General features: G+C 62.4%; 50 protein-coding genes and 2 tRNA genes (2 of these 52 running past the window's edge). 36 read left to right on the forward strand and 16 right to left on the reverse strand.

Annotated elements, in window-relative coordinates; all coding sequences use genetic code 11:
* Positions 1-154: the final stretch of a LysR substrate-binding domain-containing protein gene (locus U5782_RS20950; protein ID WP_322045797.1), read on the forward strand. Its footprint begins 365 nt before the window's first position; only the last 154 of its 519 coding nucleotides appear in the window; the start codon falls outside the window, past its left edge; the stop codon is at positions 152-154.
* Positions 155-990: 836 nt separating this feature from the next.
* Here the strand turns inward: U5782_RS20950 and U5782_RS20955 are convergent.
* Positions 991-1,380, reverse strand: coding sequence for a hypothetical protein (locus U5782_RS20955; protein WP_322045798.1), 390 nt, complete (start codon positions 1,378-1,380; stop codon positions 991-993).
* Between the two features lie 412 nt (positions 1,381-1,792).
* Complete coding sequence (locus tag U5782_RS20960) at positions 1,793-2,635, reverse strand: MipA/OmpV family protein (RefSeq protein WP_322045799.1); 843 nt, start codon at positions 2,633-2,635, stop codon at positions 1,793-1,795.
* A gap of 315 nt (positions 2,636-2,950) precedes the next feature.
* Here U5782_RS20960 and U5782_RS20965 point away from each other — a divergent pair, with 315 nt between their 5' ends.
* The 4 genes from U5782_RS20965 to U5782_RS20980 all read left to right on the forward strand — a co-directional run bounded on the left by U5782_RS20965 (position 2,951) and on the right by U5782_RS20980 (position 6,080).
* On the forward strand, positions 2,951-3,664 hold the full coding sequence (locus tag U5782_RS20965; protein WP_322045800.1) for a response regulator: 714 nt from the start codon (positions 2,951-2,953) through the stop codon (positions 3,662-3,664).
* Positions 3,661-5,016 carry an ATP-binding protein gene (locus U5782_RS20970; RefSeq protein ID WP_322045801.1) on the forward strand — a complete coding sequence of 452 codons (1,356 nt, stop codon included), beginning with the start codon at positions 3,661-3,663 and terminating at the stop codon, positions 5,014-5,016. The genes U5782_RS20965 and U5782_RS20970 overlap by 4 nt, the downstream gene beginning before the upstream one ends.
* Positions 5,017-5,227: 211 nt before the next feature.
* The gene (locus U5782_RS20975) at positions 5,228-5,611 is read left to right on the forward strand and encodes a hypothetical protein (protein WP_322045802.1); all 384 of its coding nucleotides are present in this window, start codon (positions 5,228-5,230) and stop codon (positions 5,609-5,611) included.
* Between the two features lie 127 nt (positions 5,612-5,738).
* Positions 5,739-6,080 carry a zinc ribbon domain-containing protein YjdM gene (locus tag U5782_RS20980; RefSeq protein WP_322045803.1) on the forward strand — a complete coding sequence of 114 codons (342 nt, stop codon included), beginning with the start codon at positions 5,739-5,741 and terminating at the stop codon, positions 6,078-6,080.
* Between the two features lie 156 nt (positions 6,081-6,236).
* Here the strand turns inward: U5782_RS20980 and U5782_RS20985 are convergent, their stop codons facing one another.
* Positions 6,237-6,455, reverse strand: a complete 219-nt coding sequence (locus U5782_RS20985; protein ID WP_322045804.1) for a YdcH family protein — start codon at positions 6,453-6,455, stop codon at positions 6,237-6,239.
* A gap of 246 nt (positions 6,456-6,701) precedes the next feature.
* Here U5782_RS20985 and U5782_RS20990 point away from each other — a divergent pair, with 246 nt between their 5' ends.
* Positions 6,702-8,273 (forward strand): CHAD domain-containing protein, encoded by a 1,572-nt coding sequence (locus U5782_RS20990; protein ID WP_322045805.1) that lies wholly within the window; start codon positions 6,702-6,704, stop codon positions 8,271-8,273.
* 78 nt (positions 8,274-8,351) lie between these two features.
* Positions 8,352-9,260: a TOBE domain-containing protein gene (locus U5782_RS20995; RefSeq protein ID WP_415914374.1), complete on the forward strand. Its 909-nt coding sequence runs from the start codon at positions 8,352-8,354 to the stop codon at positions 9,258-9,260.
* 76 nt (positions 9,261-9,336) lie between these two features.
* On the opposite strand, the gene U5782_RS21000 is transcribed toward U5782_RS20995, so the two are convergent.
* Positions 9,337-10,047: a phosphatase PAP2 family protein gene (locus tag U5782_RS21000; RefSeq protein WP_322045806.1), complete on the reverse strand. Its 711-nt coding sequence runs from the start codon at positions 10,045-10,047 to the stop codon at positions 9,337-9,339.
* 261 nt (positions 10,048-10,308) lie between these two features.
* On the opposite strand from U5782_RS21000, the gene U5782_RS21005 reads away from it, so the two are divergent.
* The gene (locus tag U5782_RS21005) at positions 10,309-11,514 is read left to right on the forward strand and encodes a PHB depolymerase family esterase (protein ID WP_322045807.1); all 1,206 of its coding nucleotides are present in this window, start codon (positions 10,309-10,311) and stop codon (positions 11,512-11,514) included.
* A gap of 147 nt (positions 11,515-11,661) precedes the next feature.
* Positions 11,662-11,841, forward strand: a complete 180-nt coding sequence (locus tag U5782_RS21010; protein WP_322045808.1) for a DUF3563 family protein — start codon at positions 11,662-11,664, stop codon at positions 11,839-11,841.
* A 90-nt stretch (positions 11,842-11,931) separates the two neighbouring features.
* Here the strand turns inward: U5782_RS21010 and U5782_RS21015 are convergent, their stop codons facing one another.
* The 3 genes from U5782_RS21015 to U5782_RS21025 form a co-directional block, all read right to left on the reverse strand.
* On the reverse strand, positions 11,932-12,735 hold the full coding sequence (locus U5782_RS21015; RefSeq protein ID WP_322045809.1) for a BPSS1780 family membrane protein: 804 nt from the start codon (positions 12,733-12,735) through the stop codon (positions 11,932-11,934).
* Positions 12,726-13,748: a homoserine kinase gene (locus U5782_RS21020; RefSeq protein WP_322045810.1), complete on the reverse strand. Its 1,023-nt coding sequence runs from the start codon at positions 13,746-13,748 to the stop codon at positions 12,726-12,728. The genes U5782_RS21015 and U5782_RS21020 overlap by 10 nt, the downstream gene beginning before the upstream one ends.
* Before the next feature lie 135 nt (positions 13,749-13,883).
* The gene (locus U5782_RS21025) at positions 13,884-14,288 is read right to left on the reverse strand and encodes a hypothetical protein (protein ID WP_322045811.1); all 405 of its coding nucleotides are present in this window, start codon (positions 14,286-14,288) and stop codon (positions 13,884-13,886) included.
* Between the two features lie 258 nt (positions 14,289-14,546).
* Between U5782_RS21025 and U5782_RS21030 the strand changes: the two genes are divergently transcribed.
* Positions 14,547-16,073, forward strand: coding sequence for an AMP nucleosidase (locus U5782_RS21030; RefSeq protein ID WP_322045812.1), 1,527 nt, complete (start codon positions 14,547-14,549; stop codon positions 16,071-16,073).
* Positions 16,074-16,510: 437 nt separating this feature from the next.
* The gene (locus U5782_RS21035; RefSeq protein WP_322045813.1) at positions 16,511-18,085 is read left to right on the forward strand and encodes a hypothetical protein; all 1,575 of its coding nucleotides are present in this window, start codon (positions 16,511-16,513) and stop codon (positions 18,083-18,085) included.
* 118 nt (positions 18,086-18,203) lie between these two features.
* Here U5782_RS21035 and U5782_RS21040 read toward each other — a convergent pair whose 3' ends face one another.
* Positions 18,204-18,731 (reverse strand): chromate transporter, encoded by a 528-nt coding sequence (locus U5782_RS21040; RefSeq protein WP_322045814.1) that lies wholly within the window; start codon positions 18,729-18,731, stop codon positions 18,204-18,206.
* A complete protein-coding gene (locus U5782_RS21045) occupies positions 18,728-19,354 on the reverse strand; it encodes a chromate transporter (RefSeq protein ID WP_322045815.1) in 627 nt (208 codons plus the stop codon). Before U5782_RS21045 ends, U5782_RS21040 begins: the two co-directional genes overlap by 4 nt.
* Before the next feature lie 95 nt (positions 19,355-19,449).
* Between U5782_RS21045 and U5782_RS21050 the strand changes: the two genes are divergently transcribed.
* Positions 19,450-20,355, forward strand: coding sequence for a transcriptional regulator GcvA (locus U5782_RS21050; protein ID WP_322045816.1), 906 nt, complete (start codon positions 19,450-19,452; stop codon positions 20,353-20,355).
* Positions 20,356-20,490: 135 nt separating this feature from the next.
* Here the strand turns inward: U5782_RS21050 and U5782_RS21055 are convergent, their stop codons facing one another.
* Complete coding sequence (locus U5782_RS21055) at positions 20,491-21,246, reverse strand: TIGR00730 family Rossman fold protein (RefSeq protein WP_322045817.1); 756 nt, start codon at positions 21,244-21,246, stop codon at positions 20,491-20,493.
* 1 nt (position 21,247) lies between these two features.
* On the opposite strand from U5782_RS21055, the gene polA reads away from it, so the two are divergent.
* The 3 genes from polA (at position 21,248) to U5782_RS21070 (ending at position 26,544) form a co-directional block, all read left to right on the forward strand.
* The gene (polA, locus tag U5782_RS21060) at positions 21,248-24,049 is read left to right on the forward strand and encodes a DNA polymerase I (RefSeq protein WP_322045898.1); all 2,802 of its coding nucleotides are present in this window, start codon (positions 21,248-21,250) and stop codon (positions 24,047-24,049) included.
* A gap of 216 nt (positions 24,050-24,265) precedes the next feature.
* The gene (locus U5782_RS21065; protein WP_322045818.1) at positions 24,266-25,609 is read left to right on the forward strand and encodes an NAD(P)/FAD-dependent oxidoreductase; all 1,344 of its coding nucleotides are present in this window, start codon (positions 24,266-24,268) and stop codon (positions 25,607-25,609) included.
* A gap of 62 nt (positions 25,610-25,671) precedes the next feature.
* Positions 25,672-26,544: a dienelactone hydrolase family protein gene (locus tag U5782_RS21070; RefSeq protein ID WP_322045819.1), complete on the forward strand. Its 873-nt coding sequence runs from the start codon at positions 25,672-25,674 to the stop codon at positions 26,542-26,544.
* A 33-nt stretch (positions 26,545-26,577) separates the two neighbouring features.
* Here U5782_RS21070 and U5782_RS21075 read toward each other — a convergent pair whose 3' ends face one another.
* Positions 26,578-27,447, reverse strand: a complete 870-nt coding sequence (locus U5782_RS21075) for a sulfurtransferase (protein WP_322045820.1) — start codon at positions 27,445-27,447, stop codon at positions 26,578-26,580.
* A gap of 160 nt (positions 27,448-27,607) precedes the next feature.
* Positions 27,608-28,714, reverse strand: a complete 1,107-nt coding sequence (locus tag U5782_RS21080; protein WP_183723588.1) for an aromatic ring-hydroxylating oxygenase subunit alpha — start codon at positions 28,712-28,714, stop codon at positions 27,608-27,610.
* Between the two features lie 341 nt (positions 28,715-29,055).
* Between U5782_RS21080 and U5782_RS21085 the strand changes: the two genes are divergently transcribed.
* The 5 genes from U5782_RS21085 to U5782_RS21105 all read left to right on the forward strand — a co-directional run bounded on the left by U5782_RS21085 (position 29,056) and on the right by U5782_RS21105 (position 34,711).
* Positions 29,056-29,367 carry an exodeoxyribonuclease VII small subunit gene (locus tag U5782_RS21085; protein WP_322045821.1) on the forward strand — a complete coding sequence of 104 codons (312 nt, stop codon included), beginning with the start codon at positions 29,056-29,058 and terminating at the stop codon, positions 29,365-29,367.
* Positions 29,364-30,257, forward strand: a complete 894-nt coding sequence (locus tag U5782_RS21090) for a farnesyl diphosphate synthase (RefSeq protein WP_322045822.1) — start codon at positions 29,364-29,366, stop codon at positions 30,255-30,257. Before U5782_RS21085 ends, U5782_RS21090 begins: the two co-directional genes overlap by 4 nt.
* An 85-nt stretch (positions 30,258-30,342) precedes the next feature.
* On the forward strand, positions 30,343-32,250 hold the full coding sequence (gene dxs / locus U5782_RS21095) for a 1-deoxy-D-xylulose-5-phosphate synthase (RefSeq protein WP_322045823.1): 1,908 nt from the start codon (positions 30,343-30,345) through the stop codon (positions 32,248-32,250).
* 191 nt (positions 32,251-32,441) lie between these two features.
* Complete coding sequence (folE2, locus tag U5782_RS21100; protein WP_322045824.1) at positions 32,442-33,251, forward strand: GTP cyclohydrolase FolE2; 810 nt, start codon at positions 32,442-32,444, stop codon at positions 33,249-33,251.
* Positions 33,252-33,595: 344 nt separating this feature from the next.
* Entirely contained in the window at positions 33,596-34,711 is a 1,116-nt protein-coding gene (locus U5782_RS21105; RefSeq protein WP_322045825.1) for a porin, read from the forward strand.
* A 2-nt stretch (positions 34,712-34,713) separates the two neighbouring features.
* Here U5782_RS21105 and tsaD read toward each other — a convergent pair whose 3' ends face one another.
* Complete coding sequence (tsaD, locus tag U5782_RS21110) at positions 34,714-35,742, reverse strand: tRNA (adenosine(37)-N6)-threonylcarbamoyltransferase complex transferase subunit TsaD (RefSeq protein ID WP_322045826.1); 1,029 nt, start codon at positions 35,740-35,742, stop codon at positions 34,714-34,716.
* A 198-nt stretch (positions 35,743-35,940) separates the two neighbouring features.
* Between tsaD and U5782_RS21115 the strand changes: the two genes are divergently transcribed.
* The 7 genes from U5782_RS21115 (at position 35,941) to U5782_RS21145 (ending at position 43,392) form a co-directional block, all read left to right on the forward strand.
* Complete coding sequence (locus U5782_RS21115; RefSeq protein WP_322045827.1) at positions 35,941-37,164, forward strand: NAD(P)/FAD-dependent oxidoreductase; 1,224 nt, start codon at positions 35,941-35,943, stop codon at positions 37,162-37,164.
* A 137-nt stretch (positions 37,165-37,301) separates the two neighbouring features.
* The gene (gene rpsU, locus U5782_RS21120) at positions 37,302-37,514 is read left to right on the forward strand and encodes a 30S ribosomal protein S21 (RefSeq protein WP_133193608.1); all 213 of its coding nucleotides are present in this window, start codon (positions 37,302-37,304) and stop codon (positions 37,512-37,514) included.
* Positions 37,515-37,759: 245 nt separating this feature from the next.
* Positions 37,760-38,206 (forward strand): GatB/YqeY domain-containing protein, encoded by a 447-nt coding sequence (locus U5782_RS21125; protein WP_322045828.1) that lies wholly within the window; start codon positions 37,760-37,762, stop codon positions 38,204-38,206.
* Between the two features lie 112 nt (positions 38,207-38,318).
* Positions 38,319-40,202 (forward strand): DNA primase, encoded by a 1,884-nt coding sequence (gene dnaG / locus U5782_RS21130; protein WP_322045829.1) that lies wholly within the window; start codon positions 38,319-38,321, stop codon positions 40,200-40,202.
* Between the two features lie 163 nt (positions 40,203-40,365).
* Positions 40,366-42,777 (forward strand): RNA polymerase sigma factor RpoD, encoded by a 2,412-nt coding sequence (gene rpoD, locus U5782_RS21135; RefSeq protein ID WP_322045830.1) that lies wholly within the window; start codon positions 40,366-40,368, stop codon positions 42,775-42,777.
* Positions 42,778-42,959: 182 nt separating this feature from the next.
* Positions 42,960-43,047: transfer RNA gene (locus tag U5782_RS21140), tRNA-Ile, on the forward strand.
* A gap of 268 nt (positions 43,048-43,315) precedes the next feature.
* A tRNA-Met gene (locus tag U5782_RS21145) sits at positions 43,316-43,392 on the forward strand.
* 106 nt (positions 43,393-43,498) lie between these two features.
* Here the strand turns inward: U5782_RS21145 and U5782_RS21150 are convergent.
* A complete protein-coding gene (locus U5782_RS21150; protein ID WP_322045831.1) occupies positions 43,499-44,578 on the reverse strand; it encodes an AraC family transcriptional regulator in 1,080 nt (359 codons plus the stop codon).
* 213 nt (positions 44,579-44,791) lie between these two features.
* Between U5782_RS21150 and U5782_RS21155 the strand changes: the two genes are divergently transcribed.
* The 9 genes from U5782_RS21155 to cdd all read left to right on the forward strand — a co-directional run bounded on the left by U5782_RS21155 (position 44,792) and on the right by cdd (position 55,451).
* Positions 44,792-46,126 (forward strand): APC family permease, encoded by a 1,335-nt coding sequence (locus U5782_RS21155; RefSeq protein ID WP_322045832.1) that lies wholly within the window; start codon positions 44,792-44,794, stop codon positions 46,124-46,126.
* A 59-nt stretch (positions 46,127-46,185) separates the two neighbouring features.
* A complete protein-coding gene (locus U5782_RS21160; protein ID WP_322045833.1) occupies positions 46,186-47,574 on the forward strand; it encodes an aspartate aminotransferase family protein in 1,389 nt (462 codons plus the stop codon).
* A 14-nt stretch (positions 47,575-47,588) separates the two neighbouring features.
* A complete protein-coding gene (locus tag U5782_RS21165; protein WP_322045834.1) occupies positions 47,589-49,013 on the forward strand; it encodes an aldehyde dehydrogenase family protein in 1,425 nt (474 codons plus the stop codon).
* 416 nt (positions 49,014-49,429) lie between these two features.
* A complete protein-coding gene (locus tag U5782_RS21170; RefSeq protein WP_322045835.1) occupies positions 49,430-50,329 on the forward strand; it encodes a nucleoside-specific channel-forming protein Tsx in 900 nt (299 codons plus the stop codon).
* 43 nt (positions 50,330-50,372) lie between these two features.
* Entirely contained in the window at positions 50,373-51,647 is a 1,275-nt protein-coding gene (locus U5782_RS21175; RefSeq protein WP_322045836.1) for a NupC/NupG family nucleoside CNT transporter, read from the forward strand.
* Positions 51,648-51,657: 10 nt separating this feature from the next.
* Complete coding sequence (deoC, locus tag U5782_RS21180; protein ID WP_322045837.1) at positions 51,658-52,443, forward strand: deoxyribose-phosphate aldolase; 786 nt, start codon at positions 51,658-51,660, stop codon at positions 52,441-52,443.
* 20 nt (positions 52,444-52,463) lie between these two features.
* On the forward strand, positions 52,464-53,783 hold the full coding sequence (deoA, locus tag U5782_RS21185) for a thymidine phosphorylase (protein ID WP_322045838.1): 1,320 nt from the start codon (positions 52,464-52,466) through the stop codon (positions 53,781-53,783).
* A gap of 15 nt (positions 53,784-53,798) precedes the next feature.
* Positions 53,799-55,034, forward strand: a complete 1,236-nt coding sequence (locus tag U5782_RS21190; protein ID WP_322045839.1) for a phosphopentomutase — start codon at positions 53,799-53,801, stop codon at positions 55,032-55,034.
* A gap of 15 nt (positions 55,035-55,049) precedes the next feature.
* A complete protein-coding gene (cdd, locus tag U5782_RS21195) occupies positions 55,050-55,451 on the forward strand; it encodes a cytidine deaminase (RefSeq protein WP_322045840.1) in 402 nt (133 codons plus the stop codon).
* 41 nt (positions 55,452-55,492) lie between these two features.
* On the opposite strand, the gene U5782_RS21200 is transcribed toward cdd, so the two are convergent.
* Both U5782_RS21200 and U5782_RS21205 read right to left on the reverse strand, forming a co-directional pair.
* On the reverse strand, positions 55,493-56,221 hold the full coding sequence (locus U5782_RS21200; protein WP_322045841.1) for a DeoR/GlpR family DNA-binding transcription regulator: 729 nt from the start codon (positions 56,219-56,221) through the stop codon (positions 55,493-55,495).
* A gap of 155 nt (positions 56,222-56,376) precedes the next feature.
* Positions 56,377-57,485: the 3' portion of a M20 aminoacylase family protein gene (locus U5782_RS21205; protein ID WP_322045899.1), read on the reverse strand. Its footprint extends 58 nt past the window's final position; the window shows 1,109 of its 1,167 coding nt (coding positions 59-1,167); its start codon lies beyond the right edge, outside the window; the stop codon is at positions 56,377-56,379.

The raw sequence follows: 57,485 nt of genomic DNA on the forward strand, positions 1-57,485 counted from the left end.
TGGCATCGGCTACGTTCCAGAAGATTATGTACTCCAGGCGTGTGAAGACGGCCAGTTGGTTCGCATTCTAGAGGATTGGTGCTCGCCGTTTCCCGGCTTCCACCTTTATTACACCCGAACCGTCGGCAAAAATCTGCGGCCTCGACGCTTCTGATCGAGCACTTACGGTATTGATCCATGATTGCCATTGCCGTGCCACGACCGTTGGCGGCCCCAGCAGCGAGTTGTCTCACCTTGAACTGATGATCAAAGTAACCGCAGTCACCGAAATTCCGCTTTCAAGCGGTCTGCCTACCTGATGCCACTCCCCACAATTGTCGATAATTCGCAGGGTGCACTTGAGTGTCCGATTGTGGCCGGCCGCCGACGGAGGTGAGGGGGCGTCGTTCAAAACTTAGCGCTGCTTTGGCGACCGGCCGCGCTGGCGGGCAACGACTGCGGTAGACCGCGCAGGAATAGAAGCGACCGCTCGGGACGCCATCCTTAGGGTGATCCGAACAGCTTAATTGGTGCCAGACAGCACCGTGGACCGACCCATTCGCTGTGATTTGTACAGCGAGAAAAAACACCTTTTCTGAGCGTCTGATACGGCGCCTCGTTTGCCGGAAACCCTTGCTGGAAAAGGCTCGTAGCGATTTTTGCGTGATGTTATATTGAGTATCTTTGGGGAATGGGGTGGCGCAGTATGCGACGTGAGTAAGTGTGTGTCGTCAGAACCGGGTCGCGGCGTTCATATGCGCTGGCGAGGATGCATATGGACGATGTCGCAGAGCGGATTTCGGCTGCAACCGGCTCCGCCTCAGACGGTCGCAAGCGGGCGTTGAGCGACCGCCGTGCTTTTACATGTGAACTATCTGTTGCCCGCAAGAGAGCACGGGCAGCTCGGCGAAGGTCAATAACGCGGTGTGCGGTTTGCCGGACAGCGTCGGCCCAGCAAGCAGCACACCGCTTAAGATTTGCAACGTGATCGCGCGCATCGGTTTGCGACGGTCAATACGCCCCGGCTTCATGCTGCACCGGTTCAACAACAGCGCGAATCATAGCGATCAACATGTGCGAGGCAATGGAATGGCTCTTATATTCGTTTGCCTCATAGTGAGCGGTGGCCATGACAACATCGTCTTGAAGTATGTTGATATCGACCGACGACCAAAAGTCATTGTTTTTTGAATCACCATCATCGACTGGGGCGAGCATCACTGAATAGTTCAATACCGTACGACACTCAGGCGGAACTGTGCCGCGGCTGAACAGGCTGCTGTCTACACCTTGCTGATGAAGCGCAACCTGTATAGCAGAGACAATGTTGCTTGCAGGAGTCTGCTCGTTTACTTCGATACAGACTCTACGTGCCATGATCGAAGCGCCGTTGACGTACATTGAGGGAAGCCTGGTGTTACTCACACATCCCGCAGAAAGACACAAGGCGCTCACGGCTGAAATCCAGTTGAGGGTACGGAAGCGAGATATCATGATGGGTGACTCGCCCCGAACCAACAAAAAATAAACTTTTCTAATTCAATAAAATAGAGCATGGAACGAATTTCAATGCGAAATTTCACGTTCACTGGCAAGCTGGAATTAGTCGCTGACTTATCGGAGTATTCTGGCGCCAACGAACGCTAATTGATATTGGTTATGCGCGATATAAGGCAGGATCCGGTGTATTCTCCACGATCGTGGATTGTCTTTTTAAATGGCACATCAAAGGTGCTGCGATCGTGCTGGTAACGAGATTTGCATTTCGCGTAAAACCACACACAATCTTTAAGTCGCGCCGCACGCGTGCTGCTTAAAACGCGTAACCGGCGAATGCACCATACGTCATCTGTGTCTTCTTCTCCACGACTGGGCTATTTCCCACGGCACCCGGCAATCTTGTCGCAACGATCCGCGCTCCAAGAGTCCAATGTCGTGAAAGTAGATAGCTTGCGCTCGCAGTCATGCGAAGTGCGGCAATGCCTGCCCCTGGCGAATACGCATTGAGGCCTGAGCGAGTGCTGTTTTGCGGAGTTATGCCAAAGTAAGTATTGTTATATTCTGCACTGCCGAAAGTGATACCTGGTCCAGCGGATAACGTCCATTTGCTGGCAGGGCTGTAACGCCCGAACAGATCCAGTGACGCCGTGGCTCCTTCATTTTCGCCCGCGACATCCTGCGACACTGCGCCTACGACTGTAAACCAGTCGAGGTTGTAGCTTCCGAAGAGCGTCGCATGAAGGGTGCGATTGATGTCAGGCAAGCCATGTAGACGGATGTCATCAGACGAGTCACGCGGACTGACCAGGTCGTAGGAGAGTGCGACGCCTACACGCAAGTGTTCGTCGCGATACAAAAACGCTCCAAGACCGAAGGGTACGCTCGCGTCCGCAACAGAACCGAAGAAGTAGCGGCCGTAGCTCACACCGACAATTGGCGCAGGCTGGAATTTGGTCGAACTTGCTCCCTGATACCTGGGTGTCTCAAACGCGCCGAAGCCAAGCGAGAATCGCCATCCGTCATCGAAGGTACTGGTGTTCGTCGATGCCTGAGCGGCCGGTGTCGTACTGCTCTGTGCGAACGCAGGACTGGCGGCTAGTGCAGCAGTCAAGGCTGCAAAACGTCCCACACTGGCGGGGCGCTTCAAGAAACGCATGTATTTCTCCTAAGGCTGCGCGGAAGGGGGCTCAAGTCCGGTTCCTCCCTTCCTGACCTTCTCGTTAGGGATAGCCTTCGTGAACGCAAGCGAACCCCTTAACGCTTGCACGGAGCCAGCGAGCGCCGCGGGTTGCGCGATGAGAATTCCGCTGACGAATACTCAGGCGAGAGCCAGAAGATTACGGATCGAAATCGCAGATATGATGTGCGGTTTGTTGCCGAGTCGAAACAATGTGTCGTCTCGGCAATGCAAGTGACAGAAAGCTGAAATCAGGCGGGGCCTTACTTCAGTTAGCATTTGGAAATGACTTCTATGCCGCACATTCTGGTAGTTGATGACGAAGAGGACATCAGGTCCTTGCTAACGGGCTTCTTTCGTAGGCATGGTCACGAGGTCAGCGTCGCGACCAATGGAGAAAGCCTGTTCGAAGCCGTTGAGCATGAGCAAATCGACCTCGTCATTCTTGACGTTATGTTGCAAGGGGAGGACGGATTTAGTCTCTGTCGGCAACTTCGTGCCACCTCGAAAATTCCGGTCATCATGCTTACCGCTGTTGCAGATCACGTTGATCGCGTTGTGGGTCTGGAGATCGGCGCTGACGACTATTTGGTGAAGCCATTTGACGCGCGTGAGCTTCTCGCGCGCGTGAAAGCCGTGCTGCGCAGGACCACGCAAGCTGACACCACGATAAGCAGCACGCCAACGAGGCCCGTGCTGACCTTTGCAGGATGGCGACTCGACATAGCGAGGCGCGAGCTTAGATCTACAGACAATACCTTGACGATTCTCTCAAGTGGCGAATTCGATCTTTTGCTGGTGTTTGCAGAGCACGCACAACGGATGCTGACTCGTGACCAGTTGCTCGACATGACACGTGGTGCTGCCTACGAGGCTTTCGATCGAAGCATCGATGTGCAGGTCGCGCGGTTGCGCCGCAAGCTGGATACCGACATCAACGTGGAGTCGGTTATTCGAACCGTGCGTGGCGGCGGATATATCTTCACGCCCGTGGTTCGCCGTCGATGAGGATTCGGCTTCAATTTGCCGACACAATCGCATGGCGGATTGCGCTGACTGTCGGTGCCGCGATCATGAGTGTGCTGGCACTGAGTGTTCTTTTTGATCACCTTGCCGGACCTTCCACTGCCGAGAGAGCCGAGCTGGATCGGGCGGACGACGCAGTCCGTATGATTGAAGCGGCTCCCGCCGGTTTGCGGCAGCGGTTGGCTGACACGATCACGATTGCCGACAAGGTAATCTGGTATCCATCTGCAACATCGATCGCAAAACGCTTCGAAGCCGCAAGACTTCACGACGCCGACCCCGGTATGGCTGAACGATTTCGCGGTAATGAAGGCGAGCGCGAGTCCTTGATTTTCACGTCAGCGGATGCGTTAGCCAAAGATGTCGACTTCGACCGGGTGTCGCATCCAGGCGCGTATTACATGGCGGTGCAACTACACGACGGAAGTTGGGTACTGTTCATCGCAAATCATCGACGCTTAGGAAATCTGTTCCCCGCCAGGCTGGCAACCATGCTGCTGTCGGTCACTGCGTTGATTCTGGCTGCTTCGTTGCTTGCCACGTACTTTTTGGCGCGACCTATCAGACAGTTCGCGGACGTACTTCGCCGCATTGGCGGCGACCCACGCGCGAAGCCCGTGCGCGAATCCGGTCCGACGGAGTTGCGGTCTGCAATCGCTGCATTCAATGCCCTCCAGGGACAGCTGCGCAAATTTGTCGATGATCGCACGCTGATGCTGGCGGCGATGTCCCACGATCTGCGAACCCCTCTCACTAAAATTCGCCTTCGTGGAGAGTTCATCGATGATGACGAGCAGCGCGCGCGCCTCTTTCGGGATGTCGACGACTTGCAGGCAATGGCGGACTCGGCCCTGTCTTTTTTTCGAGACGACTACAAGGATGAAGAAGCGACAGTGTTCGATTTTGCTGGCCTTCTTCGTACCGTCGTAGACGACTATGGCGATCAAGGTTCGAATGTAAGCTACACCGGGCCGGATCGCTTCGCGATGAGCGGTCGCCCGTTCTCGCTACGGCGGGCGTGCATGAATTTGATCGAGAACGCGGTGAAATACGGGGGGAGCGCTGAGGTTGAACTGATCTGTACGCGATCAGAAATATCCGTGACCGTCAGCGATCACGGACCTGGTATTCCTATCGATTCACTGGAGAAGGTATTCACCCCATTCTTCAGAATCGAGCAATCCCGGAACCGATTGACGGGGGGGATGGGACTTGGTCTAACCTCAGCGCTAGCGGTGATTCGTGCACATTCGGGGAACATCGCACTTAGTAACCGGGAAGGAGGAGGCCTGATTGTATGTGTAGCCATTCCCGTTACGGAGAAGGTCGCATGAAGTAGCGCGCACGAGCTTATATATTTCCATAGTGAAATATATGGAAAGTAATTGAATTATTTAACCCGAATATTTATCGCGACGAGCGAAAGCCTAAAGAACTGAGAATCCCGGTCGTTATAAAGCTGAACGAAAATCAGTAGCGTCGCAGCGTGACATACGAACGCTACCCGACGCTATGGCGGCGCGAAATACGCGGGAGTAGTCAGACATGCAGGTTACAACGTCCACATCCAGCCAGGCCGTCGCAGCGAATGCGCCTGTCAATGCGGTTGCCAGCAAGCAGGTCAATGACGCGAGCACGACACCGGAGTCCAGCACCAAAGTTACGTTGTCAGATGAGGGATTGCAGAAGAGCGCCGAAGCCCTGAGCAGTGCCGATAGCACAGGCAACGGCTCAGCCAGTAGCGACACGACGAATGCAACAAACGCGAGTTCATCGACTTCGTCGCTCAAGTCGGTGACCTATGGCGTGCTCGGCTTGCCCGATCCCACGCAGCCGCAACCGAAGAACACGGCCTTTGGGGTCGGAAAAGTCATCGCTGCGATTGGTACGGTGGTCAGCATCGCGATGCTCGCGCTAAAGTTTCTCTGATATTTTTTGCCTAGGTTTGTACCGTGCCATCATGGCGACTTCCTGACGCAGGACAGCAAGGGCGCGCGTCCCTGCGCGCTATACTGCTGCGCCTCCATTGACCCCGCGTCTGCATCAAGGATTACCCATGAGCGCTTTGCCACCCTGCCCGAAATGCAATTCCGAGTTCACTTACGAAGATAGTGGCGTCTATATCTGCCCAGAGTGTGCGCATGAGTGGTCGGGGCAGGCGATCGCGCCAGCCGAAGCGGCTAGCAGGGTTTATCGCGATTCGGCTGGCAACATCTTGCAGGACGGGGATACTGTCACGGTCATCAAGGACTTGAAACCCAAGGGTTCGTCCGGCGTCATCAAGATGGGTACCAAAGTGAAAAATATCCGTCTGGTAGACAGCGATCACGATATTGACTGCAAGATCGACGGCTTCGGCGCCATGAGCCTCAAATCGGAATTCGTCAAGAAGGCGTGACAGGAGGCGTTGTCAGCCAAGGGCGACTCCTGGTTGAATACGATTGCTTCTGATTCCAGTCGCGAATGTAAAGTCGTGTGGAAAAGCAGGAAGGCGCGCCCGATAATCGCCGACGCCGCCAGCAAGGCTGGCACGATCGGGTGAGGCGCGCGCCGCTCAGGCGTTCGTGGTCTTGCGCAAGATCAGGTAGAGCGAATCCTTGAGTTGCAGCTTCTCTTTCTTGAGATGCTCGATGGCCATGCCGTGTGCGGGAACGATGCCCGCTTCCATGTTCTTGATCTGCTGATCGAGTTCGTTGTGACGATGGAAGATGCGTGCGAAATGTTCGTCATGAACCTTGAGGTGCGAGATCTGGTCTCTGTATTCGGGGAACACTCAATACTCCTTACAAAAATAAGATCGATCGAATCGATACGTAAGCATTTTTCCACTTTCGCGTCCTGGCGGTCTTGATCGCCGTCAGCCTGCGCGAATGAGGGGCGGGCCGTACCCAGGAGCATCGGCGCGCCAGCGCGTGTACTATCGGGGCAGTAACGCGGTCATCTCGAGCGCTAGTGCCGCGTGTGCATGTGCCGCCCGCCTGCTCACTGCTTGCCATGCCTACGAACCCACGGAGCGTTCATGGTCCGTCGCCTGGAAATCGTGCTGGATGTCGTGAATATCGAGCCACAAGCTTCGTTCGGGGCGGCCGTTGCCACGGCTTCCTCACCGGCCGATCTCGTGGCGACGCTTTGCACTGCGTGGCCGAATCTCGTCGCGGGCGCCGAGGCGGCGCAAACCGTCTCGATCGTCACGTTCGATAGCGACGGCATGCTCGCGAAGGCCGGTTGGCGGATTGCAGTCGAGACGCGCGGTGCGTCGCATGCGGTTGTGGTGTCCAGTCGGCGCGCGTGGACACCGGGCATCGCCGTCGTCGAGCCGATAGTGTCGGCGCATCTCGAAACGGACGGTCTCGATGGTGTGCTGTTCGACGCGGCACCCGAAGCGTTTCGCGAGGCGCTAACAGCTGCCGGGCCGCTTGAGCCAGCGACGTCGCTGGTCATGGCGCGCAGCGCATGGACGGGCGCACGCGAAGGCATTGAAGTGGATCTCTTTCTCGATGCCGGTGTGCGTGCGCCGTGCGACGAAACCGCGCGCCTGCACGAGTTGCGCGTGAGCGTGCCGTGGCCGGAGGAGGCGCAGGCTGCGCCGCTCGTCGATGCGCTGTTTGCCTGTGCGCACGAACTCGTCGATGCATTGCCTGCGTTCGTGCGCCTGACCGATGCGCTGGAGCGCGCGGCGCAGGGCAGCCTCGTCGGCGACGCGCGCGCGGCGCATGCCGATCCCATCGACCTCGGCGGCGCCTCGCGGGCGGAGCAGGCGCTGGCAGCGATCGGCGCGAACATCAGTGCGCAATGGTTCGGCAACGACGCGGGTGTCCACAATTCCGCCAATACAGAATTCATTCACCAGATGCGCGTCTCGCAACGGCGGCTGCGCACGGCGATGCGTATTTTCTCGCGCTGGCAGGACGAGACCTGGCGCACGTTGATCCAGCCCGATCTCAAATGGCTAGGCGGCCTGCTCGGCGAGGCACGCGACCGCGACGTCTTCGTAGAGTCGACGCTGCCGGCGCTGGCCGCCGCCGATAACGAATCCGCTCGCTGGCGCGCCGTGCGCGATGAGGCCGAGGCCGCCCGGCTCGCAGCGCGTGCACGGGTGCGCGAAGCGCTGGCTTCGCCGCGTTATGCGCATGTGGCGCTTGCATGGCTGCAATGGCTGGCGGTGCTCTCGCATCATGCGCAGGCCCCGGACGAGGCGGGTCCTTCGCTGCGCCGCCACGCGAAGAAACGGGTGCGCCGTTATTACGAGCGGCTCGCGCAGACCCAGAAGCTCACCGCCATCGACGAAGCGAGCCGCCATCGCGCGCGCATCAACGCGAAGTATCTGCGCTATACGCTCGAGTTCTTCGCGCCGATTACGTCGCGCCGCACCCGTACTGACAGTGCGCGCACGCTCACGCGCCTGCAAAGCGTGCTGGGCGACGGCAACGACGCGGCGGTGGCGCTGCGCTTTCTCGAAGGCATGGACGCGCAGCCGTATCAACTGGGCTTTGCGCGCGGCTGGTGCGAAGCGGTCAAGCGCTACACGGCGAAAGAGGGCGAGCGCCTGTTGCGCGAACTGCATGAGCCGAAGATCGCACGCGGTGCCTGAATCGTATCGGGGCCGCCGGCGCTCCCTATAATCGCCGTCGTACCTTGACCGACGATCCCCCCGAGACCGCGACGCGCGATGAATACTGCATCTTCGAATCTTTCTCCTTCTGACGCAGACCCCGATGATCGAGCCGCGGCGCCCGAACTAGGCCTTGGCGGCTCGGTCTGGTTCCAGGCCGGCCCGCAGATGCTGGGCGGCGCTGCGCGCATCGCGTTGCTGGCGGCGATTCGCGACACCGGCTCCATCACGGCTGCCGCCAAAGCGGTCGGCATGAGCTACAAGGGCGCCTGGGATGCCATCGACGCCATGAACAATCTCGCTGGCGAGCCGCTTGTCCGGCGCGCGACAGGTGGCAAGGGCGGCGGGGGCACGACGCTCACCAGGCGCGCACTGCGCCTGATCGAGACCTTCGGCGCGATCGAGCGCGAACATCGGCGTTTTCTGGCGCGCGCGGCTGCGGCCATCGGTGCGTTGAATCGCGAGGAGGCCACAGACGCGGACGCGGCGCAAAGTCTGTCAGGCGATCTGGCGGTGTTAGGGCGCTTCGGCTTGCGCACCAGCGCGCGCAATCAGCTGTATGGGTCGGTCGTAGCGCTCGTACGCGGCGCTGTCAACGACGAGGTCACGATTGCGCTGCCGGGCGGCCAGAGACTGGCAGCGACCGTCACCCACGAGAGCGCCGAGGCATTAGGTCTCGCCGAGGGCGGAGCGGTCGTTGCACTGATCAAGGCGTCGTCGGTCGTGCTCGTGGCGGGCGGCGAAGAGGTGGCGACGCGGCTGTCCGCGCGCAATCAACTCGGCGGCGTGGTGAGCCGGGTAAGGCGTGGCGAGGTCAATGCGGAAGTCACGCTCGAACTGCCGGGCGGTACGGTTATTGCCGCGATCGTTACCGACGCGAGCGTCGAGGCGCTCGGCCTGGAGGCGGGCGCAAGCGCGACGGCCGTTTTCAAGGCGTCTAGCGTGCTGCTAGGCGTGGCGAGTTAATGAGGACAAAGCAAGGACGAAACAGGGACGAGATGCGAGATCGCGGACTCGTCCGGCGCAGCGTGCGCCGTTCCGATCAGGCGTGTCGCTGGGCGGGCGGCGTGAGAGTGTCGCGCGTTTGCGAAATCGGAGCGGTCGGAGTCCCGGGTGTGCGGATCGTGCGATTGGCCTTCCACCTGGCGCGCACATAAGGCTGATCGTGGCCCGAGACCGTGAGCGCAATATTTGTAACCCAGCGGTGCGTGGGCACGCGCACGTTATGCAACGAGAAGGTGATGGCCGCAAGGCTCAGCGCGACTACGGCCGTTGAAATCCGGCCCGAGCGTGCCTCCCACCAGTAGCGCACGAACACCAACGCCGTCAGCGCGCCGACGATGCAGCCGGTGACGGCTTCCGAGGGCGAGTGGGCATCCACCACGACCCGCGAGAATGCTACTACGACCCCAATAGCCAACCCCACCCCGACGCCGGCGGCGCGCAGCGTAGGGCGAACGCCCTGCAACATCAGGAAGAAGGCGACCGGATAGACGGCGGTCGACGTCATTGCGTGGCCGCTCAGGCCCGTGAAATCGAAAGACCGCACGCCGACGCCCCAGCCCAGGAAGGCGATTTTCGTCAACGTGACGAGACCGATTGCCGCACCGAGCAGCATCAGCCAACTGGCCGCCATGCGCCACGAATAGCCTGCCAAGAGCCACAGCGCGATCGCGATGGCGAGCGGCAGCGTAAGACCCGCGCCGCCGAGGTTCGTGATCGAGTACCAGAGGTGAAGGGGCAAGTCAGGCATGAGGCGGCACCGCAACGGCGCAATTCGAGAGAGGGTATCGATTGAACAACGCACGAGCGGCCGGGTAGGCCGACAGGGCGTCGCGCGAATTTTCAGTATAGCTGTGATTCGTTTCGCTTAATGAGATGCCGCAGGCATCGGATTTTCTTTCGAACTCGTTCGACTGCACTGCTGTCAGATTGATGTTATTGTGCATCGCACAACAAATGATCGCGGCAGCTTCTGTAGTGCTGTGTATCCGACCCCTTTCATGAGGCCCTGATGACGAAAGATCTGACGAAGCTGTGGGCGGGTGGCATGCGACGTCTCATCGCCATCCAGAATCGCGCGACGCGCACGGCGCTGCGCGAGGCCCGCTCGCGCGCTTCCGATGCGCAAGCCATGTGGCTGGCAGCCCAGCCCGCCGCCGAGCAGGCGGCGGGTAGCGCCTCGGCGCCACACGCCAATGATGCAGTGCCGCATGCGGCACCGTTTATTCGCACAAGTGCTCCGGCGCGCGAATCGCGTGTGGGGCCACGTGCCGCCGCCTGGGCGGCGGGCGAATGGCATCGCGCCGAGCATCTCGCCAAGGGCGCTTCGCGCGCACTGGCCTACGGGCTCTATCTGCCGCCGGATCGGCCCACGGCCGATATGCCGCTTGTGGTGATGTTGCACGGCTGTCAGCAAACGATGGATTCGTTTGCCGAAGGCACGCGCATGAATCTTCTCGCCGACCGCTATGGCTTCGCCGTGGTCTATCCGGAGCAGTCGATGCAGGCGCATCCGCACCAGTGCTGGCACTGGTATGACGCGCGCCAGTCGGCGGGTGGAGGCGAGGTTACGGCGATCGTTTCGCTCGTCGACACGCTTGCGCAGGAGCACGGTTTCGACCGCTCTCGCGTCTATCTGGCGGGGCTTTCGGCGGGTGCGGGTCTCGCCTCGTTGCTGGCGATGCGAGCGCCGGGCCGCTTCGCGGCCGTCGCGCTGCACTCGGGACCGGCGTTCGGCGAGGCGCGCTCGGGGGTGGCGGCGCTCGATGTCATGCGGCGCGGACTGCACCACGACCCGGTCTCGCTCGTCCAGCGCGAGTTGGTGGGGCGCAAGCACCCCGGCATGCCGGCGCTGATCGTCCAGGGGGGCGGCGATGCCGTCGTGGCGCCTGTCAATGCAGAGCAACTGACTACGCAGTTTCTGCACCTCAACAGTCTGGCCGACGCAGACGGTGTGCATCAGGGCGTCGTCTCGCATGAGCAGGAAGGCGATGGCTATACGATCCACGATTACACGCACGACGATGGCGCCAGCGTCGTGCGCCTGTGCCGCGTGGACGCACTCGATCACGCCTGGAGCGGCGGCGACGATGCCGTCCCTTTCCATTCCTCAAGAGGGCCGGACGCAAGTGCGATGATCTGGGACTTTTTCGAGGCGCAGCGGCGCGGTCGTGTAGACGACGCCGTCGACGACGAACTGATGCAAGGCGCGGGCTAATCGGTGCGGCCCTGAGGAGCGGTTAGAGCTGTACCGCGACCGCCCTGCGACAATTCGCATCAATTCAAGGGTTTACCCTAATGAGGGTTTACCCTATAATGGTTCCATCCAGTCCGAGGGCATGTGCCCGATTACCGGAGCCAGACCATGTACCTGCTTAGCCACCTTTTCCTGTTCCTCACGCGTTCCTCCGATATCGCCCGCAAGGAGCGCGAAGAAGCCTATCTGGCCGAATCGGCCGACATCTACGATCTCGAATTCCGCATGCGCAAGCTCGACCGCGAAAAGAACGGTCGTCATCCGTCATGGATGAACCACTACGGCTAAGCCGTAGCAATGAAAACGGGGCGCACGCTGGCGCCCCGCGAAGGTGTGTGCCGCAAGCCATTCATGGTCATTTGCGGCTGGCGTAAATGCTCAGCGCCCCGAATCCGGCACGTCCTCGGCAGGCTTTTCCTGCACGCCGTAGCAGCCGCGGTAGGTCGCGTAGAACGAGCAGTAGATCATCGTCGTCACGAGGATCAGCGCCGGCATTACGATCGCCAGGGCGTATTCGCCCGCGCCGAGCGCGCGCAGCAGGTTCGATAGCCCGACTGCCACGCCGGTCGACACCGCGAACCACAGTGCGCCGTACACCAGGAACGCGCCCTTGTTGCGCCAGCAACTCACGATGCTGAAGAACATCGCCTTGACGGGCGGCACGTCGTGCCACGCCGTCAGCACCGGCGCAAACCAGAACAGCATCGACACCGGCACGTAGACCACCAGCGACGCCAGCACGGCGAGCGGCACGTTGCTGTTTTCGATCGCCTCAGTATCCAGCGTCCCGCCTAGCGTCATCAGGCGCAGCAGCTCGCCTCCGTCCACCAGCGCGGATGCCGCGAGCACCAGCGTCATCGCCACCACATAGATAGCACCCAGCACGAACAGATGCCTGGTGACGGTATTGCCGTAGGAACGGAAACCGTCGACGAGGATCGTCGGGAACACCGGCTTGCCTGCAATGGTGTCGCGACACGCGGCCATAAAGCCCACGGCCACGCCCGGCACGAAGATGAGCGGCAGTACGCCGCCGATCACCGGCACGGCCGAGATCAGCGTCATGGCGAGCAGATAAGCAAAGAACAGCGTGAGAAACGCGAGCGGATTACGACGGAACAGCCAGATACCCTGGCGGAACCAGACATAGCCCTGCTTCGCGGGGACTTCGATCAGTTGCATGAGCGGGGCAGGCCAGAAAGTGCTTGAGTGTCGCCGGGCGCGGCAGCGTGAAACTGTGCGCGGCGCTCGCGCAGAATGCGCTCGAAATGGCCGGGATCGTGGGGCTTGAGCAGCTCCGCCGAACGCGGCAAGTAAAAATCATAGAGGCGCGAGACCCAGAAGCGGTACCCACCCGCGCGCAGCATGTCGGCCCAGTGGGCGATTTCCGCCGGCGTGAACGGGCGCACGGTCTGGTAGGCGCGCAGCAGTGCGTCCGCGCGTGCCGCGTCGAGCTTGCCCGTCGCGAGATCCACGCACCAGTCGTTCACCGTCACCGCCACATCGAACACCCATTTATCGCAGCCGGCGAAATAGAAGTCGAAGAAGCCGCCCAGGCGCACCGTATGACCGGTGTCGGGCTGGGCGTGCGCGAACAGCGCGTTGTCGCGGAACAGGTCGCAGTGGCACGGGCCGCCAGGTAACGCGGCGTAATCGTCGCTCGCGAAGAAGGCCTGCTGATGGGCGAGTTCGCTCGTGAGCAGGTCGCGCTGGGCGTCGTCGAGAAACGGCAGCACCGTCGGCACCGTCTCTTCCCACCACGGCAGGCTGCGCAGATTCGGCTGGTCGCCCGCGTAGTCGCGGCCGGCCAGGTGCATGCGTGCGAGCATCTGGCCGACTTCGGCGCAGTGTTCGACCTGCGGTGCGAGTTCAGGCGCGCCGTCGAGTTTTGTCACGATGGCGGCCGGCTTGCCGTGCAGGATGCCGAACAGCGAGCCATCGGCGCGCGGCATCGGATCGGGCACCGGCACGCGATGCGACGCGAGATGACGCATCAGATCCAGATAGAACGGCAACTGCTGCGCCGTGAGCTTTTCGAAGATCGTCAGGACGTATTCGCCGCGCGTCGTCGTCAGGAAGAAGTTGCTGTTTTCAATGCCGGACTGGATGCCGCGAAAATCGGTTACGTCGCCAAGATCGTAATCGCGCATCCATTGGGCGAGCTGGGTGTCGGTGACAGCGGTGAAGACGGCCATGCGGGAGGTCGTGTGGTTTTCGTAATGGGGCCCGGCTTGCGCACGAGGTCCGGGAGCGGGCTGCCAGCCAATGCAGGCGCCCGGGGCAGGAGGCGGCGCGGACAGCGCACGCCGCCCGCGCGCGAGGGCGGCTTATCAGTAGTGCAGGTTGATCGACGGCAGGCGCGTGCTGGCCTGGCCGTTCTGACGAACTTGCGGCGAGGTGTCGGGGTTCGAGCTCATCGTGTAGTGCGTGCCGAACTTGGAGCGCACATTGATCTCGACGGGCTTGCCCTTGTCGCGGTATTCGGTGATTTCGGTGCCGCTCGGACTCACTTCATGGAAGCTCGGCGTGCGCGGCACGTCGTTGATGTCGACCTTCGAGCTGATCTGCGCAGCGGGACGGTTGATCGCCGCGAGATCGGGCAAACCGGCCCGCTCGTTCTCGGACTGCGCGGACTGGGCCTCGACGGCGGTTTTGGCGTCGTCGGGCGGCGCTGCCACGGCGAACCCGCTGAACGCGAGCGTCGCGGCGACGGCAGCAAGAAGATGCGACTTCATGGTGATTCTCCTGTCGACCGGCGTGAGCGCTTGAATACGCACGCCGGTTCCATGCAAAGCTGGGATGGGTCGATTCTAGCAAATCCGCGCCATGTCTCCCGTACCGGACTGCCGCGGCGGCGCGCGCTCGCATCCCCGCCACGAGGGGCGTCGCGGGCGCCCTGCGTGACGCGTGCATTTCCTCGCCACGCGCAGGGCGTTGTCAGATTGTCCTGCTTCCGTGCTAATGTCGTTTTAAACGAACCGAGGCGAACGACAATGAACAACGACACGAACCGGCGGACTTTCATGACGCCCCCGCACGACTTCCCGTCCGAATCCTTCGAAGACGCTGCGGACGCCGTCGCGCGCCTCTCCGCGCTCTACGAAGCCAACACCTCGTTCCTGCGCGATGCGTTCGCGCGCTATCGCCGCGGCGAGGCATTCGAGCGCCGCGTGCGCGCCTGCTATCCGTTCGTGCGTATTCGCACCGAAGTCAACACGCACATCGACTCGCGCCGCTCGTATGGCTTCGTCGCCGGCCCGGGCGTGTTCGAGACGACCATCACGCGTCCCGACCTGTTCGGCAACTACTATCGCGAGCAACTGCGCCTGCTGGCGAAGAACCATCACGTGTCGATCGAAGTCGGGGTGTCGGAGCAGCCCATTCCGGTTCACTTCGCGTTTGCGGAAGGCATCCACCTCGAAGGCGATCTCGACCGCGAACGTCTCTTCGCGATGCGCGACGTGTTCGATGTGCCTGATCTGGCCGAACTCGACGACCGTATCGTCAACGGCACCTTCGAGCCCGCGCCAGGCGAGCCTTTTCCGCTCGCGCTTTTCACGGCGCCGCGCGTGGACTTCTCGCTGCACCGGCTCAAGCACTACACCGCCACCTCGCCGACGCACGTGCAGAACTACGTGCTCTACACGAACTACCAGTTCTATATCGACGAATTCGTGAAGCTCGGCCGCGCGATGATGGCGCGTACCGACGACGCCGACCTGCGCAACTACCGCAGCGAATACACGTCGTTCGTCGAGCCGGGCGACGTGGTGACGTACAACGCGAATCTCGGTGAGCAGGAGGATGAGGGCACGCCGCCCGCCCGCCTGCCGCAGATGCCCGCGTACCACCTCAAACGCGCCGACGGCAGCGGCATCACGATGGTCAACATCGGCGTGGGGCCTTCCAACGCGAAGACGATCACCGATCACATCGCGGTGCTGCGCCCGCATGCCTGGATCATGCTTGGCCACTGCGCGGGACTGCGCAATACGCAGCGTCTGGGCGATTATGTGCTCGCGCACGGTTATGTACGCGAAGATCACGTGCTCGACGCCGACCTGCCGCTGTGGGTGCCGATTCCGGCGCTCGCCGAAGTGCAACTCGCGCTAGAGCGTGCGGTGGCGGACGTCACCCGCCTCGACGGCGTGGAGCTCAAGCGCGTGATGCGCACGGGCACGGTGGCGAGCGTGGATAACCGCAACTGGGAATTGCGGGATCACCGCGAGCCAGTGCTGCGTTTGTCGCAAAGTCGCGCGATCGCGCTCGACATGGAAAGTGCGACCATCGCGGCGAACGGTTTCCGCTTCCGTGTGCCGTATGGCACCTTGCTATGCGTTTCCGACAAGCCGCTGCACGGCGAACTCAAGCTGCCCGGCATGGCCGATTCGTTCTATCGCGCGCAGGTGGATCAGCATTTGCAGATCGGCGTGAAGGCGATGGAGATTCTGCGTACTAACGGATTGCATAAGCTGCATAGCCGGAAACTGCGTAGTTTTGCGGAAGTGGCGTTTCAGTAAGGTATTCACTGTGCGCTCGTTGCTACTGAGCACGTCGTTCACTTTTTTAACGTGAAGTAAGCAAACGAAAGCAGGCCGTCCCGGCACGGTCTGCGTTGTCGCCGTACCTTGGTGGCTGGCGACTTCAGCTCTTTCTTGCGGTGATCCGGAACGTCATATTTTCAGACTGGAACAACGCCAGGAGAATTGCGGGCGTGCTCCCGGAAAGGCCTTTCCTGCGGACAGTTTTGCTGCATTTGACTGTCAATATCAAGCCCTGGTCTCGCAACGAATTTTCAATAATTCGGCCTTGATATTGGAGGGCTTCGAGCGCTCGATTGGCGCTCCATTCAATGAGTACTCGCCGCGCTTTATCTTCCTTTCGACTGTAACGACATGTAATTTGGGACAGGGCAGGCGACGACCGCACTCAGATCGGGTTCTGGTAATTTGACAGAATGATGAAGTGCAAGCCCTATCCCCCCCAAAAAAATCGTTTCGGCCGTATCCATTTTCTGGATGATTTTCTTCGTAGCGAGGTGAATCATCTTGAGCATCACACGGCAAATCTGCGCGCAATTTCGGCCTTATTCGGCGCTATCGCTAATCGTGCCGGAGTGCCGACCAACCGATCGGCGCCTCGATCTGCCGGCGGTGAGCTGGATGTCGCGATGCATATGCAGTCCTTGGGCTTACCGTGCTCGCCTTCGGGCTGGGCCAGCGCTTGCGATGCTGACCTGACACCCTGGGAGCTCTTTTCGCCACTGGCCGATATCGCTGCGGATACGCTTGTCATTGGCTGGGGTCTCCCTGCGTCGCTCATGCGCTTTCTTGATAGGCGAGGCATTGTTTTCGTCGACTTCGAAATTGCGCCGGTTCGCTTTTGCCGCCATCTCAAATTTTGGGCTCGAACCAACGATGAGCTCGTCTTAAATGCGCTCAATGATTGGGCCGAAGAGCCGGAGGAGCCCTGGCTGCAAGCTGCGGTCATTCGAAGCTCCGCAGCGCGACAGCGACCGACTTTATTGGGCGACGGTAGCGCTTCGTTTGGCATTTTTGTTGGCCAGACTGAAATCGACCTGGCGCTTATCAAAAACGGCAGTTTGCACAATGTACGCGAGGTGATCAAGGACGTTGCGGCGTTGGCGCGAACTGTCGATGTATTGGCAATCAAGCCCCATCCTTACGCACAGGATATGAGTGCATTGCGGGATCTCGCAGCGGTGATTCCCAATGTGGTTTGGACGAAGCAGAATATCTATGCGTTGTACTGTGCCGACAACGTCAAATTTGCATGCGGTCTTTCTTCGGGGGCGTTGCTCGAAGCCACATTCTTTGGGAAGGCTTCGCATGCATTCATTACTCCGGACAGGTCTTCGCCTGAGAAGCTTCCGGCTCGATGCTCTCAGTGGATGACGGTGTCGCCCGGCGTTGCCTCCTTCCAGTGGCTGCAACGCGTATTAGCGGATGTCGACGCCGAAACGGAGCATAGGCAGGTTTCCAAAGCCACCGTTCAGACAATGGAAGATGCGTTAGACACGATCTTCAAACAGAGGTGGGCTTTTGATGAACCGAATATGCGACTGTTTTCAGTCGAGCCTGGACGAAGCTATCCGCTAACCGCCGGCTCGCCGGCAACCGGTTGCCTTGCGTATGGCTGGTCCGATCCCGAGTCCTGGGGCACCTGGTCTTCGGGTAAGGCAGCGTGTTTGTGTTTGCCTTTCGACGGGCTTGAGCCGACAGAACGCGTCAAGATAGAGATTGAAGGTCAGATATTCCTGGGGGATCGGGAAGAACGGCCGGTAGCGACGTTGTGTGTCGTCCACGCGGGCACGATCCAACAATCAGTCGTCGTTTCGCCAGATGGACGCTGTGAAATAACAATTGATTCAAATTCGATTGCGAAGTCGGGCGGACTCGTCTCTCTTGTCTTTCTTATTGAAAATCCGCGCAGTCCGGCTTCACTCGGCATGAGCGGCGATAAGCGGGCGCTTGGTATTGGGCTGGTCAGTTTTCGGGCATCACTCTGCTAGTGACTCAGGCCTTTCGGCACAGGCCAACAAGTTCCCTCTTGCCGAATGGGCGACCAGCCCAATCTACTGGTCGCCCACGAAGAACATCGTAATCCGAACGAATTGCCGATGTCCCTCGCTACTGCCCAAACCCCGCCAAACCGATCAAACTCCCCGCCGCCAGCAACCATAGCGGGTGAATCTTCGTGCGGAACGCCAGCACCGCACACACGCCCGTGATTGCCCACGCGATCCACGACGGATCGGAGGCCTTTGCGATCAGCACGGCGCTCGCCGCCACGAGTCCGGCCGTCACCGGCACGAGGCCGCGCTGGGCGATGCGTCGCCACGGTCGGTCCTTGAAACGGTCCCATGCATGCAGCGCCGCAATCGTCACGAGCGACGACGGCCCGAACTTCGCCACCGATGTCACGAGCATCCCTGCCCAGCCAGCTACGTGCCAGCCCACCAGCGTGACGATCATCATGTTCGGCCCAGGCGCCGCCTGGGCAAGGGCGAAGAGCGCGCTGAACTCGCTCGCGGGCATCCAATGGTGAACCTCGACGACCTGGCGCTGCATCTCCGGCAGGATGGTGTTGCCGCCGCCGAACGCGAGCAGCGAGAGCTGGCTGAAAATCGTGGCGAGGGCGAGCAAGGTGGCGTTCATTGCGCGCCCCCCGAACGGCGCGCGGCCCGCGCCGCGACGGCAATGCCGATGGGGGTGAGCACGAGCATGGTCGGCAAAAGCGGTGTGCGCAGCAGGGCGATCGCAACAAAGCCGAGCGCGGCGATCACGGCAGCGGCAGGATCATGGCGCAACGGCAGCAGGATCTTCACGGCCATCGAAATCAGCAATCCGGCCGCGGCAGCCGCGAGGCCGACGAAAAGATGCCGCACATGCGGATCGTTCTGGGTGCGCTCGTAGAGCACGCCCAACCCGACCACGACCAGCGAAGGCCCGGCGATCAACCCGAGCAGGCCGGCGAGCGCGCCGCGCCAGCCTTGAAACCGCATGCCGAGCGCGACCGAGAGATTGATCACATTGCCGCCGGGCAGGAACTGACACAAGCCGAGCAGATCCGTGAAGTCCGCGCCCGAGAGCCAGCATCGTTGTTCGACGATTGTGCGACGCGCGAGCGGCAGCGCACCGCCAAACGACGTAAATCCCAACCCGAGAAAGCCTAGGAACAGGTCCTTGACGCTGGGTGTGACAAGCGCGTCGTGTGTGGCGGCTTTCGTGCTGGAGTCGTTACCTGAATTAACCGGAGCGGAGGCGAGATTCTGTTTCATGCGGGGACCTCTGAGGCAAGCTGGGAGCGTAGCGCCGATTCGTCGCGCCGCAAAACGATTTTTCGGCCGTTGTCTTGTGATCTAGAATCACAAGGATGACACGCTCTCTTCCTCCGTTTCCCGCGCTGCGCGCGTTCGAAGCCGCCGCGCGGCATAACAGCTTTACCGCGGCAGCGGCCGAACTGCATGTGACTCACGGTGCAATAAGCCGTCAGGTCGCGGCACTGGAGGCGTGGGTGGGCGTGCAGGTCTTTCATCGGCATGGCAAGCGGGTCGCGCTCACTGAAGACGGGCGGCGCTATCTGGGTGCGGTGCAGGCCGCCTTCGACAATATTGCACGCGCCACCGAACAGCTGCGCGATACCGGTGTCGTCCATGTGCTGCGCGTGAATGCGCTGCCGACCTTCGCGATGAAATGGCTGCTACCGCGTCTGTCGCAGTTTCAGCGGCTCAATCCCAATGTCGAACTGCGCCTGGCAACCTCGAATGCGCCGGTCGAAACGCTCGATGCCTTCGACGTTGCCGTGCGGCGCGGTCCGGCGCATTGGCCCGATTGCGCGAGCGGTCATTTCCTCGACGAGATGGAATTGCCTGTGTGCAGTCCCGCGCTCCTCAAGCGCGTACCGATCCAGAGCGCCAACGATCTGGCGCGTCACGTCCTGTTGCATTCGGATACGCGTCCCGATGCCTGGCGCACCTGGCTGGCGACCGCGGGCGTCAAGGCGAAGTGCCGAAAAAAACAGTCGTTCGACCATTTTTATCTGGCCTTGCAGGCGGCCGTCGATGGTCTGGGCGTGGCGCTCGGGCCATTGCCGCTGCTGGATGAAGAGTTGGCCTCAGGGCGACTCGTGACGCCGCTCGCGGGTCCGCATCTCGACGCGCGCGGCTACTGGTGGGTCGCACGGCGCGAGGTGGCGGATGCACCCATCGTTGCGCAGTTTTGCCGCTGGCTCGAAGAGCAGGCGGGTCAGGCGCGAGGCGAATCGAATTCGATGGGATAAGAGGTGTTTTTCACGCTTCCAGGTGTTGAGCCTGAAAGCACGAAGAAAGGCACGCGGCGCGCAGAACACGCGCCGGCGATATCGACAGATACGCAGATACACGTTGCGCGGGCAGAGCGCCCGCGCGGCCGTGTATCAGAGGTAGAACATGCGGTCTTCGTCCGAGTCCGGGCGAGCGGAGTGATCCTTTTCCGCTTCCTCGCCGCTGTCCTCGTAGAACTTCAGCACGGCTTCGAGCACCTGATCGGGATCGTCGATCACCTGCATCAGGTCCATGTCTTCCGCGTTGATGAGGCCCATTGGCACGAGCGCCGAACGGAACCATTCGAGCAGACCCTTCCAGAACTCGCCGCCCACCAGAATGATGGGCACGTGACGCGACTTCTTGGTCTGGATCAGCGTGAGCACTTCGGCCAGCTCGTCGAGCGTGCCGAAGCCGCCCGGCATGACGATCACGGCGTCCGAGTTCTTCACGAAGGTGACCTTGCGCGTGAAGAAATGGCGGAAACGCAGCGAGATGTCCTGCCACTGGTTACCCGACTGCTCGTGCGGCAACTCGATGTTCAGACCCACCGAAGGCGACTTGCCCGCATGCGCGCCCTGGTTCGCAGCTTCCATGATGCCGGGGCCGCCGCCGGAGATCACGGCGAAGCCCGCATCCGAGACTTTTCGCGCGATGGTGGAGGCGAGCTGGTAGTACTCTGAGTCCGGTTTCAGGCGTGCGGAGCCATAGATGCTGACCGCTGGCCGAATCTCGGACAGGTATTCGGTCGCCTCGATAAACTCTGCCATAATCGTGAACATCTGCCACGATGCGCGCGCCTTTTTGGCCGTTGCGCGCTCTTGATCTGCGAGTGAACGCAGACTCGGAATCACTTTTCTCTTGTCCATAATGCCTGAAGAACTACGCGTGGAAACGAAGCTACAAAATGAGCTGGAAGGTAAGACCTTGCTACTGGTCGACGGTTCTAGCTATCTCTATCGGGCCTTCCATGCGATGCCGGATCTGCGCGGTCCTGACGGCGAGCCGACGGGTGCGCTATACGGCATCATCAACATGTTGCGTCGCATGCGCAAGGACGTTACGGCAGAGTATAGCGCGTGCGTGTTCGATGCCAAGGGCAAGACGTTTCGTGATGACTGGTATCCCGACTATAAGGCCAACCGGCCTTCCATGCCCGAACTTCTTGCAGCACAAATCGAGCCCATCCATGTAGCGGTGCGCGCGCTCGGCTGGCCGCTCTTGATGGTCGAAGGCGTCGAGGCCGACGACGTGATCGGCACGCTCGCGGCGCAGGCGGAAAAGCTCGGCATGAAGGTGGTCGTTTCCACCGGCGACAAGGACCTCGCGCAGCTCGTGACCGACCGCGTCACGCTCATCAACACGATGACGAACGAATTGCTCGATCGTGAAGGCGTGATCGCGAAGTTCGGCGTGCCGCCGGAGCGCATCGTCGACTATCTCTCGCTGATCGGCGACACGGTGGACAACGTGCCGGGCGTGAACAAGTGCGGCCCGAAGACGGCGGTGAAGTGGCTCACGCAATACGGCTCGCTCGACGGCATCGTCGAGCACGCGGACGAAATCAAGGGCGCCGTGGGCGGCTATCTGCGCGATGCACTCGAATTCCTGCCGATGGCGCGCAAGCTCGTCACGGTGGAGACCGCGTGCGATCTCACCTCGCATCTGGAGTCGATCGAGGCGTCGCTGACCACGCGTCCCGAAGCGCGCGAGGAAATGCGCGATATCTTCGCGCGTCACGGCTTCAAGACCTGGCTGCGCGAGATCACCGAAGCGGGCGCGCAGAGCGAGACCGTACCCGCCGCCACGACCGGCAATGCGCCGGCGCAGGATGCGAACGTGCAGCCCGCGCTGTTCGTCGACGCGCCGCGCCACTACGAAACCATCCAGACGTGGGAGCAGTTCGACGCCTGGCTCAAGAAGATCGAAGCCGCCAGTCTGACCGCGTTCGACACTGAAACCACGGCGCTCGATCCGATGGTGGCGAAGCTCGTCGGCATGTCGTTTTCGACGGAGCCGGGCAGCGCCGCTTATCTGCCGCTCGCGCACCGCGGGCCGGATGTGCCCGACCAGTTGCCGATCGACGAGGTGCTCGCGCGTCTGAAGCCGTGGCTCGAAAGCGCGCAGCACAAGAAAGTCGGCCAGCACATGAAGTACGACGAGCAGGTGCTCGCGAACTACGGCATCGAGCTGAACGGCGTCGAGCACGACACGCTGCTCGAATCGTATGTGCTCGAATCGCATCGCACGCACGACATGGATAGCCTCGCGCTGCGCCATCTCGGCATCAAGACGATCAAGTACGAAGAGGTCGCGGGCAAGGGCGCACAGCAGATCGGCTTCGATGAAGTCGCGCTGGACAAGGCCGCCGAATACGCGGCGGAAGACGCCGATATCACGCTGCAACTGCACCTCGCGCTCTATCCGCAGATCGAACCTGAAAAGGGCCTCGACTACGTGTACCGCAGCATCGAGCTGCCCACCTCGCGCGTGCTGCGCAAGATGGAACGCAACGGCGTGTTGATCGACACGGAGCGCCTCGAAAAACAGAGCGCTCAAATTGCGGTGCGCCTCGTCGAGCTGGAACAGGAAGCCTATGCGCTGGCGGGCGGCGAGTTCAATCTCGGCTCGCCCAAGCAGATCGGCCAGATTTTCTTCGAGAAGCTGCAACTGCCCATCGTGAAGAAAACGCCGAGCGGCGCGCCTTCCACCGACGAAGAAGTCCTGCAAAAGCTCGCCGAAGACTACCCGCTGCCGAAGCTGCTGCTCGAGCATCGCGGCCTCGCCAAGCTCAAGTCGACCTACACCGACAAGCTGCCGCGCATGGTGAACGCGCAGACCGGCCGCGTGCATACGAACTACGCGCAGGCCGTCGCGGTCACGGGGCGGCTGGCCTCGAACGATCCGAATCTGCAGAACATTCCCGTGCGCACGGGCGAAGGCCGGCGCATTCGCGAGGCGTTCATCGCGTCGCCGGGCTGCAAGATCGTCTCCGCCGACTATTCGCAGATCGAACTGCGCATCATGGCGCATATCTCGGGCGACGAATCGCTGCTCGCGGCTTTCGCGCGCGGCGACGACATTCACCGCGCCACCGCTGCCGAAGTGTTCGGCGTGACGCCGCTCGAAGTGAGCAACGACCAGCGCCGCATCGCCAAGGTCATCAACTTCGGCCTGATTTACGGTATGAGCGCATTCGGGCTCGCGTCGAATCTCGGCATCACGCGCGATGCGGCCAAGCTCTATATCGACCGCTATTTCGCGCGTTATCCGGGCGTGGCGCGCTACATGGACGAGACGCGCATGGACGCCAAGTCGCGCGGCTATGTCGAGACCGTGTTCGGTCGTCGTCTGTGGCTGCCCGAGATCAACGGCGGCAATGGTCCGCGCCGTCAGGCCGCCGAGCGCGCCGCAATCAATGCGCCGATGCAGGGCACGGCCGCCGACCTCATCAAGCTCTCGATGATCGCGGTGCAGAAGTGGCTCGACGAGCGCAAGATCGGCACGAAGATGATCATGCAGGTGCACGATGAACTGGTGCTCGAAGTGCCCGATGCGGAGTTGTCCGAAGTGCGCAAGTGCCTGCCGGAGCTGATGTGTTCGGTCGCGAAGCTCAAGGTGCCGCTCGTCGCCGAAGTGGGCGTGGGTGCGAACTGGGAAGAGGCGCACTGAGCGAGCGCCTGTACGCGCCTCATCGTGCCTAACCGTGCGCGCGGTCAGGCACAAGTGGGGTGCGACACATTACCTCAATGTGCCCGCTGCGTCTTGTCGCCGCGTGCTTCGTCAGCCGACAATGGATCGAAGGCCGACGCCGCAACATGCACGGCGCGCGCGATGCGCGTGCGATCGTCGGCCGTTCTAACGCCCATCGACATGCACGGAGAATCTATGCATCGTTTTATCGTTGTTGGAGGGGGCGCTGGCGGGCTGGAGCTGGCCACCAGGCTTGGCGATCGTTACGGCAAGGCCGGCCGTGGTCGTCAGCCGCGCGCGACGGTCACGCTGGTCGACCGCAATCCCACGCATATCTGGAAACCGTTGCTGCACGAAGTTGCGGCGGGCAGCATGGACCCGTTCACGCAGGAGCTCGAATATGCCGCGCAGGCGCGCTGGCATGGCTTCGAGTTTCAGCAGGGCGAACTTGTGCATCTCGATCGCACGGCGAAGCGCATCACGCTAGGCGCAGTGCCGGATGAGGACGGTGCGGAGATGTTGCCTGTGCGCGTGCTCGACTACGACACGCTCGTGCTCGCCATCGGCAGCACGACGCATTTCTTCGGCGTGCCAGGTGCCGCGGAAAACTCGATCGCGCTGGATACCGTCGAGCAGGCCGAGCGTTTTCGCAAGCGCCTGATTGCGGCGTGCGTGCGCGCCGAGCATCAAACCGATCCCGTCATCACACGCGACCACGAAGGCAAGGAAGAGCCGCGCGTGCAAGTGGCGATCGTCGGCGCGGGTGCAACGGGCGTGGAACTGTCGGCCGAACTGCGCAATACCGCGCAGGTGCTCTCGGCCTATGGTCTGCACAAGCTCGATCCGAGCCATGACGTGGGCATCGCGCTGATCGAATCGGGGCCGCGCATTCTGCCTGCGCTGCCTGAGCGTGTGTCGTCGGCAACGGGCGAATTGCTGCTCAAGCTCGGCGTACGGATTTTCACCAACGAGCGCGTGACCGAGGTCGCGCCAGGTGTTGTGCGTACCGCGAGCGGCAAGGCCATCCGTGCCGATCTCACGGTTTGGGCGGCAGGCATCAAGGCGCCGGCGGTGCTCTCGCAACTCGACGGCCTGACCGTCAACAAGCTCGGCCAACTGGTCGTGCGCCGCACGCTGCAAACCGAAATCGACGATAACGTTTTCGCGCTCGGCGACTGCGCCGCCTGCGTGTGGCCGGGCACCGAGCGCAACGTGCCGCCGCGCGCCCAGGCCGCGCATCAGCAGGCGTCGTTCCTGTTCCGTTCGATGGGCAATCGGCTCGACGGGCGGCCGTTGCCCGAGTTCACCTATCGCGACTTCGGTTCGCTGGTTTCGCTCGGCCACTTCAGCGCGGTCGGTAATCTGATGGGCGGTCTGATCGGCGGCAGCATGCTGATCGAAGGGCTCTTCGCGCGCTTCATGTACATGTCGCTGTACCGGCTGCATATCGCAGCGCTGCATGGCTATGCGCGTATGGTGCTCGACACCTTTGCGCACTGGTTGCGGCGCACGACGCTGCCGCGCGTCAAGCTGCACTGATTCCACGATGCGCCTGCGGGCGCATTTTCTTTTTGCATCGAACTCTTCGCCAGGAGCGTTGCATGCTTAAACCTGAAGTCGATAGTCTCGTCCCTCACGTGCCGTTCGATCGGCGCACGTTCATCAAGGCGGCGCTCGGCAGTGGCTTTGCCGCCGCGGTGCTGCCGGTTTCCGCGCAGACGATTCATACGGATGCCGAAGGACTGGACGCCGGCGAGATCGCGTTCGAGTCGAGCGGTACGCTCATTCCCGCTTATCGCGCCCAGCCGCGTGGCAAGACGCATTTGCCGGTGATCATCGTGATTCACGAGATCTTCGGTGTGCACGAACATATCGCCGACGTGTGCCGACGCTTTGCGAAGCTCGGTTATCTGGCCATCGCGCCGGATCTGTTCGAGCGCGAGGGCGACGCTGCTGCCTATCCGACGATCCAGCAGATCGACCAGAACATCACGAGCAAGATCCCCGATGCCCAGGTGCTCGGCGACATCGACGCGGCGCTGATCTGGGCGGGCGAGCACGGCGGCGACCTCAAGCGTGTGGGCATCAACGGCTTCTGCTGGGGCGGCCGATTCGTCTGGCTCTATGCCGAGCACAATCCGCGCGTGAAGGCGGCGGTGGCGTGGTACGGGCGCGTGGCCGGCCCGCACACGGCGAACATGCCGCAAAACCCGCTCGACCTCGCGGGCAATCTACAGGTGCCGGTGCTGGGTCTCTACGGGCGACAGGACAACAGCATCCCGCAGGACACGCTGGAGCAGATGAGGGCGGCTGTCGCGCAAGGACCGCAGGGCGGGCGCGGCTCGCAGATCGTCGTCTACGACGATGCGGGCCATGCCTTCTTCGCCGATTACCGGCCGAGCTACCGCAAGGCCGACGCCGAGGACGGCTGGAAGCGCGCGATTGCCTGGTTCAAGGAGCACGGCGTCGGTTGAGGCCGACGCCGCGCAAGCGGGGGAAGTGGGGAATCAGGGATTCGGGCCGGTCGCAACAGGCCGCGACGGGTCTGCGACCCACTCGCTCCACGAACCGCCGTAAAGCGCCGCGCCGTGCATGCCGGCGATCTCCATCGCCAGTGCGTTGTGGCACGCCGTCACGCCCGAGCCGCATTGCAGCACCACGTGCTCGGGCGTGACGCCCGGCAGCAGCGCCGTGAATTCCTCGCGCAGCGTATGCGCCGACTTGAAGCGGCCATCGGCGGTGAGGTTGTCCTTGAAGAAGCGATTGACGGCGCCCGGAATATGGCCGCCCACGGGGTCGATCGTTTCGTTCTCGCCGCGATAGCGGTCGTTGGCGCGCGCATCGACGACGGTGAGTTCGCGCGTGCCCAGATTGCGCACGACGGCCGCCACATCGACGGTCACCTGCAACGGCGCGCCCGCCTTGAACGTGCCTTGCGTGGCCGTGGGGACATCCTTCGAGAGCGCATAGCCGGCCGCTTCCCACGCTTGCAGTCCGCCGTCGAGCACGGCGACCGAATCGTGGCCGAGCCAGCGCAGCAGCCACCACAGGCGCGCGGCGTACGAGCCGCCCTGCGCGTCATAGGCGACCACTTGCTGACCAGCGTTCAAACCCCAGTCTGCCAGGGTGGCAACGAGCGAGGCGCGGTCGGGCAGCGGATGACGGCCGTTCTTGCCGGTCTTGGGTCCGGAGAGGTCGCGGTCGAGGTTGAGATAGCGCGCGCCCGGCAGGTGGCCGGCGGCGTAGGCGGTTTCGCCCGCTGTAGGATCGAGCAGATCGAAGCGGCAATCGAAAACGAGCACACTGCCCGGCGCGGCGGTCATGCGCTCGTGCAGGTTAGCGGCCGAAATCAACGTGGTGTAGTGCGTGTGGGGCATGACGGCTCCTTTGCCTGGATCGTGCGCGGCCGGCCTGGTGTGCGCATGGAGTGCATGTGCATTTGTGCCGGCCCGATGCCGTCAGTCTAAACAAAAAGACGGGCCTAAGCCCGTCTTTCCGTGATGCCCCGGCGTCGCGGCAAGCGCCGCGCCACCAGCCTCAGATCTCGCCCAGTTCGCGGCGCAGGAACTCGTGGAAGTGCTGCATGCCGTCTTCCATCGGGCTCTGGTACGGGCCGACTTCCGACACGCCACGCTCGAACAGCGCACGGCGGCCAGCGTCCATGCGTTCGGCGATCTCGTCGTCTTCGACGGCCGTTTCCATATAGGCGGCGCGCTCGGCCTCGACGAACTCGCGCTCGAACAGCACGATTTCCTCGGGGTAATAGAACTCGACGATATTGGTGGTCTTTTGCGTGCCGTTCGGAATCAGCCACGAACAGATGAGCACGTGCGGATACCACTCGATCATCAGACCGGGGTAATAGACCATCCAGATCGCGCCGAACTCGGGCGGCTCGCCGTTGCGGAAGCGCAGCACCTCGTCGTGCCATTTGCGGTACGTCGGGCTGCCCGGCTTGCCGAGCTGGCTGTGCACGCCCACGGTCTGCACGCTGTACCACTCGCCGAACTCCCACTTCAGGTCGTCGCACGAGACGAACTGGCCGAGACCCGGATGGAACGGGACGACGTGATAGTCCTCCAGATAGACCTCAATGAAGGTCTTCCAGTTGTAGTTGCACTCGTGGACCTCGACGTGATCGAACATATAGTCCGTGAAGTCGAGGTGTTTGGCGGGGCCAAGGCGAGCGAGATCGCGCGCGACGTCGCGTCCGGCCGACTCGAACAGCAGGCCGTTCCACTTTTGCAGCGGCGTGCTGTTCAGGTTCAGGCAGGGCTTGTCCGCGAAATGGGGTGCGCCGAGCAGTTCGCCCTTAAGATCGTACGTCCAGCGATGCAGCGGACATACAATGTTGTCTGCCGTGCCGCGACCGTTTAGCATGATGGCCTGGCGGTGACGGCAAACGTTGGAGAGGAGTTCGATCTCGTTGCTCTTGTTGCGAACGAGTACGCGACCCTCTTTTTCGCCGGGCAGCGCAAAATAATTCCCCGCTTCAGGCACCATCAATTCGTGCCCGACGTAGCGAGGACCTTTCTGGAAAAGCGTGTCGATTTCGCGCTTCAGCAGCGCTTCGTCAAAGTAAGCCGTGACTGGCAGCTGACTGTGAATGGACTTCAGCTGCAATGCATTGCTCAGATTGGACATTCCCACTCCCGATGAAGACGTGAAAGCAGTGAACAACCCAACCATCGAAGATTCGATTTAGGGAGCCGGCAAGTATATCCGGTTTACCCTTAAAAGGGTAGCTAAGTGGCTGATTTTTGCCGGAATTGCGCTGAGAAGGCGACATGAATGCGCTTTGAATCTGCTGCGAACGCGATTCGAATCGCACAAAAAATGCTGTAAAAACGGCCTTCTGGAACCGATTTTCGCGGCGCGCGGCAACGTCGGGTAATGTGGTCGAGGCGGCACACGAGCCGGGGAGCGGGGCGGCCGGTGTGCTTTTGCCGTAGAATGTCCGCCTTGTTTCATTTTGGCGACCCCAGATGGCGAAATCTGCATCGAAAGACGGCGCAGCGGCATCGCAAACGACCACTGCGACGGCCACCGCCGAGGCCCTGCCCGAGAGCTACGAAGCCGCTCTGGCGGAGCTGGACGCGCTGGTGGCGCGCATGGAAGGCGGTAGCTTGAGCCTCGAGGAGTCGCTGGCCGCGTACCGTCGCGGCGCCGTGCTGGTGAAGTTCTGCCAGCAGCAGCTCGAAAAGGTTGAACAACAGGTGCGCGTGCTCGACGGCGAGACGCTTCGGCCCGTGCCCCTCAATACGACATCCGCAACTGGCGGAGACGACGATCTATGAATTTTGACCAATGGACCCGGCAGGTGCTTGACCGGGTTGAGAGCGCGCTCGATCACCATTTGCCGGCTGCCGACGTGCAGCCCGCGCCGCTGCATGACGCCATGCGTTATGCCGTGCTGGGCGGTGGCAAGCGCGTGCGCCCGCTCCTGTGCCATGCCGCAGGCGAACTCACGAACGCGAATCCGGAAGCGCTCGACGCCGCCGCTTGCGCGCTGGAGATGATCCACGTGTACTCGCTCGTGCATGACGACATGCCTTGCATGGACGACGACGACATGCGCCGCGGCAAACCGACGGTACACGTCAAATATGACGAACCGACGGCGCTGCTGGTCGGCGACGCGCTGCAATCGCAGGCGTTCGTGACGCTGACCGCCGACGTCCCTGGCTTGCGCGATTCGGCGCCGCGTCAGGCTGCGCTCGTGCGCGAACTCGCGCTGGCGAGCGGCTCGATCGGCATGGCCGGCGGCCAGGCAATCGACCTCGCGAGCGTGGGCCATTCGCTTACGCGCGAGCAGCTCGAAACGATGCACCGCCTGAAGACTGGCGCGCTGCTGCGCGCCTCGGTTCGCATGGGCGCGATCGCGGGCGACACGCCTTCGGCAGAGACGCTTGCTGCACTGGACAAGTACGCGGCGGCCGTCGGCCTCGCGTTCCAGGTGGTCGACGACATTCTCGACGTGACCGCCGACTCGGCAACGCTTGGCAAGACCGCTGGTAAAGACGCGAAGGACGGCAAGCCGACCTACGTGTCGATCATCGGTCTGGATGCCTCGCGTGCTCTCGCGCAGCAGCTGCGCGCCGATGCACACGCGGCACTGGAACCGTTCGGCGCGCGCGCACAGCGCCTCGCCGAACTCGCTGACCTGATCGTGGATCGGGTCAGCTGATTGCGCCAACCCGCCCACGCGCATGAACGGGAAGTAATGCGCGATAGAAGTGCGGGAGCGCCCGATTTCCTACAATGGAACGACGATGTACGACTTGCTGAAAACCATTGACGACCCGGCGGATTTGCGCCGCCTCGATCGCCGCCAGTTGCAACCGCTTGCCGACGAATTGCGTGCCTTCGTTCTCGACAGCGTGTCGCAAACGGGCGGCCACTTGTCGTCCAACCTCGGCACGGTCGAACTGACGATCGCGCTGCATTACGTGTTCGACACGCCGCGCGATCGCATCGTCTGGGACGTGGGCCATCAGACGTATCCGCACAAGATCCTGACGGGCCGTCGCGACCAGATGTCGACGCTGCGTCAGCTTGGCGGTATTTCCGGTTTCCCGAAGCGGGACGAATCGGAATACGACACGTTCGGCACCGCGCACTCGAGCACGTCGATCTCGGCCGCGCTCGGCATGGCCGTCGCGAGCAAGCTCAAGGGCGATAACGCCATGGGCATCGCCGTGATCGGCGACGGCGCGATGACGGCCGGCATGGCCTTCGAGGCACTGAACAACGGCGGCGTCGAAGACGACGTGCCGCTGCTCGTGATCCTCAACGACAACGACATGTCGATCTCGCCGCCGGTCGGCGCCCTGAACCGCCACCTCGCGCGCCTCATGTCGGGCCGCTTCTACGCTGCCGCGCGTGCGGGCGTGGAGCGCGTGCTGCGCCATGCGCCGCCGGTGCTCGATCTCGCCCGCAAGCTCGAAGAGCACGCGAAGGGCATGATCGTGCCGGCCACGCTGTTCGAGGAGTTCGGCTTCAACTACATCGGCCCGATCGACGGTCACGATCTCGATTCGCTGATCCCGACGCTGCAGAACATCAAGGAACTGCGTGGTCCGCAATTCCTGCACGTGGTGACGAAGAAAGGCCAGGGCTACAAGCTTGCCGAAGCCGATCCGGTCCTGTACCACGGCCCCGGCAAGTTCAACCCGGCCGAAGGCATCAAGCCGTCGACGGCGCCGAGCAAGAAGACCTACACGCAGGTCTTCGGCGAATGGCTGTGCGACGCGGCGGAACTCGACTCGCGCGTGGTCGGCATCACGCCGGCAATGCGCGAAGGCTCGGGCATGGTCGAGTTCGAGAAGCGCTTCCCGGATCGCTACTTCGACGTCGGTATCGCCGAACAGCACGCGGTGACGTTCGCGGGCGGTCTCGCAGCGGAAGGCATGAAGCCGGTGGTCGCGATCTACTCGACCTTCCTGCAGCGCGCCTACGACCAACTGATCCACGACGTGGCGCTGCAGAATCTGCCGGTCGTATTCGCGATCGACCGCGCGGGCCTCGTTGGTGCAGACGGTGCGACGCACGCGGGTGCGTACGATCTCGCCTTCATGCGCTGCATCCCGAAGATGATGGTCATGGCGGCGTCGGACGAAAACGAATGCCGTCAGATGCTTTACACGGCGCTCCAGCAGGACTGCCCGACGGCCGTGCGTTATCCGCGCGGTGCGGGCACGGGCGTGGCGACCGTCAAGCAGATGGCTGCGTTGCCGGTCGGCAAGGGCGAAGTGCGTCGCGAAAGCCGTGCGCCGGCAGGCAAGCGTGTGGCGATCCTCGCGTTCGGCACGATGGTCGCGCCGTCGCTCGCCGCAGCGGAAGAGCTGGACGCCACCGTGGCGAACATGCGCTTCGTGAAGCCGGTCGACGCGGAGCTGATCAAGCAACTCGCCGAGACGCACGATTACCTCGTGACCATCGAAGAAGGTTGCATCATGGGCGGCGCGGGTTCGGCCTGCGTGGAATCCCTGCTTGAAAGTGGGGTTATCAAGCCCGTACTACAATTGGGCCTCCCCGACACCTTCATCGATCACGGCGATCCGGCGAAGCTGCTGGCGGGCGTCGGCCTCGACGCGGCAGGCATCGCGAAGTCCATTCGCGAGCGCTTCCTCGACGGCGCGGCGAACGCGTCGGGCAAGACGGTGATGCGCGTCGCGTAAGCGAACACGCTAGCCGGGCAGCCTGAGCTGTGCGGGTCGTCAGTGCCATCCATGGTGGTCTGCGGCCGCGCAGCTGCCCCTACACCTTGAACCGTCGGAAAGGGTTCGCGCCCTGTTCCGCCAGCAAGCGCCGGCTCATGCCGGCGCTTGCCATTTGCGCGCCGCATTCGGCGCGACTTGAGGATAAGAATATGAATCAGATGAACCCGGCCTTCGCGATGCCGGACGTGCAAAGCTCCGTCGATACCCGTCAGATCCCGATCCAGCGTGTGGGCGTGAAAGGCGTGCGCCATCCGCTTACGGTGAAGACGGGCGCGGGCGACGTCCAGCCGAGCGTCGGTACGTGGAACCTCGACGTTCATTTGCCCGCGGACCAGAAGGGCACGCACATGTCGCGCTTCGTCGCGCTGCTCGAAGAGAACAAGGCGCCGCTCGAACCGGCGACGTTCCGTGCGATGTTGACCGCGATGCTCGCGAGGCTCGAGTCGGAGGCTGGCCGTATCGAAGTGTCGTTCCCGTACTTCGTGAAGAAGGTTGCGCCGGTCTCGGGTGTGGAAAGCCTGCTGGACTACGAAGTCACGCTCACGGGCGACGCGCGTGACGGCGCCACGCGTCTGTTCCTCAAGGTGCTCGTGCCGGTGACGAGCCTGTGCCCGTGCTCGAAGAAGATCTCGCAGTATGGCGCGCACAACCAGCGCTCGCACGTGACGATGGATGTCGAGTTCGGCGGCGACCTGGCGGTGGAAGAGCTCATCCGCATCGCCGAGGAAGAAGCCTCGTGCGAACTGTGGGGCCTGCTCAAGCGCCCGGACGAGAAGTTCGTGACCGAACGCGCGTACGAGAACCCGAAGTTCGTCGAGGATCTGGTGCGCGACGTGGCCGTGCGCCTGAATGCCGATGCGCGAGTGATCGCCTATACGCTCGAGGCCGAGAACTTCGAGTCGATTCACAATCACAGCGCATACGCGGTGATCGAGCACGACAAGCGCACGGCGGGCTGATACCTATCGCCTGGCATTTGACGTAGCGAAGTATCGACGGCAGCTTGCCCTGGCAAGCTGCCGTTTTCATTTGAGCGCAAGAAAGCCGTGATCACCCTTGTGTGCTTCCAGGGAAAACATACAGGAGTGCGAATTGCATATTTTTCGCGATAACGCGATTGTCGCTTTATCGCCAGTGCAGCAAAAGTAATCTTCGTGTAAGTGTTGATTGTTTGAGGTGTGGCAATGCCGCGGTCTACCTTCGCCGTTATAACTCCACGGCAATACGACGTCCTAACGAGTTGGCGCAGAGCTCTTGAGAGCAATGTCTGACTCACTCATCAGAAAAAGACGAAGGAGACAAAATGCGCTTTTGCAGGAAAGGCATGTGCGGTGTGGCGTTGTTCCTGGCGGCGGCTGGCGCGAATGCGCAATCGAGTGTCACGTTGTATGGCGTTGCCGACACGTTTGTTCAGTTCCTCAATAACGGCGGCAAGCAATCCTGGTCGGAACGCGGCGGTGGGGGAACGCCGTCGCTCTTCGGCTTCAAGGGATCGGAGGATCTCGGTCGTGGCCTGAAGGCTGTATTTAATCTGGAAAGCGGCTTCAATATGAACAACGGCACCGCCTTTGCCGATACGGGCGCCATGTTCTATCGTCAGTCGTGGGTCGGTCTTGCGCACGAGAAATACGGCACGCTCACATTCGGGCGCCAGTATCAGCCGACATTCTGGATTCTCTATCCATCGGAGCCGTTTCGCGCCAACGAGGTGCTCTCGCCGCTGGCCGCCGCGGGCAACGTCGTCGATCGCAATACCATTGGCATGCAGACCAGTGGCGGGCGATCGAGCAACTCGGTGGTGTACAAATCGCCGAATCTCAGCGGATTCCAGCTGTGGGCCATGTACGCGTTCCAGTCCAGCGTGACGCAGCCCGCACCGCAAACGAACGGCAACATGATCGATATTGCCGCCAGTTATACGGGTTACGGGCTATACGCCGGACTCGCCTATCAGTATCAGCATCCGGGCACGAAGACGTTGGCCAGCTTGCCGTCCATTCTCAATACGGTGGGTACGGAGCATTTCAACAGTGCGCTCGCGTATCGGTTCGGGATCGTCAATCTGCAATTCATTTATGGCTATCACCGCCCGAAGAATGACGACTCAAGTGCGCTTGCGACGAGACTTTCGGCCGTGCATCCCTACAGCGCGATGCAGGCCGGCGCCACGATTCAAGCCACCTCTGCGGACGTGATCGAATTCGTGGCTCTGCAACGCAGCGTGCGTGGCGTGCATGACAACGTGTTGGCGCTGCAACTGGGCATCGATCACAGCTTGTCGAAGCGCACAGCGATCTATGCACGAGCGGGCTACATGAAGAACAACGGCACTTCCACGATGAGTTGGACTGGCGTCGGGGTTACGGCGCCGGGCACCAAACAAACGCTGGCGGTCGTCGGGATGACGCAGCGCTTCTGACGTTATTGCGTGGCCAGCGACGTGAGATCCCAGCGCGGCTTCACGGTGAACGCGTAATCGTGCGTCGCCTGGTCGGGCCAGCGTTGCAGGCGCAGCGCGCCCGCGAGCGCGATCATCGCGCCGTTGTCGGTGCAAAGCGAGAGGTCGGGGTAGTGCACTTCGAAACCGCGCTTTTGCGCCGCCGCCGAAAGTTTCTCGCGCAACTGCTTGTTTGCACCCACGCCGCCCGCCACCACGAGGCGTTTCATCTTTGTCTTCTTGAGCGCGGCGAGCGACTTCGCGGCCAGCACGTCGACTGCGGCATCGACGAAACCGCGCGCGATATCGGCTTTGCCTTGTTCGCAGATGTTCGGGCCGAGCTTCTTCACATGCGTGAGCACGGCCGTTTTCAGGCCGCTGAAGCTGAAGTCGAGATCGCCCGAATGCAGCATCGGCCGCGGCAATTCGATCGCGCCCGGCGTGCCGAATTCGGCGAGACGCGAAACTTCGGGACCACCCGGATAACCGAGGCCGAGCAGCTTGGCAGTCTTGTCGAAGGCTTCGCCGGCAGCGTCGTCGAGCGTTTCGCCCAGCGTTTCGTACACGCCCACGTCGGTCACGCGCATGAGCTGCGTATGGCCGCCCGAGACGAGCAGCGCGACGAACGGGAAAGGTGGTGGCGCATCCACGAGCAACGGCGAGAGCAGATGCCCTTCGAGATGGTGGATGCCGACGGTCGGGCGATTCCAGGCCATCGCCAGCGCGTTGGCAATGCTCGCGCCCACCAGCAGCGCGCCCGCGAGACCCGGGCCCTGGGTGAACGCGATGGCGTCGATGTCGCTGCGCGCAGCGCCGCTTTTCGCGAGCACCTCTTCGAGCAGTGGCAGGGCGCGGCGGATATGGTCGCGCGAAGCCAGTTCGGGCACGACGCCGCCGTACTCGCGGTGCATGGCGATCTGCGAATGCAGCGCGTGCGCGAGCAGGCCACGCTCGCTGTCGTAGAGCGCGAGGCCGGTTTCGTCGCAGGAACTTTCGATGCCGAGAACGAGCATGGTGGGGCGTGCGACGGCGCTTAAAGACCCAGAAGACCTTCTTAAGGACCCACGGTCGGGGGCAAAAACCGTCGCTAAATCAATGTGAAAGGTAAACCCGAAAGTATAGCAGTGCACGTGGAACCCGGCTGAGGGCTACCAGCGCGTGTGTGGCTGGAGCCCGCCACCTGGACCCGGCGCACAGGTAAAATGCGCGCCATGGAATCTTTCGACATCGCCGTGATCGGCGCAGGGGCCGCCGGCATGATGTGCGCGGCGGTGGCGGGCCAGCAGGGCCGCCGTGTGGCGCTGATCGACCACGCTCCGCGCCTCGCGGAAAAAATCCGCATTTCGGGCGGCGGCCGCTGCAATTTCACGAATCTGCACGCCAGCCCCGCCAACTATCTCTCGAACAACCCGCATTTCTGCCGCTCGGCGCTCGCGCGCTACACGCCGCGCGACTTCATGGCGCTGCTGCGTCAGCATCGCGTGACCTGGCACGAGAAGCACAAGGGCCAGCTCTTCTGCGACCAGTCGAGCGACGCCATCATCGACGTGCTGCGTGCGGAATGTGACGCGGGCAAGGTGGCCTGGCGTCGCCCGTTGCCCGTCGAGGAGGTCGCGCACGCCGATGGTTCGGGCTTCACGCTCGGCACGCCGCAGGGCCAGATTCGCGCGAAGGCGCTCGTGATCGCCACGGGCGGTTTGTCGATTCCGAAGATCGGCGCGACGGATTTCGCCTATCGCGTGGCGAAGCAGTTCGGTCACAAGCTCATCGATATGCGCCCCGCGCTGGTGCCGTTGACCTTTGCGACGCAGGAGTGGGCACCCTATGTGCCGCTCTCGGGCGTGTCGCTCGACGTCCATGTGGCCACCGGCGAGCGCAAGACAGGCGGTGCGTTCGACGAAGATCTGCTGTTCACGCACCGCGGGCTCTCGGGCCCGGGCGTGCTACAGATTTCGAGCTACTGGCAGCCGGGCCAGCCGATTCGCGTGAATCTGCTGCCCGAGCGCGACGCCACCGAGGCGCTGATCGAAGCGAAAAGTACGACGAAACGCCAGATCGGCAACCTGCTTGCCGAGTGGGTGCCTGCGCGTCTCGCGCATGCATGGCTCGAGACGCACGGCGTGCCGCTCGACGCGCGACTCGCCGATCTGCCGGACAAGACCATGCGCCGTATCGGCGAAGGCCTCTCGCAGTGGACACTGACGCCGACTGGCACCGAGGGCTACAAGAAGGCCGAAGTGACGCGCGGCGGCGTGGATACGCGCGAGCTCTCGTCGGCGACGATGATGAGCCAGCGTGTGCCGGGTCTCTACTTCGTGGGCGAAGCGGTCGATGTGACGGGGTGGCTCGGCGGCTACAACTTCCAGTGGGCGTGGGCGTCGGGCGTTGCCGCGGGCGAGGCTGCGGCGCAATTCGCGTTGACCGGCAGCGCCTGATCCAGACGGGCGATCCTGGTCTTCGTGAGGTAGCCCGGAACCCTGACTGGATGCGGGTTTTCCTCCCGGCCGCCGCATTATGGCCGTGCGGGGAACTGCTATACTGGCTCTCTTTACCCCAGATCCGTTATTGGCAAATGACGACCATCCGCGTAAAAGAAAACGAACCCTTTGAAGTGGCCATGCGCCGCTTCAAGCGCACGATCGAAAAGAACGGGCTGTTGACCGAACTTCGTGCGCGTGAGTTTTACGAGAAGCCCACGGCTGAACGCAAGCGCAAGAAGTCGGCAGCGGTGAAGCGCCATTTCAAGCGTCTGCGCAGCCAGATGTTGCCAAAAAAGCTGTACTGAATTCGACGTTGCCGTGGTGCTTCCGCAGTCCGGATTGCCACGGTGACGCAAACAGCCGGCCGCGCAAGCGCCGCGCTGTCTCTCTGGTGTGGTCGCAACCACGTCGAACCCGCACCGACCCGCCTGGAAACGCTTCCAGGCGGGTTTTTGCATTCCTGCGATGCTTCGGTGCGAAGTTCAGACTCGGCGGCCACGCTGCCCGGTGAATCCGGGATTGTGCAACCCCAACGCATTTCAGGTGAGTAATGAGTCTCAGAGACCAGATCAACGACGACATGAAGGCCGCGATGCGCGCGCGCGAAAGTGAGCGCCTCGCCACGATTCGTCTGCTGCTCGCCGCGATCAAGCAACGCGAAGTCGACGAGCGTGTCACGCTCGACGACGCCGCCATCACGGCAGTCATCGACAAGATGATCAAGCAGCGCAAGGACTCGATCAGCCAGTTCGAAACCGCCGGCCGCACCGACCTCGTCGAAAAGGAACAGGCCGAACTGACCGTGCTGGCGGCTTATATGCCCGAGCAGCTTTCGGAGGCGGAAATCGCCGCCGAAATTCAGGCAGCGGTCGCCCAGGTGGGCGCTGCCGGCCCGCAGGACATGGGCAAGGTCATGGGCGTGATCAAGCCGAAGCTGGCTGGTCGCGCCGATATGACGGCCGTTTCCGGCCTCGTCAAGGCTGCGCTCTCGAAGTAAGGGGCACGGCATTGCCCCGCACACGGCGCCGGCCTTCGTGCCTGCGCCGTGAGGGGCTTGCAGCGGGCCGCGCAAGCGTGCCCGACCCATCCCAACTGAGCGACCAAGCCTGATGATTCCGCATTCGTTCCTGCAGGATCTGCTAAACCGCGTCGATATCGTCGACGTGGTGGGACGCTTCGTGCAGCTCAAGAAGGGCGGCGCGAACTTCATGGGCCTGTGCCCATTCCACAACGAGAAGAGCCCTTCCTTCACCGTTAGTCCAACGAAGCAGTTCTATCACTGCTTCGGCTGTGGCGCGCATGGCACCGCGATCGGCTTCCTCATGGAGCACGCGGGCCTGACGTTTCCCGAGGCCGTCAACGAACTCGCGCAGTCGGTTGGCCTGAGCGTGCCGCAGGAGCCGTCGCCCGTGCGCGGCGGCGGCGGCCGCGGCGCTCAAGGCGAGGGCGGCTATGCGCCCGGCGTCTCGAAGGCCGTCTCCAACGCGTTGTCCGACGTGATGCAAACCGCCTGCGACTACTACCGCAAGCAGTTGCGCAGCGCGCCCAATGCGATCCAGTACCTCAAAAAACGCGGCCTGACGGGCGAAATCGCGGCCCGCTTCGGGCTGGGTTACTCGCCCGATGGATGGCAGAACCTCGAAACCGCGTTTGCCGATTATCGCGACGATGCGCTCGTCGAATCGGGCCTTGTGATCGTCAGCGAGAAACAGGACGCCCAGGGCCAGGCGCGCCGCTACGACCGCTTCCGCGATCGCGTGATGTTCCCCATCCGCAACGTGAAGGGGCAGGTGATCGGCTTCGGCGGCCGCGTGCTGGACGGCGGCGAGCCCAAGTATTTGAATTCCCCGGAAACGCCGCTATTTAACAAGGGCAGCGAACTGTACGGGCTGTTCGAGGCGCGTCTCGCGATCCGCGAACTGCATTACGTGCTGGTGGTGGAAGGCTATATGGACGTGGTGGCGCTCGCGCAGCTCGGGTTCCAGAACGCCGTGGCGACGCTCGGCACGGCCTGCACGCCGATCCACGTCCAGAAGCTGATGCGTCAGACCGATACGGTGATCTTCAGCTTCGACGGCGACTCGGCGGGCCGCCGCGCGGCGCGTCGCGCGCTGGACGCGTGCCTGCCGCACGCGGCGGACAACCGCACGATCCGCTTCCTGTTTTTGCCGTCCGAGCACGATCCGGACAGCTACGTGCGCGAATTCGGCACTGAAGCCTTCAAGGAGCAGGTCGAGCGCGCCATGCCGCTCTCGCAGTTCATGTTGAACGAAGTGCTGGCGGGCAAGGAGCTGGACCAGCCGGAAGGGCGCGCCCGCGCGCTGTTCGACGCCAAGCCGCTGCTGCAGATGCTGCCGGCGAACGCGTTGCGCGCGCAGATCATGCACATGTTCGCAGATCGCCTGGACGTGCCGTTCGAGGAAGTGGCCGGGCTCTGCGAGGTCGACGCCCGCATCGCTCAGGCGGCGCGCCAGGCGCCCGCCCGCAAGGACCGGCATCTCGTTACGGGGATCGAGCGCAAGGCGCTGCGCAACCTCGTGATGCATCCGCGCATCGTGGCGCAGCTCGACGAAGAAGCCGAACAGGCGCTCATCACGCTCACGCGGCATGGCGAACTGTTCGAGGAAGTGACCACGCATGCCCGTGCGCTGGGCGACGCAGCCGAATTCCAGCTGTTGTCAGATTTATTGAGAAATGGGGCCAATGCTCCAACCTTCGAGGAGATTTTTCGCGAAATTCTGGACTATGATGAAAACGTTCGGGATTTGCTGATGAAAAATCCGGAAGATGCCGCCGTGCTCGAAGAGCGCCGCGAGCAGGAGCGGCTCGTGAGCGAAGAGCTGACGGCGGCGATCCTCAAAATGCGTTTCGACGCCTGTAGCGAGCGACTGGACGTGCTTTCCAGGCAGTCGCGACATACGCCCGAGGAGCTGGCCGAGTACGTGAAATTGAATCAGGCGCGGGCTGACATGAAACGTCAGCTCGGGCTGTAAGGGAGGATCGCGCGCGGGGGATTATTACCGTGCGTGGTATAATAAAAGGTTTTCAGCGGTTTGTTTTTGTTTTTTCCGGGCGGGCAACACAGGTATCACTCGGAGGTCGTTTCGCCGAGCGATGCCGAAAGGTGTCCATTTTCCAGCAAGGGGCGGAATGGCAATGGCAAAGACTACAGGCGGAAAAAAGGCGGCAGGCAAAGGCTCGACGGAGCCGACCCATACGGTCACAGAAGCCAGGCACGCCCCTTCCGTCCGTTCCCGCCGTCAGGCGGTAACCGCCAGTCATGAAGTCCCCGCAGTCCGGAAGAAATCCCTGGCTGCTTCGGCCGCGCGAGCGGCGCCCATACGTGCGGCGAAAGCCGTTACTCATCCGGCAACGAAGCGGTCCGGTGGTCCGAGTAGTGCAAGGCAAGTGCCTGCCGTTGCGGACGATGCGGCAGAGCGCGAGGCTCCAGTATCCACGGTTCAAGAGGCTGTTGTCCAACAGCCCCGAGTCGAGACTACAGCCGGTACGGCGAACTCCATGACGAAAAAGCTGAATGAAGTGTCCGTCGATGACGACGCAAACCAGAGCGAAGAAAGCACGCCCGCCGCGGGCAAGGGAGAAAAGACCTCCCGTGCGCGCGACCGGCGAGCGAAGGAGAAGGCGCTGCTGAAGGACGCGTTCGCGTCATCGCAGCCCGGGACCGTCGAGGAACTCGAAGAGCGCCGCAACAAGCTGCGCGCGCTCATCAAGCTTGGCAAGGAGCGCGGCTACCTCACCTACGCCGAAATCAACGATCACCTTCCGGACAACTTCACCGAAACCGAGGCGATCGAAGGCATCATCAGCACGTTCAACGACATGGGCGTCGCCGTCTACGAACAGGCGCCCGATGCTGAAACGCTGCTGCTCAACGACAACGCCCCCAATGCCTCGGTCGACGACGAAGTCGAAGAAGAAGCAGAAGTTGCGCTGTCCACCGTCGACTCCGAGTTCGGCCGCACGACCGACCCGGTGCGTATGTACATGCGCGAAATGGGCACCGTCGAGCTGCTCACGCGCGAAGGCGAAATCGAAATCGCCAAGCGCATCGAAGACGGCCTCATGCACATGGTCATGGCGATCTCCGCCTGCCCGACCACTATCGCCGATATTCTCGCCATGGCCGAACGCGTCGCCAACGACGAGATTCGCGTGGACGAGCTAGTCGACGGCCTGGTCGATCCGAACGCAGAAGACACCGACGGCTTTAACGCCAAGGAAGCGGAAGAGATCGAGAACGAAGACGAGAACGCCGAAGAGGAAGAAGAGGAAGAGGGCGAAGAAGAGGAAGACGACGGCACGGCACAGGCGACGGCCAATGCGGCGCAGCTCGAAGCCCTCAAGCGTTCCGCGCTCGAGAAGTTCGCGCTCATCAGCGAATGGTTCGACAAGATGCGCCGCGCGTTCGAGAAGGAAGGCTACAAGTCGAAGGCCTACCTGAAGGCGCAGGAAACGATCCAGACCGAGCTGATGTCGATCCGCTTCACGGCGCGTACTGTCGAGCGTCTGTGCGACACGCTGCGCGCGCAGGTGGACGAAGTGCGCCAGGTCGAGCGTCAGATCCTGCACACCGTGGTGGACAAATGCGGCATGCCGCGCTCGGAATTCATCACGCGTTTCCCCGGCAACGAAACCGATCTCGAATGGGCCGACAAAGTCGTGGCCGAGACGCATTCGTACAGCGCGATCCTCTCGCGCAACGTCCCGGCGATCCGCGAACAGCAGCAGCGTCTGCTCGATCTGCAGGCGCGCGTGGTGCTGCCGCTCAAGGACCTCAAGGAAACCAACCGCCAGATGGCGGCCGGCGAATTGAAGGCGCGCCAGGCGAAGCGCGAGATGACCGAGGCCAACCTGCGTCTCGTGATCTCGATCGCGAAGAAGTACACGAATCGTGGCCTGCAATTCCTCGACCTGATCCAGGAAGGCAACATCGGCCTGATGAAGGCGGTGGACAAGTTCGAATATCGCCGCGGCTACAAGTTCTCGACCTACGCGACGTGGTGGATCCGTCAGGCCATCACGCGCTCGATCGCGGACCAGGCGCGCACGATCCGCATTCCGGTTCACATGATCGAGACGATCAACAAGATGAACCGCATCTCGCGGCAGATCCTGCAGGAAACCGGGCTCGAGCCGGATCCGGCTACGCTCGCCGAGAAGATGGAAATGCCGGAGGACAAGATCCGCAAGATCATGAAGATCGCGAAGGAGCCGATCTCCATGGAAACGCCGATCGGCGACGACGACGATTCGCATCTGGGCGATTTCATCGAGGACAACAACACGGTGGCGCCGTCCGACGCCGCCCTGCATGCCTCGATGCGCGACGTGGTGAAGGACGTGCTCGACTCGCTCACGCCGCGCGAAGCGAAAGTGCTGCGCATGCGTTTCGGTATCGAAATGAGCACCGACCACACGCTGGAAGAGGTCGGCAAGCAGTTCGATGTGACGCGCGAGCGAATCCGCCAGATCGAGGCGAAGGCGCTGCGCAAGCTGCGTCACCCAAGCCGTTCCGACAAGCTCAAGTCCTTCCTCGAAGGGAATTGACGACGCGTGCGTTCTGTCTGGAGTTCATTGAGGATTCAGGCATGAGCGCATGCAGCGCAAGTAATTGCGCATGATGGATGGTCAGGCCGGCCCAGTTTCGTGTAGTATGTCGGCCTGCCGTCGAAAAGCCCGGCTCTTGTTAGACCGGGCTTTTTTGTTGACGCTTCATCGTATCGCCTCGTGGGCCGGACGCCGTGTTGGTTGCAGGCAGCGGACTCATAATCCGCCGGAGAAATCCCGTCGTCGGTTCGAACCCGACCCGGCCCACCATAATTCCCCATCGTTTTTCCAAGCTCCCGATTTTCCCGCGAAATCGCGTCTCATCGCGTTGGGTCGATCTTCACCCTTCACAAGCATGATCCGCGTGTAGTATTCAGTCATCCTTAGCAATATATGGCAAGGTGGCGGCGTCTACTCACGAATGTCATTCGCCGCCGTCCGACGAACGTGTCTTGTCAGTGTTCGCCTTCGTGCCCCACATCGAGAAAATATTGCGCTTTTGTTTGCTTTTATCGGCCAGTCCGCATATAATCTTTTTCGCGGGGTGGAGCAGTCTGGCAGCTCGTCGGGCTCATAACCCGAAGGTCATAGGTTCAAATCCTATCCCCGCAACCAATATCAAAGCCCGCTCTGCGAAAGCAAGCGGGCTTTCTCTTTTGGCTCGCTCGTGAGCCCAATTCCTTCGTGCTACGAAGGAATTGATCACCCAGCGTCATCCTCATCACTCTCCCCGTGGAGCGCGCCCCGTCCAGCGCCGGAACGCATGCCGGAAGCTGCGCGGCTCGCTATAGCCTAGACGTTCCGCCACCGCGGCGACCGTGAACGCCTCGTCGTCGAGCAGTTGAATCGCAGCGCTGCGGCGCACGTCGTCGAGCAACGCCTGAAACGAAAGCCCGTCCTTCTCCAGTCGCCTGCGCAGCGTGCGTTCCGTCATATGCAGCGCGCTCGCCAGCGCCGTCATCGATTTGAAGCGCGCCAGGTCGCGTCCCATCAGTTCCTTCGCGCGATCGGCAAAACGTGTGCCGATCGACGCGGCCCATTCGCGCTCCAGCACTTCGCATTGACGGTGCAGCGCATTGAAGCTCACCTCGTTAGCCAGACGCGGCATCTCCATGCCGCTCACCGCCGTGAACACGAGCGCATCCTCGCCCGCATTGAAGCGTACGCGGCAGCCATAGTGCTGGGCGTATTCGGCCGCGTAGCGCGGCGTGCGGCGAGCCAGATGCACCTCCGCAGGCCAGACCGGCTGCCCGACCAGATCGGAGACGATCAGACGCAAGCTCGCGAGACACATGTCAGCCTGATAGGTCTCGATATCGGGCTCGCCGTTGTAGCGGCCAATCGACACCGTCATGCCAGCGGGCGTGGCGCGCACGCGCACATCGAAGTAGAGGCCCATGAATAGCGGAAACTGGCTCATGCAACTGAACGCCTGCATCACCGATCCGCTAATGAGCATCGCGTAGCCCGCGAGACCCAACGTGGAGACATGCAGTCTGCCGCCTATCGCAAGACCGATCGACGGACTGCCGCTGTGGCGCAGCAAATTGCGGAAACAGCGTTGTTCCTGGTTGCGGTTCACATGAATCGTGGGCGAAGCAACCTGGCGTGCCTCGAGCCCTGTGCCTTCGAGCAGGGCGGTATCGTCGATATGACGTACGCGGCATTCATCGAGCGCCGCGGCGATCGCGTGAACGGTCGCGGGAATGTCTTCCTGGCGTCCGATTGGATCCTCCAGGCCGAGCGACGAACGCAGGCGGCGTTCGACCGTGCTCTGGCTGTGGCGAGTTTCGTCTTTCAAGGGCATATACCTACATATGTCATGCGCAAAACATAGCTGGAAAGCGTGTCAAATGCCAGCGCATTGCACCTGAATCAGGAGGCGAGAGCGCGTCTGATCGGCATGTCATGAGATCTATGTCCGAAAATATCCCCCCATAACGTCCTCTTTTCTCATTCGTCGTCGATTTATGTCGTACCACACTCTCTTCTGAGCAACGACAGGAGACGAGCCGTGCAAGATGAAGTCGGGCATGCAACAACGAATACGCGAACGCGTCGGCTAGGGCTGTTTACGCTGGTGATCTTCGGCATTGCCTACATGCTGCCGATGACGGTGTTCACCACCTATGGACTGGTGAGCGGTCAGACGAACGGGCACCTCGCAGCGGCCTACACGGTCACGCTGATCGCGATGCTGTTCACGGCGTGCAGCTATGGCCATATGGCGCGCCTCATGCCGAGCGCGGGTTCGGCCTACACGTTTGCGACGCGCAACTTCGGCACTTCGACGGGCTTCATGGTCGGCTGGGCGCTGTTGCTTGACTACCTTTTCATTCCGATGATCAGCTATCTGGTGATCGGCGTGTACATGAAGCAGTTGTTTCCAGCGGTGCCGGCGACCATCTGGGTGGTCGCGAGCATCGCCATCGTCACGGGGTTGAACATCTTCGGCATCAAGCTCGTGAGCCGCGTGAACCTGATTCTGATCGCGAGCCAGATGGTGTTCATCGCGGTGTTCCTGGTCGCCGCATCGCGGCTTGCCATCGCACATGATTTGCCGATGTCGTTCGCGCTGCCGGGCGCTGGCAACGCGAGCGCGATATTCGCCGGTTCCGCCATCCTGTGCCTGTCCTTCCTGGGTTTCGATGCGGTGTCCACGCTCTCCGAGGAGACGCACGATCCGCGTCGCACGGTGCCGCGCGCCATTCTGCTGTGCACGCTCGCAAGCGGCGTGTTGTTTGTCCTCGTGGCCTTTGTCGGGCAAGTGGTGTACCCGGACTGGCATACCTTCAAGGATCTCGATTCCGCGAGCCTCGAACTGATGCAGCGCGTAGGCGGCGGCACATTGTCCGCATTCTTCGTCGCGGTGTATGTGGCGGGCTGCTTCGCGAGCGCGATGGCCGGGCAGGCGAGCGTCACGCGTGTGCTGTTCGCGATGGGGCGCGACCAGGTGCTGCCCGAGCGCATCTTCGGGCATTTGCACGCGCGGCTCGGTACGCCGGTGCGCGCCACGCTCGTGGTCGGCGCGTTGTCGTTTTCCGCGCTGTTCATCACGCTCGACCTCGCCTCGACAATGATCAGCTTTGGCGCGCTCGTCGCCTTCGCCGGCGTGAATCTGTGCGTCATGCGCAGCTACCTCACGCAGCGCGAAAACCGCCACTTCGCGGGCTGGATTAAATACGGAGTGCTGCCAGCGATCGGCTTTGCGATGAATGTATGGCTCTGGTCGGGCCTGTCGCGGCAGACGTTCTATGTCGGCGTAGCGTGGCTTGCGGTCGGGCTATGCCAGCTCGTGTGGCTGACGCGCGGATTCACGCGCCCCGCACCGACACTGACGATGAACTGAACACGCATTCGAATATTCGAACCAACACGTTGTAGAACTCATGAGGAAGGAGCAAGACGATGAGCGATAAGGATAACCAACAGAATCTTCAGGAACTGGGCAAGCGGCATCTGCTGATGCATTTCACGCATGCCGATGCCTATGGCGACAAAGACCTGACGGTATTCGACCGTGGCGAAGGCTGCTGGCTGATCGATCAGACGGGCAAGCGCTATTTCGACGCGTTGGCGGGCCTGTACTGCGTGCAGGTGGGCTATAGCCACGGCGCCGAGATCGGCGACGCCGTGCGCGAACAGATGGTGCGCCTGCCGTTCGCGACCAACTGGGGCAATGGCCACGAAAGCTCGATTCGCCTCGCGCATAAACTGTCGACGCTCGCACCGGAAGGAATGAACCGCGTGTTCTTCACGTCGAGCGGGTCGGAGTCGAACGAATCGGCGATCAAGCTCGTGCGTCAGTATCACCAGGCGCGCGGCGAGCCGCAGCGGCGCAAGTTCATCGCGCGTCGCGTGGCCTATCACGGCACGTCGTTCGGTGCGCTTGCGCTGAATGGCATGACGAACTTCCGCAAGCACTTCGAGCCGCTGATGTCGGGTGTGCGCCACGTCAACAACACGAAGCGCTATGGCCGTCCGGCAGACGAGAGCGAAGCGCAATTCACGCGCTTTCTGCTCGACGAAATCGAATCGCTGATCATTCAGGAAGGCCCGGATACCGTCGCGGCCATCGTCGTCGAACCGTTGCAGAACGCGGGCGGCAGCCTCACGCCGCCGGCCGGCTACGCGGCGGGCCTGCGCGAGCTTTGCGACCGTCACGGCGTACTGCTCGTGGCCGACGAAGTGATCTGCGGCTTTGGCCGCCTCGGCGAATACTTCGGCTCGCGCCGCTATGGCCTGAAGCCGGACATTCTCACGTTCGCGAAGGGCATCGCCTCGGGCTACGTGCCGCTCGGTGGCGTGATCGCGAGCGATACGGTCGTGGACACGGTGCTCAAGGGTCCGCAGCAGATGTTCCTGCACGGTGCGACCTACGGCGGCCATCCGGTCGCGTGCACGGCTGCGCTCGCCAATCTGGCGATCATCGAACGTGAAGGCGTGCTCGACAATGTGCGCGAAAACGAACGCCATTTCCGCACGCTGCTCGATGGTCTGCTCGAATTGCCCTGCGTGGGCGACGTGCGCGGCGACGGCTATCACTACTCGCTCGAACTCGTGTCCGACAAGGCCGCGCGCCGCTGGACGGCGGTCATGAACGCGCAGACCTTTGTGTCGACGGTGCTCGCGCCCGCGCTCTTCGATGCTGGCCTGCTGTGCCGTGCGGGCGTCGATCACGAGGGCACGCCCATCCTGCAATTCTCGCCGCCGCTCGTGATGTCGCGCGATGAAATCAGCTGGTTCGTCGCGCAGATCCGGGATGTCCTCGCGGCCGCCTACGCGCGCGCTGCGTGATGAAGGAACTGACGATGCGACAGTCACAACAAAGCTATATCGCTGGCGAGTGGTTTGATCCGGCGAACGCTCAGGCGATCGACGTGATCGATCCATCCAATGAGCGACCCTATGCACAACTGAAGATTGGTAGTGAGGTCGATGTCGATCGCGCGGTACAAGCCGCGAAGCAGGCCTTCGATACGTTCTCGCGCTGGAGCGTCGAACAGCGTGTGGCGCTGCTGGAGCGCGTGTTGGCGATCTATCAACGCCGCTACGAAGAGGTAGCACAGACCATCAGCCAGGAGATGGGCGCGCCGATCGCGTTCGCGCGCGCGATGCAGGCCGCGGTGGGCACTGCGCATCTGGAACAGACGATCCGCGCGCTGAAAACGTTCGAATTCAGCAAGCAGACGGACTCGATGCTGGTCTCGCACGAGCCGATCGGCGTGTGCGCGCTGATCACGCCGTGGAACTGGCCGATCAACCAGATCGTCTGCAAGGTGGCGCCCGCACTCGCGGCGGGCTGCACGATGGTGCTCAAGCCCAGCGAGGTCGCGCCATTCAGCGGCATCCTGTTCGCGGAGATTCTGGAAGAGGCGGGCGTGCCGCCGGGCGTGTTCAATCTCGTGCACGGATACGGGCATGTCGTGGGCGACGCGCTGTCGCGGCATCCCGATGTCGATATGGTCTCGTTCACGGGCTCGACGCGTGCGGGCATCGAGGTCGCGAAGGCCGCCGCCGATACGGTCAAGCGCGTGCATCAGGAGCTAGGCAGCAAGAGCCCGAATCTCATCCTGCCCGATGCCGATATCGAAGACGCCGTGACGCGCGGCGTGCGCAGTTGCTTCAGCAATAGCGGACAGTCCTGCAATGCACCTACGCGCATGCTGGTGCATGTGGATCATCTGCGTATCGCGGAGCAGGCCGCGCGCGCGGAAGCCGAGCGCACGCCCGTTGGCGATCCGCGCGCGGCGGGCACGGGCATCGGGCCGGTCGTTAGCCGCGTCCAGTTCGATCGCATCCAGCACTTGATCGGAGTCGGCATCGAGGAGGGCGCAACAGTCGTGGCGGGCGGGCTAGGGCGACCGGAAGGGCTGCGTGAAGGTTTCTACGTGCGCCCGACGGTGTTTTCGAATGTGCAGCCCCACATGACGATCGCGCGGGAGGAAATTTTCGGCCCGGTGTTGTCGATCATGACGTATCGCACTGAAGAAGAGGCAATCGCGCTTGCTAACGACTCGGTGTACGGACTCGCGGGCTATGTGCAGTCGAAGGACATCGAGCATGCGCGCCGAGTAGCGGCGCGACTGCGCGTGGGCAATGTCCATATCAACTATCCGGCGTGGAATCCGGCAGCGCCGTTCGGTGGCTTCAAGCGTTCTGGCAACGGGCGTGAATACGCGGAATTTGGTCTCGCCGAGTATCTGGAAATCAAGGGCACGACGGGTTACGCGTAATCGTTGTCTCCCGGCGCTTGCGCGGCAGCGTCGGGCCATCGACCGCTGCCTCGATATCATCAAGTTCCTCGCCAATCTGTCCTGAGATCGTCATCGAGCCGGTTTAACGCCAGGCAGCCGGGCTGCGAAGCCCACCTATTTCCTGATCCCCCCTCCTGGCGCGCATCTCCGCGCGCCATCTCCCATCCCCTCTGGTTTTCCCTGACTCTGCCAAAAAAGCTTTTTTGTTAATGTTATAAACATAACAAAATGTGTTCCGATGATCTCACAAGATGAGATATTCAAGACAGATAAGGAAGCAGACCGTGGACCCAACGAGGAGACCGTGGCTTAAGGCGACAGAGGCAAAAGAGGCAGAGGAGGCAGGCGTTCCAGGACGTCACGACCGGCCAGGTCTGGTCGTCGGACTAGCTGCGTTGGCATTGATCGCCGCGCCTGCGCACGCCGACACCCTGGCCGAAACCGGCGGCACGCCGCCCGAACTGAATACGCCCATCGCGTCCACCACGCAGGCGGGCAGCGCCGCGCCGCAATACCTGTCGGACTGGCTGCACCAGAGTCTCGGCGTGATCGGCTCGAAAGACATCCGCTTCGGCCCGTATCTCACGAACGACGTTTATCTGGAGTACGAATATTTCGGCCGAAAAGGGCCATTCGATCTGTACGGTTACGTAGACGTGCCGCGTGCCTTCGGTGTTGGCAATGGCCACGACACGGGCATCACCAACAAGGGCTCGCCGCTCTTCACGGAGCAGGAGCCGCGCGTGTCCATCGACGATCTGCTCGGTCGGCACCTGGGCTTCGGGCCGTTCAAGGAGTGGTACGCCGCGTTCGACTGGATCTACGACCAGGGGCATAACCTCTCGGGCCGCCAGAACACGCTCTATATGGGCCTCGGCACCGACATCGCCACGCCGCTGCCGGTTTATCTCTCGGCCAACCTGTACGTGCGCCGCCAGTGGGAGAACTACGGCGCGGCCAACGCGAACAGCTGGGACGGCTATCGCGCACAGATGAAGATGGTCTATCCGATCGGCACGCTCAAGGGTGGCAACCTCACGTTCGTGAGCTTTTTCAACTATGACTTCGGCTCGCGCCTCGCCGAAGAAACCGGCGGCAACACGCGCAGCGATACCGCATTCGTCTCGACCAACGTGTTGATCTACGAGTTCAAGCACTGGCGCTTCTGGACCGCGGCGCGTTATTTCCACAATGGCGGTCAGTGGAATGGCACCGCGCTGAATTTTGGCAGCGGACCCTTCCAGAACCGCTCGACCGGCTGGGGCTATTACGCCAGCGTCGGTTACCGGTTCTAACCCAAGGTTCGCCCAATTCCTCAAGGTCTCGATAGGACTCGATATGGATATCCTGCGCAGTGTGTGTGGCATTCTGGTGTTGCTGGTGTTTGGCTATGCTCTGTCGATGAACCGTGGCGCGGTGCGTGCGCGCACGGTGCTCGCGGCGCTTGCGACGCAGATCGTGATCGGCGCGCTCGTGCTGTTCGTGCCGATGGGGCGTCACGTGCTCGCGCTCGTCGCCAATGCCGTGAACGGCATCCTCGAAATGGGTCAGCACGGGCTGGCGTTTCTGTTCGGCGGCCTGGTCGGCGACAAGATGTTTGCGCTGTTCGGCGCGGACGGTTTCGCGTTCGGCCTGCGCGTGTTGCCGATGATCATCTTCGTGACGTCGCTGATCGCCGTGCTCTATTACCTCGGCGTGATGAAGTGGATCATCGCGATCATCGGCACGGCGGTGTCGAAACTCTTGGGCGTGAGCCGCGCCGAAGGCTGCTCGGCGGTGGCGACCATCTTCCTCGGCCAGAGCGAAATGCCCGCGTTCGTGAAGCCGTTCGTGCGCCGTCTTTCAGGGCCGGAGATTTTTGCGGTGATGTCGAGCGGCATGGCGTCCGTGGCGGGTTCGGTGCTGGCCGGTTATGCGGGGCTGGGCGTGAAAATGGAATATCTGCTTGCGGCCTCGTTTATGGCGATTCCCGGCGGCCTGCTATTTGGCAAGATGCTGTGTCCCTCGGTCGAGGCGACGCACATCGACATCGGCTCGCTCGAATTCGACGAAAAGCGCGCCACCAGCGTGATCGAGGCGGGGGCTTCGGGCGCGAGCGTAGGCATGAAGATCGCGGTGAACGTGGGCACCATGCTGGTCGCCTTCATCGGCCTGATCGCGCTGCTCAACGCGGGTGTGAGCGTGGTGGCCGGCTGGCTCGGCTTCGCGCACGTCACGTTGCAATCGCTGCTGGGCGCGCTGTTTGCACCGCTCGCGTGGATGATCGGCGTACCGTGGCAGGATTCGGTGGTGGCCGGTAATTTCATCGGTCAGAAGCTGATTCTCAACGAGTTCGTGGCGTATAGCGGGCTGTCGCCGTATCTCCAGGACAGCGCGCATGTGGTGGCGGCCGGCTTGCCGCTGCTCACCCCCAAGACCATCGCCATCATCTCGTTTGCGCTGTGTGGTTTCGCCAATTTTTCGTCGATCGCGATCCTCACCGGCGGCTTCACCGCGGTCGCGCCGGAATTGCGCGGTGAAGTCGCGCGTTTCGGTCTGCGTGCGCTCGCTGCCGCGACGCTCTCGAACCTCATGAGCGCGACGATCGCCGGACTGTTTTTCTCTCTTTCCTGACGGGCTTTTTATGGACCAGGCACTGACACGCAACCAGCTCGCCGAGCGCGCCTTGCATGCGCTGCATCTCATCGACCTGACCTCGCTCAACGACGACGACACCGACGCCTCGATCGCGGCGCTGGCCGCGTCGGCCGATACGCCCGTGGGCACGCCAGCGGCGCTGTGCGTGTACCCGCGCTTCGTCGGCACCGCGCGCGCGGCACTGGAGGCGAACGGCCTTGCGCTGCCAATCGCAACCGTCACGAATTTCCCCGCGGGCGCAGCCGACCCGCAAGCGGCGGCACGTGAGACCGCCGACGCCGTCGCGCTGGGCGCGGACGAAGTCGATGTGGTGTTCCCCTACCGCGCGCTGCTCGCGGGCGACGCGCGCGTGGGCCGCGAACTGGTCGCGCAATGCCGCGTGGCCGCAGGCGACAAGTGCCTCAAGGTGATTCTGGAAACGGGCGAGTTGTGCGACACGGCGTTGATCCGCCGCGCGAGCGAGATCGCCATCGAGGCAGGCGCGGACTTCATCAAGACCTCGACAGGCAAGGTGAGCGTGAACGCCACGCTCGACGCGGCCGCAGCCATGCTCGCGGCGATCCGCGAGGCAGGGCGCACGGTGGGCTTCAAGGCGGCGGGCGGCGTGCGCACGGCGCAGGAAGCCGCTGCCTATCTCGCACTCGCGGAGCGCGAACTGGGCGTGGGCTACACGGTGCCCGCGAAATTCCGCTTCGGCGCGTCGGGCCTGCTCGGCAGCCTGCTCGCGACGCTTGGCCATGGCAAGGACGCAAAGCGTCCGGGCGCGTATTAACGATTGATCGGAGGACACCCATGTTTCTGCCCCAGGAATTCGTGCGCAAGGTGCGCGACCGCCAACCGCTCGACCAAGCCGAAATCGCGCAATTCGTCGAAGGCGTGACGAGCGGCCACGTGACCGAAGGCCAGATCGCGGCCTTCGCGATGGCCGTCTACTTCAACGAATTGCCGATCGACGCCCGCGTGGCGCTTACGCTCGCGCAGCGCGATTCCGGCGACGTGCTTGACTGGCGCGCGCTGAACCTGAACGGCCCGGTCGTGGACAAGCACTCGACGGGCGGTGTCGGCGACCTGACCTCGCTACTGCTCGGGCCGATGGTGGCCGCATGCGGAGGCTATGTGCCGATGATCTCGGGGCGCGGCCTCGGCCACACGGGCGGCACGCTCGACAAATTCGAATCGATTCCGGGCTACAACGTCGCGCCCGACACGGATACTTTCCGTCGCGTGGTGAAGGAGGTGGGCGTGGCGATCATCGGCCAGACCGCGCGCCTCGCGCCCGCCGACAAGCGCATCTACGCGGTGCGCGACGTCACGGCCACGGTCGAATCGGTGTCGATGATCACGGCATCGATTCTCTCGAAGAAGCTTTCTGCGGGCCTCGATGGTCTCGCGATGGATGTGAAGGTGGGCTCGGGCGCGTTCATGCCCACTTACGAGAAGTCGGTCGAACTCGCGCGCAGCATCGTCGATGTCGGCAATGGCGCGGGCATGAAGACCACGGCCACGCTTACCGACATGAGCCAGTCGCTCGCGCCGTGTGCGGGCAACGCGCTGGAAGTGGCGTGTGCGATCGACTATCTGACCGGCAAGTCGCGTCCCGCGCGCCTGCACGAAGTGACGATGGCGCTGGCCGCGCAGATGTTGCTGATCGGCAAGCTCGCGAAGAACGAAGCCGAGGCGCACGCGCGCCTGCTGGCGGTGCTCGAATCGGGCGAGGCGGCCGAGCGTTTCGCGCGCATGGTGAAGGCGCTGGGCGGCCCCGCAGACCTGCTGGAGCGGCCGCAAACGCATCTCGCCACGGCTGGCGTGATCGTGCCGGTCCCCGCGCCGCGTGGTGGCTCGATCGCGCGTGTCGATGCGCGTGCGCTTGGCATCGCCGTGGTGGGGCTGGGCGGCGGCCGCATGAAGACGACCGATACGCTCGATTATTCGGTGGGCCTGTCCGGGCTGATTGAATTGGGTGAGCGCGTGGAAGAGGGGCAGGCGTTGGGCGTTGTGCACGCACAAAGCGAAGACGCGGCGAAGCGCGCCGTGAGCGAGGTGCAGCGCGCCTACACGATCGGCGATGCACCAGACGCGCTGCCGCCCGTGATTCACGCCTTGCTCGATTGAGCGCGGGAGATTCGCATGCGCGCAATCGTATTGGTGATGGACTCGCTTGGTATCGGCGCGGCGCCCGACGCCGCGCGATTCAACGACACGGGCTCGAACACGTTCGGCCATATCGCCGAGCGCTGCGCGCGCGGTGAATGCGATACCGCTGAGCGCAACGGGCCGCTGCGGGTGCCGCAACTCGAACGCCTGGGGCTTGCGCTGGCGAGCGAACTGGCGACGGGCACGCTGCCCGCGGGCATGACGGCGCAGGCCGCGCTGCTGGGTGCCTACGGCGCGGCCTGCGAGGTGTCCTCGGGCAAGGACACGCCGTCGGGGCACTGGGAGCTGGCGGGCGTGCCGGTGCGCTTCGACTGGGGCTATTTCTCGCAACCCACCGAAACCTTCCCGCCCGAACTGCTCGACACGCTCGTGCGCCGCGCGGGCCTGCCGGGCTACCTCGGCAATTGCCACGCGTCGGGCACGGAGATCATTACGGCGCTCGGCGAGGAACACATCGCGACGGGCAAGCCGATCTTCTACACCTCCGCCGATTCGGTGTTCCAGATCGCCTGCCATGAAGGCACGTTCGGACTCGAACGGCTCTACGCGCTCTGCGAAATCGCGCGCGAGGAAGTGGACCGCTACAACATCTGCCGCGTGATCGCGCGGCCATTCGCGGGCGCAAGCCGCGCCGATTTCAAACGCACCGGCAATCGACGCGATCTGGCCGTCCCGCCGCCCGCGCCCACCGTGCTCGACAAGCTCGCGCAAGCGGGCGGCGAAGTGATCGCCATCGGCAAGATTTCGGACATCTATGCGGGCATGGGTGTGACGCAGAAGATCAAGGCAGACGGACTCGACGCCTTGTGGCGCGCGACGCTCGACGCAGTGCGGGACGCACCGGATTTCAGCCTCGTGATGACGAATCTCGTCGATTTCGATCAGCTCTATGGGCATCGCCGCAACGTGGCGGGCTACGCGAGCGAACTGGAGCGCTTCGACGCGCTGCTGCCGCAACTCTATCCGCTGCTGCGCGAGGACGACGTGCTGATTCTCACCGCCGACCACGGCTGCGACCCCACCTGGCCCGGCTCCGATCACACGCGCGAGCATGTGCCGCTGCTGGCCTACGGCGCGCGTGTCGTGCCTGGCAGCCTGGGGGTGCGCGGCTCGTTCGCGGATCTTGGACAGAGTCTCGCGCAATGGTATGGACTCGAAACTTTCGCCGATGGCGTCGCGTTCCTGAACGCGCCGTCCACGGCCCAATGAATCAAGGATGACGACATGGAACAGCAGGCACTGATCGACGCGGCCAAGGCTGCACGCGACAAGGCGTACGCACCGTATTCGCGGTTCAGGGTGGGCGCGGCGCTGCACACAAAAGACGGCAAGGTCTTTCACGGCTGCAACGTGGAAAACGCCTCATACGGCCTGTGCAATTGCGCGGAGCGCACGGCCTTGTTCTCGGCTATTGCAGCGGGTTATCGGCCGGGCGACTTCGCGAGCCTCGCCGTGGTCGCGGAAACCGATGGCCCGGTCGCGCCGTGCGGTGCGTGCCGCCAGGTGATGATCGAGTTGGGTACGCCCGCGCTCGAAGTGATTCTCGTGAATCTCAAGGGCGAAGTGCGCGTAACGAGCGCCGATGCCTTGCTGCCCGAAGCGTTCTATCTGAAACCCGCAGCCTGATGTAGTTAACAACGGCGGCGCGCCTGCGCCGCCGCTTCACATCACTTCGCGCGCTTGCGCAGCGTCTGGCCTTGTTCGGTGATGATCGAATCGAACTCGCCGACCTGCGAGAAACGCGCCGCCTTCACCACGCCGAACTTGCTGCTGTCGACGATCAGATGGCGCTCCACGGCGCTCTGCATCGCGGCCTGCTTGATGGCCACTTCGTGAAAATTCCAGCAGGTCACGCCGCGCGTCTCGTCCACGCCGCCCGCTGAAATAAAGGCCTTGTTGATCCCCATGCGACGCAGGATGTCGAGGGTTTCGTCGGCGGAAAACGAATCGGATGCGGGCACATAGAGACCGCCGAGCAGAATCATGCGCACATTGGGCTTGCGGCGCAGGATCTCCGCGACGTTCAGCGAATAGCACACCACGGTGACCTGGAGTTCGGCGGGAATCAGCCGGGCGAGCGTGGCGAGCGTCGTGCCGCAATCGATGAAAAGCGTGTCGTTATCGGCGATCAGTTTCGCTGCGATAGCGGAGGCTTCGGCCTTGGCCTGCGCGAAATGATCCTTTTCCTGTTCGAGCGAATAGCCCGTGCCGCTTTGCACGTCGGTTGCACTGACGATATAGCCGCGCAGGTAGGTGAACTGATCGGTGCGCGTGGCGATATCGCGGCGTACCGTCATTTCCGATACGCCTAGCAGCGCAGCCGCATCGCGCAGATGCACGACCTTGTGTTGAGCGATGGCATCGGCGAGTGCGGCAAGACGTTCAGATTTCAGCATGGAAGTCCTGGGGGACTGGCAGAGGGCGCGCTTAGGGCATGAGGATGAGAGGATTATAACAAGGGTAGGGCTCGTGATTGAGCCCCTTTGTGCATTAGTGCACAAAGGGGCTTGCATGCGACGTTGATTGAACGCCATCGTTGAGGATGGCGAACTTAATCTCGCTTCGGTAACGCGAGCCGGGCGAGTTCCGCGAAATAGCGCGCACCGGTTTCCAGAATGTCGTCGTTGAAGTCGTAGCCTGCGTTATGCAGCGGCACGCTGCCGCGCGCGTTGGCGTCGCCATTGCCGATGAAGATGAAATTGCCGGGCACGGCCTGCAAAAAGGCGCCGAAGTCTTCGGAGATCATCATCGGCTGGACGTTTGGATCGACGGCGGATTCGCCCACGATGTTGCGCGCTGCCGCGACGGCCAGATCGACATACTCTGATGAATTCACGGTGGGCGCGAATTCATGTGTGTACTCGAAGCGGCATTCGGCACCGTGCGTGCGGCAGATGCCCTCGCTGATTTCGCGCATACGTGTTTCGAGCAGCGCCTGGACGTCTTTTGAATAGCTGCGCGTGTCGCCCTTGATGATGACGTTCGAGGGAATGACGTTGCGGATGCCGTCGGTGATGAACTCGGTGCACGAGATCACGGCTTGCAGGCCCGGATCGAGATTGCGCGACACGATGGTCTGCAACGCGAGGACGATCTGCGACGCGATCACGATAGGGTCGATGCCCATATGCGGACGTGCCGCATGCGTGCCGCGCGCCATGATATGGATAACGAAATTATCTTCGCTGGCCATGATGCCGCCTGCGCGCGTGGCGAACGTGCCTGCGCGCATACCGGGCATATTGTGCGCACCGAAAATCGCCTCGACGGGAAAGCGCTCCAACAGTCCATCGGCCATCATGGCCTTGGCGCCGCGGCCGTGCTCCTCGGCGGGCTGAAAGACGAAGCGCACCGTGCCGTCGAAATCACGCCGCTCGGCAAGCAGGCGCGCGGCGCCCAGAATCATCGACATATGGCCGTCGTGGCCGCAGGCGTGCATTTTCCCGGCGTTGAGCGAGGCGTGGGCGCGGCCTTTCGCCTGCTCGGCGATATTGAGCGCATCCATGTCGGCGCGCAGGGCGATGGCGCGCGGACTGTTGCCCACCGTGAGATTCGCCACCAGCCCGGTGCCGCCGATGCCGCGTTGCACGTCCAGCCCGAGGGTCTTGAGAATGCCCGAGACGTAGTCCGAAGTATTGACTTCTTCAAAACCCGTTTCGG

The sequence above is a fragment of the Paraburkholderia sp. J67 genome (genome assembly GCF_905220265.1).
In the GTDB taxonomy this organism is placed as follows: Bacteria; Pseudomonadota; Gammaproteobacteria; order Burkholderiales; family Burkholderiaceae; genus Paraburkholderia.

Coding starts and splice junctions, on each gene's coding strand:
- U5782_RS21200 (WP_322045841.1), bottom strand. CDS start 56,221: ATGCTGAAATCTGAACGTCTTGCCGCACTCGCCGATGCCATCGCTCAA.
- U5782_RS21015 (WP_322045809.1), bottom strand. CDS start 12,735: ATGCAACTGATCGAAGTCCCCGCGAAGCAGGGCTATGTCTGGTTCCGC.
- polA (WP_322045898.1), top strand. CDS start 21,248: ATGCCTGAAGAACTACGCGTGGAAACGAAGCTACAAAATGAGCTGGAA.
- U5782_RS21165 (WP_322045834.1), top strand. CDS start 47,589: ATGCGACAGTCACAACAAAGCTATATCGCTGGCGAGTGGTTTGATCCG.
- U5782_RS21070 (WP_322045819.1), top strand. CDS start 25,672: ATGCTTAAACCTGAAGTCGATAGTCTCGTCCCTCACGTGCCGTTCGAT.
- U5782_RS21105 (WP_322045825.1), top strand. CDS start 33,596: ATGCGCTTTTGCAGGAAAGGCATGTGCGGTGTGGCGTTGTTCCTGGCG.
- U5782_RS21010 (WP_322045808.1), top strand. CDS start 11,662: ATGTACCTGCTTAGCCACCTTTTCCTGTTCCTCACGCGTTCCTCCGAT.
- U5782_RS21065 (WP_322045818.1), top strand. CDS start 24,266: ATGCATCGTTTTATCGTTGTTGGAGGGGGCGCTGGCGGGCTGGAGCTG.
- U5782_RS20965 (WP_322045800.1), top strand. CDS start 2,951: ATGCCGCACATTCTGGTAGTTGATGACGAAGAGGACATCAGGTCCTTG.
- folE2 (WP_322045824.1), top strand. CDS start 32,442: ATGAATCAGATGAACCCGGCCTTCGCGATGCCGGACGTGCAAAGCTCC.
- rpsU (WP_133193608.1), top strand. CDS start 37,302: ATGACGACCATCCGCGTAAAAGAAAACGAACCCTTTGAAGTGGCCATG.
- U5782_RS21190 (WP_322045839.1), top strand. CDS start 53,799: ATGCGCGCAATCGTATTGGTGATGGACTCGCTTGGTATCGGCGCGGCG.
- U5782_RS21175 (WP_322045836.1), top strand. CDS start 50,373: ATGGATATCCTGCGCAGTGTGTGTGGCATTCTGGTGTTGCTGGTGTTT.
- U5782_RS20995 (WP_415914374.1), top strand. CDS start 8,352: ATGAATACTGCATCTTCGAATCTTTCTCCTTCTGACGCAGACCCCGAT.
- U5782_RS21085 (WP_322045821.1), top strand. CDS start 29,056: ATGGCGAAATCTGCATCGAAAGACGGCGCAGCGGCATCGCAAACGACC.
- deoA (WP_322045838.1), top strand. CDS start 52,464: ATGTTTCTGCCCCAGGAATTCGTGCGCAAGGTGCGCGACCGCCAACCG.
- dxs (WP_322045823.1), top strand. CDS start 30,343: ATGTACGACTTGCTGAAAACCATTGACGACCCGGCGGATTTGCGCCGC.
- U5782_RS20980 (WP_322045803.1), top strand. CDS start 5,739: ATGAGCGCTTTGCCACCCTGCCCGAAATGCAATTCCGAGTTCACTTAC.
- U5782_RS21040 (WP_322045814.1), bottom strand. CDS start 18,731: ATGAACGCCACCTTGCTCGCCCTCGCCACGATTTTCAGCCAGCTCTCG.
- U5782_RS21030 (WP_322045812.1), top strand. CDS start 14,547: ATGAACAACGACACGAACCGGCGGACTTTCATGACGCCCCCGCACGAC.
- deoC (WP_322045837.1), top strand. CDS start 51,658: ATGGACCAGGCACTGACACGCAACCAGCTCGCCGAGCGCGCCTTGCAT.
- U5782_RS21020 (WP_322045810.1), bottom strand. CDS start 13,748: ATGGCCGTCTTCACCGCTGTCACCGACACCCAGCTCGCCCAATGGATG.
- U5782_RS21045 (WP_322045815.1), bottom strand. CDS start 19,354: ATGAAACAGAATCTCGCCTCCGCTCCGGTTAATTCAGGTAACGACTCC.
- dnaG (WP_322045829.1), top strand. CDS start 38,319: ATGATTCCGCATTCGTTCCTGCAGGATCTGCTAAACCGCGTCGATATC.
- U5782_RS20955 (WP_322045798.1), bottom strand. CDS start 1,380: ATGTACGTCAACGGCGCTTCGATCATGGCACGTAGAGTCTGTATCGAA.
- U5782_RS20970 (WP_322045801.1), top strand. CDS start 3,661: ATGAGGATTCGGCTTCAATTTGCCGACACAATCGCATGGCGGATTGCG.
- U5782_RS21005 (WP_322045807.1), top strand. CDS start 10,309: ATGACGAAAGATCTGACGAAGCTGTGGGCGGGTGGCATGCGACGTCTC.
- U5782_RS21090 (WP_322045822.1), top strand. CDS start 29,364: ATGAATTTTGACCAATGGACCCGGCAGGTGCTTGACCGGGTTGAGAGC.
- U5782_RS20960 (WP_322045799.1), bottom strand. CDS start 2,635: ATGCGTTTCTTGAAGCGCCCCGCCAGTGTGGGACGTTTTGCAGCCTTG.
- U5782_RS21125 (WP_322045828.1), top strand. CDS start 37,760: ATGAGTCTCAGAGACCAGATCAACGACGACATGAAGGCCGCGATGCGC.
- U5782_RS21075 (WP_322045820.1), bottom strand. CDS start 27,447: ATGCCCCACACGCACTACACCACGTTGATTTCGGCCGCTAACCTGCAC.
- cdd (WP_322045840.1), top strand. CDS start 55,050: ATGGAACAGCAGGCACTGATCGACGCGGCCAAGGCTGCACGCGACAAG.
- U5782_RS21025 (WP_322045811.1), bottom strand. CDS start 14,288: ATGAAGTCGCATCTTCTTGCTGCCGTCGCCGCGACGCTCGCGTTCAGC.
- U5782_RS20990 (WP_322045805.1), top strand. CDS start 6,702: ATGGTCCGTCGCCTGGAAATCGTGCTGGATGTCGTGAATATCGAGCCA.
- tsaD (WP_322045826.1), bottom strand. CDS start 35,742: ATGCTCGTTCTCGGCATCGAAAGTTCCTGCGACGAAACCGGCCTCGCG.
- rpoD (WP_322045830.1), top strand. CDS start 40,366: ATGGCAAAGACTACAGGCGGAAAAAAGGCGGCAGGCAAAGGCTCGACG.
- U5782_RS21160 (WP_322045833.1), top strand. CDS start 46,186: ATGAGCGATAAGGATAACCAACAGAATCTTCAGGAACTGGGCAAGCGG.
- U5782_RS21055 (WP_322045817.1), bottom strand. CDS start 21,246: ATGGACAAGAGAAAAGTGATTCCGAGTCTGCGTTCACTCGCAGATCAA.
- U5782_RS21035 (WP_322045813.1), top strand. CDS start 16,511: ATGATGAAGTGCAAGCCCTATCCCCCCCAAAAAAATCGTTTCGGCCGT.
- U5782_RS20975 (WP_322045802.1), top strand. CDS start 5,228: ATGCAGGTTACAACGTCCACATCCAGCCAGGCCGTCGCAGCGAATGCG.
- U5782_RS21080 (WP_183723588.1), bottom strand. CDS start 28,714: ATGTCCAATCTGAGCAATGCATTGCAGCTGAAGTCCATTCACAGTCAG.
- U5782_RS21115 (WP_322045827.1), top strand. CDS start 35,941: ATGGAATCTTTCGACATCGCCGTGATCGGCGCAGGGGCCGCCGGCATG.
- U5782_RS21050 (WP_322045816.1), top strand. CDS start 19,450: ATGACACGCTCTCTTCCTCCGTTTCCCGCGCTGCGCGCGTTCGAAGCC.
- U5782_RS21000 (WP_322045806.1), bottom strand. CDS start 10,047: ATGCCTGACTTGCCCCTTCACCTCTGGTACTCGATCACGAACCTCGGC.